This window comes from Pseudomonas sp. P4_C4 (assembly GCF_056402055.1).
In genome coordinates this window covers 1-41,072 of record NZ_JBFUID010000057.1, presented here as the reverse complement: position 1 = coordinate 41,072, position 41,072 = coordinate 1, and the positions used below count along the sequence as shown (strand labels likewise).

Genomic DNA, 41,072 nt, shown 5'->3' with positions numbered 1-41,072 from the left:
GACTGACACGCCGCCATCGCGAGCAAGCTCGCTCCCACAAGGGCAGGTCTCAGACCTCTGACCCGCCCCCTCGCCCCAAAAACACGACTCAGCAAACCTCACGAGTCACCAGCATCCGCTCGCGAACCACGTCATACACCCAGTGGTAGACGTAGGTGTACGGCAGGAAGAACAGCAACACACCGATATCCAGCAGGAACGCCTGCCACAGGCTGACATTCAGCCACCAGGCGATCAGCGGTACGCCAAGAGCAACCAGACCGCCTTCGAACAACAGTGCATGCACCACACGGACCCAGGCGTTGTGTGCGATGGCGAGGCGCTTGAGCACCCGATCGAACATACCGTTGAAGACCACGTTCCAGGCCAGGGCCAGGCCGGCGATGAGGACGGTGACCATGCCCATTTCCAGCATCGGTTTGTTCATGATCCAGGCCAGCAACGGGGTACAGATCAGGATGGCCAGCAGTTCGAAGCCGATGGCCTGGAAAATACGTTCAGTAATGGACTTGTTGGCGCTCATGGCCGAACTCCCTTGAGTGACTGTGGTTGCCATGATCTGTCACCACACCGATACTTCATAACCAATAACCATCGATCAAGGCGATAGTTCATGGCTTCTCACGAAGTGTTGCTGGCGTTTGTCGAAGCGGCGACCCAGGGCTCATTCTCTGCCGCGGCACGCAAGCTGGGCCGCAGTCAGTCGACCATCAGCGCCGCAGTGGCCAGCCTGGAAATCGACCTGAATCTGACGCTGTTCGACCGCAGCAGCCGTAAGCCCGGACTGACCCCGGCCGGGCACGTCATGCTGCAACGGGCCGAAGACATCCTGACCGCCACCAGTCGCCTGGAAATGACCGCCAGCCAACTGTCCCAAGGGGTGGAGCCGAAGTTGACGGTGGCGCTGTCCGATACCTATCAGTCGGACCGTTTCGAAACCGCCCTCAGCGCCTTCGAGCAGCGTTACCCGGACCTGGAGCTCGAATGCCTGATCGCCGAATGCGATGACCTGGTGTCCTTGGTCCAAAGCGGCCGGGCGCAGATTGCCTTTGCCGAAATGCAGGACAGCTACCCGCCGGACCTGGTCAGCTCGACGGTGGACGAGCGCACGGAGATCGCCTTGTTCGTGTCCCCGGCACACCCGTTGGCCACGCTGGACTACATCGACCGGGACGTGCTGCAGCAGCACCGCGAGTTGCGCCTGGCCACCATCATCAATCCCTATGAAAGTCGGGCGAAAGGCCGCGTCTGGTCGGCGCCGAGTTATCTGATGCTGCTGGAAATGGCCCAGGGCGGATTCGGCTGGGCACCGTTGCCCCGCTGGCTGGTCGAGCGGTTCGGGCCTGGCACGTTGCAGGAACTGGTGGTGCGCGGCTGGCCGAAAACGGTGTCGGTGGATGCTTTGTGGTCGCGGCTGAATCCGCCGGGGCCGGCGGGGAGCTGGTTGCTGGGCAAGATGCTGGAGTGAAGGTCCTTCGGCCCTTATCGTCGGAACGCCGCCCGGAGCAAGCTCGCTCCCACAGGTTATTGTGTCGGTCATAAAACTTGTGTGCACCACTCTCCCCTGTGGGAGCGAGCTTGCTCGCGATGAGGCCAGAACGGACACATCAATCCAACGCCTTGAGCCGCTCTTCGATAAACCGCCGCTCCGGCTCTTGCCGGGTCAACGCCAGCGCCCGTTCCCACGCCGCCCGCGCCTCCTGCTTGCGACCCAGTTGCCGACAAAACTCTGCCCGCGCCGAATGCGCCAGGTGGTAGTCGAGCAGATCTCCCCGATCCAGAATGGCGTCCACCAACGTCAGCCCCGCCAGCGGACCATCTCGTTGCGAAATAGCCGCCGCCCGATTCAACTCGATCACCGGCGACGGCACCGCCCGCAGCAGCACGTCATACAGACCGACAATCTGCGGCCAATCGGTTTCCCCCGCCGTCGGAGCTTCGGCGTGCACCGCCGCGATGGCCGCTTGCAGGCAATAGGGTCCGAATCGTCCCATGGTCAGTGCCTGTTCGATCAGCGTGCAGCCTTCAGTGATCAACCCGGCGTCCCACAGCGAACGGTCCTGCTCGTCCAGCACAATCAGCTCGCCGCTCGCCGAGGTCCTGGCCGGGCGGCGCGACTCGTGCAACAGCATCAGCGCCAGCAAGCCCATTACCTCCGGCTCCGGCAGCAGTTCCACCAGCAACCGACCGAGACGGATCGCTTCTCGGGTCAGATCCTCGCGGATCAGTTCGGCTCCGATGGACGCCGAATAACCCTCGTTGAACACCAGGTAAATCACCCGCAATACGCTGTCCAGACGCTCAGGCAACTCAGCCAGCGTCGGCACTTGATAAGGGATTTTCGCATCACGGATCTTCGCCTTGGCGCGCACGATGCGCTGGGCGATAGTGGCCGGGGCCGAGAGAAAGGCCCGGGCGATTTCTTCCGTGGTCAGGTCGCAGACTTCCCGCAGCGTCAGCGGCACTTGCGCGTCCGCCGCCAGGGCCGGGTGGCAGCAGGTGAAGATCAGCCGCAGGCGATCGTCTTCCACGTCTTCATCACTCCAGTCTGCCTGTTCCAGCGCCTCCAGTTGCGCGATCAACAAGGGCTGCGAGGCGGCAAAACGCGCGCGCCGACGCAAGGCATCGATGGCCTTGAAACGCCCGGTGGACACCAGCCAGGCCCGCGGATTGTCCGGCACACCGTCACGCTGCCAGCGTTCGACCGCGACGAAAAACGCCTCGTGCAAGGCCTCTTCGGCGAGGTCGAAATCCCCCAGCAAGCGAATCAGGGTCGCAAGAATGCGCCGCGACTCTTCGCGATAGACCCGCTCGACCTGCGCCTGAACCGGCAGCCCCGGCATCTTAAGCGTTCAACTGCCGAACGGGGCGCACTTCGACACTGCCGACCCGGGCCGCCGGAATGTTGCCCGCAACCTGAATGGCTTCGTTGAGGTCCCTGGCATCGATCAGGTAGAAGCCGGCCAACTGCTCCTTGGTTTCGGCGAACGGGCCGTCGGTGATCGACATCTTGCCGTTGCGCATGCGTACCGTGGTGGCGGTCTGCACCGATTCCAGGGCCTCGGCGGCGACCATCCGGCCACTGCCCTGGATCGACTCGGCATAGGCCATGCACTCTTCGTCCTTCGGGCTTTCCGGTAGCGAATGCAGCAGGTGCTCGTCGCTGTAGACCAGGCATAAGTACTTCATCACGCTCTCCTTATCGAACCGATCAACTATGGCCGCAGATCGGCAATCTGGCACGGCTTGCCGATGAAAACCTCAGGGCTTGAGGTCGAACAGCGTCGCACCGGTCTGCATGTCGAAAGGCGCCGACCAGTGTTCATGGACGATCTGCCACAGCCCGGCGTCCTGCCGATAGCAAGCCGTGACGCGCATCCAGCAGGCCTGGGTTTCGCCCTTCTCGTTGGTGCCGCCGCAATGGGCCAGCCAGTGGGCGAATGCGACGTTCTCGGACGACTCGATGCTGATCTCCTCGAACTCGAAGGTGTGCGGGCCCGCGCACATCTCCATACACGCTTGCCAATGTGCGCGGTAGGCAGGCTTGCCCTTGAATTGCAGGGCCTTGACCGCATCGAAGGAGACGATGTCATCGGCATAAAGGGCCATGACTTTTTCAATGTCCTTGGCCATGACCGCCTGACGATAGTTCTCGATGAGGTTCTGGATCTGGGTTTGCGAGTTCATGGTGGTTCTCCGTGGTTTTTATAGTGAAGACACCCATAGTCGTCTGGCGATCCGGCAAATCGACAGACGAAATAAAAATAAACCATAAAGCCAAACTCGCTAGAATCCGAGGTTCTTTCCCGTTGGAAAAAGGACACTCCAGTGACAGCCCGACTCGTGCCTTATGAAAGCCTGAATGCACTGCAACGCCAACAGGTCGAGGCCATTGAAGTGCATTCGGAACAGATCAGATTCTCGGGTGACATCCACGGCGCATTGCACACCTTGTTGTCCAAGCCCGGACCCGGCGTCAAGGGATTTACCCTGCTGGCCGAAGACGTTCCCGTCGCGTTCCTGCTGCTCAAGCGCCCGCCGGTGTTGCCGGCCTGGGCCGATGAGCACAGCGCCACGCTGCATGCGCTACAGGTCGATCAGCGCGCCCAGGGCAAGGGCTACGGCAAGGCCTGCCTGCAAGCGCTGCCTGAGGCGGCACGCCTGGCCTGGCCGGAAATCAGGGGGCTGGAGTTGTCGGTGGATGCCGACAATGAGGCTGCCATCGCCCTGTACGCCAGGTTTGGCTTTGTCGACAGCGGCGAGGCGTACAAGGGGCGGATCGGTTATGAGCGGCGGATGGGGTTGGTGTTTTGAACACGGCCCCCACCTGCACCACAAAACTACTGTGGGAGCGAGCTTGCTCGCGATAGCGGATGGTCAGTCGACATCAGTGTTGAATGTTACGCCGCAATCGCGAGCAAGCTCGCTCCCACAGGGGATCTTCAGTGTGGCTTACAACTCCAGCACCATCTCATGCCACGCCATGCCGCCATGGTCCGAGGCCGACGGTTTGACGTAGGCAAAACCGAACCCGGCATACAACGGAATATGCCGTTCCTTGCACATCAGGTTGATGCTGACCTTGCCCATCGCGCGCATGCGCTCGATGAACTCACCCATCAGGCGCTTGGCCAGGCCCTGCCCCTGATAATCCGGGTGCACTACCACCGACATGATCACCACATGCGGCCCGGCCGGGTCGTGGCCGATCAGTTCCTTGAACGCCTCGTCCGACATTTCCACCTGGAACGCCGCACCGGAGTTGATGAAACCGGCGACTGCCCCGTCCACTTCAGCAACGATAAAACCCTCGGGCCAGGTGGCGATGCGGGTGGCGATCTTCTCGCGGGTCGCGGCTTCGTCACCTTCATAGGCAAGGGTTTCGATGGCAAAGCAGCGGTCCAGATCGGCGGGGGTGACGTTGCGGATGACGGTGTTCATGGCAGCTCGGAATCAGCGTGGGAAAGGCTGGGGATGATAAATCAGCCGCCGTGGGACATCGAGAGACGAATCGGCTGATCCGCCTCTCGCTGCAGGTGTCACGCCTTGATTGGCAGCCAGATTTCCAGCTTTCCGGTGTTGAGCCTGGGGTTGAAGTCTTCGCTGTAGCGCTCGAATTCCGGGGCAGCCAGCAACTCATGCCCGGACTGTGGCAACCACGTGCCATGGATGTATTGGAAGGTTTGCGGCAATGTGGCCAGCGGTCCTTGATGTTCGAACACGACGTACTGCTGGGGCTGAATCTCTACCCAACGATACTTGTCCGGCAAATCGTCGAGTTTGCTGATCTCGACCCCCGCGATGTAATCGAAGCCGCCCTTGCCGTCGAAATTGCAGCAGACGCCGTAAGTCACTTCGTCTTTTTGCCCCGGAATGTTCCCAATGTGGGGCTCGAGTTTTTCCCAGAGATCTGGAATGTCTTTAGTGGTCTCTTGGGTAAATCGTTCGCGAAGCCCTGCGATCAGCAGGAAGTGTCCGTGTTCAAAGCGTGGTTCCGTCACTTCGACGCGTGTTTGCTCATCCATGGCTCGACTCCTGAAACGAAAAAATGGGTTCGGCTGGGAGTATAGAAGCCAAACCCGATTCGCCCAATTACAGTGCGTGCAATTGCTCGACGGCAGCGGCGCCAACGAACTCGTTATAGCCAGATAGAATCACGTAGACCGCGAAATAGCAGAAGATCGCCGCCGATGCCATGTAGGAGTAACGCAGCAATTTGTCGCCGAGCAACTTGCCGCCGTGGCTCGCGGCAAAGCACAGCCCGACACACCAGAGAATCCCCGCGCAGAGAAAGCCGCCGAGAAACAGCGCGGAACTGAGGGCGCCACCGCCACCGGAACGGGCGATCAGCGTACCGCCCACAGCGGCGAACCAGAGAATCGCACTGGGCGACGACATGGCCAGGAAAATCCCGCGAAAGAACTCCTTGCGATGGGAGTTGTGGCCCACCTCGGCGGTCTCGGCCAACAGCGCCTCATGGTGAATCGCCGAATAGATCATCTTCGCCGCGAAATACACCAGCAGCGCCGAGCCACCGATCCACAGCACCCAGCGCACGGTTTCGTATTGCAGCAACACGGTCATGCCGGTCAGCGCCAGCACCGCGTAGATCAGGTCGCCGACGCAGGTCCCGAGGCCCAGGGCAAAGCCCTGGAAGTAGCCGCGCTGCATGGCCAGGGTGATCATCGCGATGTTGGCCACGCCGATATCCAGGCACAGCGAGAGGCTCAGCAAGAAGCCGCTGGTAAATTCCATCGAACCTTTTCCTTCGGACAAATTTTTTTACATTGAGGCTGGACAGTCTGCCACAGCTGCCCTTACATTCCGCCACAGGTCACCGCAGTGACCAGCGTCGCTCGGACGGTTCCGGGCGCTTACGTTATCCGAGGCAACAATGGCCGAACAAGGTTCGCCGCGCCGCTTTGCGCGCATAGATCGACTCCCCCCTTACGTTTTCAACATCACTGCCGAGCTGAAGATGGCCGCCCGTCGTCGTGGCGAAGACATCATCGACTTGAGCATGGGTAACCCCGACGGCGCCACGCCGCCGCACATTGTCGAAAAACTCGTCACGGTGGCCCAGCGCGAAGACACCCACGGTTACTCCACCTCCAAGGGTATTCCGCGCCTGCGCCGGGCGATTTCCAACTGGTACAAGGACCGCTACGAGGTCGACATCGACCCGGAAAGCGAAGCCATCGTCACCATTGGTTCCAAGGAAGGCCTGGCGCACTTGATGCTGGCGACCCTGGATCAGGGCGACACCGTACTGGTGCCGAACCCGAGCTACCCGATTCACATCTACGGCGCGGTGATTGCCGGCGCCCAGGTGCGTTCGGTGCCGCTGGTGCCGGGGGTGGATTTCTTCGCTGAACTGGAACGGGCGATTCGCGGCTCGATTCCGAAACCAAAGATGATGATCCTCGGTTTCCCGTCCAACCCCACCGCGCAGTGTGTGGAACTGGATTTCTTCGAACGGGTCATTGCCCTCGCCAAGCAGTACGACGTGCTGGTGGTGCACGACCTGGCCTACGCCGACATCGTCTACGACGGCTGGAAAGCCCCGTCGATCATGCAAGTGCCAGGGGCCAAGGACATTGCGGTGGAATTTTTCACCCTGTCCAAGAGCTACAACATGGCCGGCTGGCGCATTGGCTTCATGGTCGGCAACCCGGAACTGGTCAACGCCCTGGCGCGGATCAAGAGCTACCACGACTACGGCACCTTCACCCCGCTGCAAGTGGCGGCGATTGCCGCGCTGGAAGGCGATCAGCAATGCGTGCGCGACATCGCCGAGCAGTACCGGCAGCGACGCAATGTGCTGGTCAAGGGCCTGCATGAACTGGGCTGGATGGTGGAAAACCCGAAAGCCTCGATGTACGTCTGGGCGAAGATTCCCGAGGCTTATGCGCACCTGGGCTCGCTGGAGTTTGCCAAGAAACTGCTGTCCGAGGCCAAGGTGTGTGTCTCGCCGGGCGTCGGGTTTGGCGAGTATGGCGATGATCACGTGCGCTTTGCCCTGATCGAAAACCAGGATCGGATTCGCCAGGCCGTACGCGGGATTCGCGGGATGTTCCGGGCGGATGGGTTAGTCGCCAAATCCAACGTCTGACACAAAAACCTGTGGGAGCGAGCTTGCTCGCGATAGCGGTGTTTCAGTCGCCATTAAAGTTGACTGATACGACGCCATCGCGAGCAAGCTCGCTCCCACAGTGGATTTATGTACAACCTGAAAATCGATCACCCACAAAAAAACCGCATCGCTGCGGTTTTTTTGTGTCTGTCGAATCGCTTAAACGAACAGCGACAACAACAGGATAAAGCCCAGGCCGACCACGGAGAGGATGGTCTCCATCGCCGTCCAGGTCTTGAAGGTTTCCGCCACGGTCATGTTGAAGTACTGCTTCACCAGCCAGAAACCGGCGTCGTTGACGTGGGACAGGATCAACGAACCTGCACCAGTGGCCAGCACCAGCAACTCACGGTTCACACCCGGAATCATCCCCACCACCGGCACTACGATACCGGCACCGGTAATGGTCGCCACGGTCGCCGAACCGGTCGCGATACGAATCACCGCTGCCACCAGCCAGGCCAGCAGGATCGGCGAGATCTGTGCAGCCACCGCCATGTGACCGATCACATCACCCACACCGCTGGTTACCAGCATCTGCTTGAAGCCACCACCGGCACCGATGATCAGGATGATCGCGGCGGTCGGCGCAAGGCTCGCGTCCAGCCATTTGAGCATCTGTTGCGAACCAATGCCCTGCTTGTAGCCGAAGGTGTACAGCGACAGCAGCAACGCCAGCAGGAGGGCCGAGATCGGGTGACCGATCAGGTCCATGAAGGTGCGGAAGAAGTTGCCGTCCGGCAGCACCACATCGGCAAAGGTCTTGAGCAACATCAGGAACACGGGCGACAGCACAGTGATCAGGGTAATGCCGAAGCTAGGCAGATCGCCTGCATTCTCATCGCGCACCAGTTGATCCACCAGTTCCTGATTCGGATGACCAGGAATGTGCTTGGCAATGAACGTACCGAAGATCGGGCCAGCGATGATGGCAGTCGGCAACGCAACGATCAGGCCGTACAGAATGGTTTTGCCGATGTCGGCACCGAACACACCGATGGCCAGCAGCGGACCCGGGTGCGGCGGCACCAGGCCGTGCACGGCGGACAGACCGGCCAGCAACGGGATACCGATCTTGATGATCGACACGCCAGTGCGGCGGGCCACGATGAACACCAATGGGATCAGCAGCACGAAGCCGATCTCGAAGAACAGCGGAATACCGACCAGGAACGCAGCGAACATCATCGCCCACTGCACCTTGTCCTTGCCGAAGGCGCGGATCAGCGTCTGCGCAATCTGATCCGCACCGCCCGATTCGGCCATCATTTTGCCGAGCATCGTGCCCAGCGCGAGGATGATGCCGACAAAGCCAAGCACGCCACCGAAGCCGTCCTGGAACGCCTTGATGATGGTGCCGATCGGCATGCCGGAGGTCAGCCCGAGGAAAGCTGCGGCGATGATCAGGGCAATGAAGGGGTGCAATTTGAACTTGGTGATCAGGACGATAAGCCCGATCACCGTGACCACTGCATCGAGCAGCAGGAACGTCTCGTGGGACATGCCAAACATTGGGGGTGTCTCCTGGTTGTTGTTGTTATTAAAGCGGGTTGATCAGAAGTCGTGAGGACAGCGCTGTCTTTGCAAACACAGTCATACCGCCTGTTTCAGGCCGTTCGCCTGCCACCAGGCATGAGCCTGCGCCGCCAGTTGCTCGACGCTATGGGTCGAAGCATCCAGCGCCAGGGTCAACGGCTCGCCGACGGGCGATTCGAGGGTGGCGAACTGGCTGTCGATCAGGGTCGACGGCATGAAATGGCCTGGCCGATGGGAGACGCGGTCGGTGGCCACTTCGGGGGTCAGTTCAAGGAAAACGAAGCCCAGGCCCGGCAAGGCACTGCGCAAACGTTCGCGATAGATGTGTTTGAGCGCCGAACACGTCAGCACCGGGCGCTGGCCCTTGGCGTCGACACGGCGCAGTTCATCGCACAGGCTGTCGAGCCAGCCGGCGCGGTCTTCATCGTTCAGGGGGATCCCCGCGCTCATCTTTTCGATATTGGCGGCAGGGTGGAAAGAGTCGCCTTCAATGGCCGTGGCGCCGCTCAAATGGCACAGGGCCTCGCTGACGCACGTCTTGCCGCAACCGGCAACGCCCATGATGACCAGGGCGGTGATGGGATGATTCATGTAACACCTCAGCGCGCAGACAGCGCTACCTTTGCCAGTTATGACACTAGATCAAAAGCAGAAGTTGCCGACGCCTTTCTTGTCATTTTATGGGTTGCAGCAGGTTAGGTCCCGACACCAAAAAGCGAGGATCAGGCGAACCCTCGCTCACGCATTTGCAGCTGCATCGAGACAGCGCTACCTTAGTGCCTTGAATTTTGTTTGGCAAGCCGTCGATGAACACAACCAAGAACGATAAAAATACCCGCACCACTGGCCGCCCTACCCTGAACGAAGTTGCCCGACTGGCCGGCGTCAGCCCGATCACCGCCTCCCGCGCCTTGCGGGGCGTCAGCACCGTGGCCACCGAGTTGGTGGAAAAAGTGCAGAAAGCGGCGCTGGAACTCAACTATGTGGTCAACCCTGCCGCCCGCGCCCTGGCCTCGGCCCAGAGCCAATCGGTGGTGGTGTTGGTGCCGTCGTTGTCCAACCTTTTGTTCATCGACACCCTGGAAGCCATTCATCAGGTTTTGCGCCCCAAGGGCTTCGAAGTGCTGATCGGCAACTTCCATTATTCGCGCGATGAAGAAGAAAACCTGCTGCGCAATTACATGGCCTATCAACCGCGCGGCTTGTTGCTGACGGGCTTCGACCGCACCGAAAGTTCGCGGCGGATGATCGAGGCCAGCAACATTCCTTGCGTGTACATGATGGAGCTGGACAGCGCGGCCGGGCTCAATTGCGTTGGCTTTTCGCAACTGGCCGCGGGCGAAACGGCGGCCGAACACTTGCTGTCTCGCGGCCGCAAACGCCTGGCCTACATCGGCGCGCAACTCGACCAGCGCACCTTGCTGCGTGGCGAAGGTTTCCGTCGCGCCCTGCAAAAGGCCGGCCTGTATGACCCGGCGCTGGAAGTGCTGACGCCCCGCCCGTCTTCGGTCGGCCTGGGCGGCGAATTGTTCTTGCAGATGATCGCCAGCCACCCGGATGTCGATGCGATCTTCTTCGGCAACGACGACTTGGCCCAGGGCGCGCTGCTCGAAGCGATGCGACACGGGATCAAGATCCCCGAGCAAGTGGCGATCCTCGGCTTCAACGATCTGCCCATGTCCGAACACATGGTCCCGCGCCTGAGCAGCATCAACACCCCACGCGAAGCCATCGGCCGCCGCGCGGCGGAACAGATGCTGACGCTGATGGCCGGCAATACCGTGGCCAAACCGGTGCAAGACATGGGGTTTGAGTTGAAGGTGCGGGAGAGTACTTAAAGACACGTTCGGCGACACGGATCACGGTAACCAACCCAGAAAGACGAACCATCCGTAATTGATGGGAACCAATGCAACATACGTAATGAATGCAAGCGCAAGACTCAATCGTAACGCTGCCATGAAAGGGATTCTTCCCATTTCAATAGCGAGAACAATCGGAGAGGCTTGGTAAGGCAGGAGCGGTGTTGAAAATCCGATGACCTGAATCATTAGAACACTAAGTAACGGCAGTCCGGATGCGGTGGCTAACGACTGTGCCAAGGGAGTAAATAACGCTGGTACTCCGTTCGCTGTAACCACAAAATTTAGCAGCGTGGAAAAACCTACGATTGAGGTGTAGCTGCCGAACGGTGAAGCCGGATCCAACGGTGCGAGGGTAAGTACTTCATTACCAATTAATGTTCCAAGTCCGCTTTGTCCTACAAGTGCGGCGAGTCCGAGGATTGCTGCGACATAGACTGCCGTCCGATGGTTTACCTCTTGACCAAACTCTTCACTGGATACAAAGCCGATTCGTGGAAGGAGGCATACGCAAGCTGCCACGAGACCGACCCATGCAGGGGAAATGCCGTGTAAGGAGTCAGTAAGCCAGAGTCCCAGAGTCATCAAAAGAAGGATACCCAACCTCTTTTCCTTAGGACTCAAAGGGCGAGCAGGTTCCACCTCTGTGCTTTTTCCCGCTTTATCTGGAAACAACCAGACGATACATGCACATAGTGCAAGCCCCTTGAGAATGCCAAGTACGGGTGCATGCAATATCAGATAAGGCAGATAGGATAACTGCAACCCGTACGTGGTATCGATGGCCCCCGCCATGACAAGATTTGGAACGTTCGCCGGCAGAATGGATGCCGAAAGCTGGAAGGTTCCAAAGCCGACAGCAAGTGAAAGACCAATACGCCCTGGACTTTTCTCCCTGAAACCCACTCGATCAGCAAGCGCCAGGACAATCGGCATCAGTAGCGCAATACGCCCCATATTGGAAGGCATAACAAAAGCGAGTGCGTAAGTGAGGCCGACAATTCCAAGTACCATTTGTGGATATGATCTGGAAAGATGAACCGCGAGCACCCTCGCACATCGAGAAGCCAATCCTGTCTTGCGGATAGCGATTCCAATGACATAGCCACTGATAACGAGCCAGAATGCGGCCGAGGTAAACCCAGAGAAAATCAAGGAAGCAGGAGCGACATGGAGGATCATCGCGGTCGCGAAGAACATAAGTGCAGTCAAGTACTCAGGAAATCTACGTGTTGCCCATAGCGCGATTGTCACAGTTACCAAACCGGCCACTGTTATGAGTTGAACATCCATATCACTTCCCTATGTTCCGCGGACTCGGTTTACATCTTGAATTTTCTCAGTTCCTGAGGTCTGACTTCATAGCTGGGTTTATAACAAGTCCAAGGCAAAATATCGGCTGGTCTGAACGATTTTTTCGCGCTCCTCGAAACTCGTCAATTGAGCTGCCATGGCGCTGCTATCCCCTGAGCGTTTGATTTCAGCCAAAACGATTTGCATCGCGTGTATTGCAGCACGCTGCATATCCGAAGGAATGATGACGAGCTGGTAGCCAAGAGAGGACAGCTCTTCAATGGGCATTAAGGGAGTCTTGCCACCGTAGAACATATTCATCAGTTTTGGCCCAGGGATGCGTCGGGCAATCGTGCGAATTTGATCCAGTGTCTCCGGGGCTTCTACGAAAATCATGTCTGCACCTGCCTTCACATACTGCTCGGCTCGGCTTAACGCAGACTCAAAACCTTCTGACGCAATTGCATCGGTACGGGCAATAATCATGCAGTCCTGATCGATCAGGGTATGGCGTGCAATTCGAATTTTCCGGCACATCTCGCTTACGTCTATTAACTTTTTGTCATCCAGATGGCCGCAGCGCTTGGGAAACGATTGATCCTCAAGGTGGAAGGCGGCGACACCGGCACGCTCAAGAGCTCGAACCGTGCGCTGAACATTGGCTGATCCCCCAAATCCCGTATCGGCGTCTGCAATCACTGGCAAGCCACTTGCTTCAACAATTTTCCCGATCCGTTCTAATACTTCGCTGAAGCTCAGTAGACCGATGTCCGGGTATCCAGCAGCACGTGCTATCGCACCACCGCTGGCATAGACCGCGTCGAAACCTGCCATGGCAACTAGCCGAGCGGATATACCGTCATAGGCGCCTGGTGCTATCACGGAAGAACCCAAGGATAGTTTTTCACGCAATTGTCGAGTTGGTTTCATATGAAATGCTCCTAATTCTCGGACCGTCAACGTTATGACCAAACCACTGGCGGTATCTTGGTCCAGAAGAAGCATGGCGCTACACAAACAAAATGTCTAATATTTAGAAAATACAGAATTGGTATCTTTGGAGTCCTAATTGGAACTCAGGCATCTACGTTATTTCGTCGTTACGGCCCAGGCGGAGAACTTCACACGAGCAGCCGAACAACTTGGGATCGCCCAACCCCCGCTTGGACAGCAAATACGTGATTTGGAGGATGAAATTGGTACGCCGCTTTTTCACCGGGTAGGACGCGGCGTCATACTCAGTGATGCTGGCAGGGTATTCCTGGTATTGGCACAAGATATTCTTGCACGTGCCGTGGACGCCCAAAAAAATGCGCGGCGCGCCGCACGAGGAGAGATCGGCTCGTTGAACCTGGGGTTCACCGAATCCGCTTCGTTCAACGATACCGTCACCGGTTTGATCAGCCGTTACCAGCGACAACACCCCAAGGTGGAGGTAAACCTTGAGGAGAACGATAGCGAATCGCTTATTTCCAGGCTCGGCCGTGGAGAAATTGACGCCGCGTTTGTCAGGCCTCCGTTTGCTATGGGCGGCGACATTGACTTCATCACCTTATCCGAAGAACCACTTATTGTTGTCCTGCCTGACGGCCACCCATTAACGTCACGCAAGCGTCTGTCGCTTGCTGATTTACGGCAGGAGAACTTCATCCTGTATTCACGCAAATCCGGTTATGGACTGAGTGCGGATATCGTGGCCGCTTGCCGGCAATCCGGGTTCAATCCGACCATCCGTCAGCAGGCACCCCAACTATCTTCCGCTGTAAACCTGGTATCTGCCGGGATGGGTATTGCGGTAGTACCCGCATCGATGCAGCGAATTCAACGCGCTGACCTGCACTACAGAGCACTTCAGCTTGATTGGCCGAAGGCGATACTTGGATTGGCCACGCGAAAATCGAATCAGTCAACCGTAGTCAAAGACCTGATCAGTTCGACGAGAATCGAAACTCCGTAGTTGACCCTCTGATACAGACCATATTATTCCCGGGCTGCAACTGCCTGCCCAAGACCCGCAGCGCGAAAAAAACATGGGGTTTAAGTTGAAGGTTCTCCAGAGCACCTGAATCAACACTGTCCATTGTGGTGAAGGAGATTGCTCCCTCACCACAGCTGCGCACTATTCCTGCGGATCGAGGTTATCCAGCACTCGATTCACCGCCAACTCGGCCAGCATGATGATCTGTGCAATCGCCAATACCGTATTGCGCTGGCTACCTTCCAGAAACGTAGCAAAGTCATTGGTCATGACGCTCGCCGATGCCAACGATTCGCAGGCGTGCGCCAACAGAGTTTCGTTATTGATGCCGGGTGAGATGGAGAACATTGGGCTGGGATTGCGTGGGGGGTTCGGCGTGGGTTTGAACATGGTGATACTCCTAGAGTGATGGAGCTGCCACGATTCGCTGCTAGACGAAAATAGGGTGGCAGCCGTGCGCGGGCTAGCAGACCAGGACTCTAGAACCCGGTAGACCTGAAGGTCTTCCCGCGCACAGCCGCCATAACATGAACTGACAGGCATAAAAAACACCTGTTCACGAGTGGTGGACGCTATGCGCCTAAAGTATCCAGGCTGCTAGACCCGATCGCTGAATTTGCAGCGACGCGGAACGATAGAGTCCGGATACCAGGCGCACAAGCCGGCGGATTCTGGCGTAGTTGTAGGCAATGACGCAATAAATCGTAGGCAGCGGAAACCTGTTGAAACGCCTTTCCTACAGACCGCTCCTACAATTACATACACGCCATTCGCGATGGAGTTGCTCAAATGGAACACACCCTGAAGATTCTCGGCAAAGCCTCGTCCATCAACGTCCGAAAAGTCCTGTGGACCTGCGAGGAACTGGGTATAACCTACGAACGCGAGGACTGGGGCAGTGGCTTCGCGTCCACCCACAGCCCCGAGTTCCTGCGCTTCAATCCCAACGCTCAGGTGCCGGTGATCATCGATGAAGCCGGCGTGTTGTGGGAATCCAATACCATCTGCCGCTATCTGGCCGGCAAACACCAACACCACCACGAGCTGCTGCCTGGCGAACCCGCGGCACGCGCCCGGGTGGAACAGTGGATGGACTGGCAAGCCACCGAGCTCAATCCATCGTGGAGTTATGCGTTCATGGCACTGGTGCGCAAGGACCCGGAGTTCCAGGACGCCCATCGCATCGACGTCGGCATCCGCGGCTGGAACCAGAAGATGGGCATCCTCGAACATCAACTCGCGACCACCAAGGCGTATGTCGCCGGACCACAGTTTACTCTCGCCGACGTTGTCATCGGTTTGTCGGTCAATCGCTGGCTGATGACGCCGATCGACCGTCCCGACTACCCCGCCGTCGATGAGTATTTCAAACGCCTGGCGCAACACCCCGGTTTCCTGAAGCATTGCTGCAACGGCTTGCCTTGAATGGCTGCAGGTTGCCGCCTGGATCGCCATACAGCTAGGCAACCTTGGGCTTACAAGGCCATTACTCAGCCAGCATTAGAGGACAAAATCGGTTCAGCGGCTTGTCGGGGGGTTACCGTCCGTCGAGCATGTCCAGCAGTGCCTGCACCGCCGCCGACGGTGGTTTGTTCGCCGCGACCACCAAGGCAAACTCGCGCTCGATCCGCGGCAACACCGGTACGACGCGCAAACCTTGCCGATTGCCCGGCAGCGTCATCTCCGGCACCAGGCTCACGCCGATGTTTTCCCTCACCAGGGTGAACGCACTGCTCCATTCACGGACCTCGACGCGCACATCCTGCAGTTGCAGCCCCGCATCGGCAGCCAGGCTTCGCGCATTGGTCGAACAACCGCCCGTGGCCAGTACAAAAGGTTGCTTCGACAATTCGTCGAGGGAGACGCCCTCTTCATGAGTTCGCCGCGCCAGCGGATGGCCCCCGGGCAATACCGCCATCCAGGCATCGCGTCCCAATGGACTGGCCTTGCGCTCGGCAGACGGATTGAGCACCACGCCGACATCCACCAGCCCCGCGCCGAGCAGGGTTTCCACTTCGTCATCGCTGACTTCCAGGGCGACTACCTCGATGCCGGGGTAAAGCCGGTTGAACTGACGCAGCAACGGCGGCAGAAAGGTCGCCAGTACCATGGGAAAACTGGCCAGGCGAATCGTCCCGCGTTCAACACCTTTTGCGGCCTCGACGGTGCTGCGAATGGCTTCCAGTGCGCCGAGCATGGTCCGTGCCTGCTCGATGACCGGCAGGCCGATGGCTGTCGGCAATGTCTGGCGGTTTTCCCGGGTGAACAATTGAACACCGAGGTTTTCCTCGATCAATGCCAGGGCCTGGCTGGCGCCTGACTGGGTCATGCCGACCCGTTCGGCGGCCCGGGTGATGTTGCCGGTGTCTGCCACGGCCACCACCATTCGCCAGTGCATCAGGTTCATCATGGCAGTAGCTTTCCTTATGGTAGTTTTCTGAAAGATTAATTTTACCGGGGGCGCCGCGCACTATGACACTGGCGTAAATCCACAACCAGAGCCTGCCCCATGAAGCTGTATTACTCCCCCCAAGCCTGCTCGCTGGCGCCGCACATTGTGTTGCGCGAACTGGAATTGCCCTTCGAATTGATCCGCGTCGATAACGCCACCAAGAAAACCGCTGCTGGCGATGATTTCCTGGCCATCAACCCCAAGGGCTACGTGGCCGCCTTGCAACTGGAGAACGGCGAAGTGCTGACCGAAGGGCCGGCAATTCTGCAATACCTGGCTGATCTGCGGCCGCAAGCAAAACTGGCCGCTGCGCAGGAGACATTCGAGCGGGTACGGTTACAGGAATGCCTGAACTTCATCTCGACGGAGATCCACGGCGGGCTCGGTTGGCTGTTCAACGCTCGATTTCCGGAAGAGGTGAAAGCGCTGATCAAGGAGAAATTGTTCAAGCGTTTGGCCGTGTTGAACCAGACGTTGGAGCGGCAGGATTACTTGATGGCGGGCGGGTTCAGCATTGTTGATGCGTACTTGTTTACGGTGCTGCGTTGGGCTCGGTTGTTCGACATTGAATTGAATGAGTGGCCGGCGCTGGCAAGGTTTCAAGCGAGGGTAGATCAGCGGCCGGCGGTGAAAGCGGCGTTGGCCGCCGAGTTGGCGTAAGGCTTGAGATCAATCGCGAGCAGGCTCGCTCCTACAGGGGATCTTGGTTGACCACGGGGTTTGTGGGCAATACAGACCTAATGTGGGAGCGAGCTTGCTCCGGGCGGCGTTCCGACGATGGCTACCTTCCAGGCGCTACAAAACTACAAACTGGCACTCACCCTGGTAGCCACCTCCCCCGGCACCCAGCCCTTCCACACCTGCGGCTGTTCACGCAAAAAAGCTTCGGCGACTTCACGGGGTTTCTGGCGCTTTTCACTCATCTGGCCCAAGGTCTGGTTCAACAGATCAATCGGCAGGTCGACCTTTTCAAAGAACGTCACCAGGTCCGGGTATTGCGCCTTGAACGGTGCCGATACGCCGATGGCCAGGCTCGCCGGCATCGAGCGCGTGCCTTTGGGGTTCGGGTTGTTGGCGTCGGCCAGGGTTTTCCAGGCTTCGGCGTCGAACGGTGGTTCGTCGAGTTTCACCAGTTTGAAACGCCCCAACAGCGGTGTCGGCGACCAGTAGTAGAAGAGCACAGGTTTGCCACGGCGGATCGACGACGCGACCTCGGCATCGAGCGCGGCACCGGACCCCGTGCGGAAGTTGACGTAGCTGGTAGTCAGCTCATAGGCCTTGAGTTTCTGGCTGTTGACGATTTCCGAGGTCCAGCCGGTCGGGCTGTTGAGGAAGCGTCCGCGGTTCGGGTCTTCGGGGTCGCGGAATACGTCCTTGTACTTCGCCAGATCAGCAACGGACTTCAGCTCCGGAGCCAATGGCTTGATGCCGCGCTCGGGATCGCCCTTGATCACGTACTCCGGCACCCACCAGCCTTCAGTGGCGCCTTTGACTGTATCGCCGAGGCCGAACACCTTGCCCTCCGCGGCAGCCTTGACCCAGGCCGGACTGCGTCCGGCCCACTCTTCACCGATGACCTGGATATCGTTTTTCGCCAGCGCCGCTTCAAGGCTGACGGTGCTGCCCGGCAGCGTGTCGGTCGGGTAGCCGTAACCTTTTTCAACGATCAGGCGCAGGATTTCGGTGATGAGGCTGCCGCTTTCCCAGGTGATATCGCCGAAGTGAATGGGCGCGGGTTTTTCCGTGGCCGATGCCGGGTGGGACAACAGGCTCAGGGCCAGCAGCGAACTGCCGAGCAGGGTTTTGATCGATCTCATGCGGACCTCTTGTTCTGGAGTGGGCTGTTCAGGAATTGATTGGCGCTGTGCCGGTCGCACAGGGCCTGGGAACGGGTCATGTAGTCGCTGACTGAACGCAGCGAGATGCCCAGCACAGCGGCGATTTGCGGATAGGTCAGGCCGTCGATTCGCGACAGCAGGAAGGTCGAGCGGACTTTGCCTGGCAGCCGCTGAAGGCTGCGATCCACACGGGCCAGGGTCTGGGACAACTGAGCCAGTGCCTCCGGCGATTCGGCGTGGACCGGCTCGGCCTGTTGCAGTTGCTGAAGGTACTGGCGCTCCAGGTCACGCCGACGCCAACGCTGATAGAGCAGGCGCCGGGCGATGGTGGTGAGCAAGGCACGGGGTTCACGGATGGCCGTCAGGCCAGGGGCCTGGAGCAATTGCACGAAGGTTTCGCAGGCAATGTCTTCGACAGCGGCGGCATCGTTCAGAGACTGACGCAGGCGCGTGCAGAGCCAGTGGTAGTGAGCACGGAACAATCCGTCCACGTGTTTGCGATGAAGAATATCGGCGCCGGACATAGGGGCTCCTGGGTTAGGGGTCGCTGAATGTCCGGTGGTCCGGTGAGGCGAATCCTAGCAAGGAGCCTTATTCATTAATAATATTTAAAACTTATTTTTATATTCGTTTATGGAATTAAAAAAGGTGTGCCTGATAGGCCGCTTTCGTCGGAACGCCGCCCGGAGCAAGCTCGCTCCTACAGCGAAAATGGACCTATCACCTCAATCGTCCATAACCCAATGTTTCGGCCTCACGTTGATAATCGAGCACAACCTGATAGTCGATTTCGCTGGCGGGCAGTACCTCCGGTAAACCGAGGGTTTGGGCAACGTCCGGCAACTCGCGCAACGCCAGGTTCATCACCCGCAAGAGCTCAACGGCCTGCTCATCGCTGACCGTCGCGGCGGAAATGAACGGTAAGGCAGGACTGAGCGCACTGCGGGCAATCACGCGCAAACCGGCCACTTCCTCTGCAGCGTGGCGCGCCAGATAAGCAAAGGTCACGCTGTCGATGGCCGCCAGATCGGCAAGGTCTTCGCGTAACCAGCGCAGGCTTTCGCGATGACTGCCGCTGATTCCGACCTGAGCAAAAAACCGCCCGTCACGTTGCAGCGGCGCCAACCGGTGGCGCAGCAAATTCATGCCGCTGTTGGAGTCCTGGCCATTGATCACGCCTCGGCTGCCGCGAAAATCCGCCAGGGTTGGCCGTGCATCATCAAGGCGTCCCAGAATCAGGCTGCAATGATTGCCGCCACTGCAGTCCGGCAGCTCATAACGAGGCCGCCCCAGCACCCGGACCTTGCCGCGCAATGCTGTCATCAGCGGATAGCCGCAGGTTTGTGTCAGCAGCAAGTGCGGCGACAACCACATATCCATCAGTGACAGGCCTTCGGCATCACGGCGGGTTTCGCCCAGGTGCTCGAGGACTCGCGCCAGCCAGCGTTCGTTAGCCTGGTGGATGGGTTCGGGGGCGGTGTACATCAGCAGTTCGGCGATGTGTTGGGTCATCTATATCGTCCCATGCAACGTAAATCCCCCTGTGGGAGCGAGCTTGCTCGCGATGGCGGTGTAATAGTCAGCAAACAAGTTGACTGTCAGACCGCTATCGCGAGCAAGCTCGCTCCCACTGTGGGTCAGTGGCGATTCAAAAAAATCAGTAAAACGGATGCCTCGGGCTGTCGATGGCCTTCACTCCATGTTCACGCCACAACTGCCCATAACCCCGCACCAGAAACCCGCCGCTACGCACCAGCCATTGCTCACGGCGGGCCCTGTACGCGCGGGGCAAGTCGTACCAGGGCAACCCCGGCAACTCGTGATGCACCAGATGAAAATTGAGGTTCAGGAACAGCCAGCGCCACGGCCACGCCGCTTCGTTGAGCACGGTTCGTTGCTCCGGTGCCGCCTGAGGTCGATGTTCATAGTAAGAGCGAATCATGGCGATCGACAGCGCCGGCACACTGATCAAAAACAGGTAATGCCAAACCGGCAATACGCTGAGGTTCGCGATGAACAGCAGCATCAACCCGGTCATCGAGCCGTGACTCAACCACATCAGCCAGGCCTGGCGCTCGCCTGCTCTGAGGCGTTGCAGCTCTTCACGGGCCAGCGTCAGCAAGGCCAGCGGTGCACCCAGGGCAAAGCGGCCGAGCACGGTTTTGTTCAACCAGTGCAGGCTGCGCACCAGCAGTGAACTGCCCTGCCACTGCCCGGCACTCAGGTAACGGCTTTCCGGATCACGACCGGGGATCGTCAGGTCCTCGTCGCGGTGATGCAGCAAATGGCTATCGCGGTACAAGGTGTACGGATACCAGACGGCAATCGGTGCGTAGCCAAGGATTTTGTTCAGCATTGGCCAGCGCGTGGGATGACCGTGCAGCAGTTCGTGTTGCACGGATAACCACAGCACCAGCAATGGAATCAGCAACAGCGTGCTCCACCACAAACCCAATCGATGGCTGTTCAACACGATGCCAAACCAGCAGCCATACACACCGATCAACAGCAACCAGGTCGGCCATTCTGTGCGCGCGGTGAAGCGTCGGCGCAGGGTTTCGATTTCTTCTTGATGGGCGCTATCAAAGTAATGGGGCATGGCGTTGCTCAGATCGGGGACCAGTCCCCTTCTGTGCAATGGCTTTGGGAAATCTTGCAGATTATTTTCTGGAGGATCGCTCCCATGTTGCATGGGAGCGATCAATCAACGCGGAATCAGTGGCCGAACACGCCGACCTTTTTGGCCTTCTTGTCCGCACGCTTTTCAATGGCCGTTTTCACCGGTTTCTTTTTCGCCGCTTTCTTTGAATCCATACCTTTGGACATGATGCGTACTCCACTCATGGGGATGTGAGATCAGGTATACACCTATCCCGGCGCGCGCGTTCTTTTATAATCGCCCGCTTTGCCCACCGACAGTCCGAGACCATGCCCGACACCCAATACACCCTGCTCGACGAGCCGTTATGGCCGTTGATGAACAAGTTCTACCGCGCTCACCAATCGTCGATGAAAGCCGTGCGCGACGCGCAGCTGTGGGTGGCCCGCCGTGGGCAGATTGTTGCCGTGCTGTGTTTGCGCCCGGTGTCCGGTGGGCATTGGCTGACCGGGTTGCTGGTCGATCCGGCCTGTCGCGAACAAGGGCTTGCCGCCGGATTGATTGCGGCCGCGGTGAAGGATTGCGAACAGCCGGTGTGGTTGTTCTGTCATCCGGACTTGCGGGGCTTTTATGAGCGTCGCGGGTTTACTTTTGATCCGCCGATGCCTTTCGCGATGGTTGAACGGTTGAGCCGTTATGCGCGCAGCAAGCCGATGATTGCGATGGGGTTGGCGCCAGGCCGGTGACACACTAAAACCTGATGGAGATCCAATGTGGGAGCGAGCTTGCTCGCGATGGCGGCGTATCAGTCGCCAACAATGTTGACAGACCTGGCCTCATCGCGAGCAAGCTCGCTCCCACAGGGTTCTACTGTGAATCTAGTCGTCCGCGTTGGGGTCCAGGTCCGGGAACATCACCTCGGTGAAGCCAAACTTGCTGAAGTCAGTGATGCGCGACGGGTACAGGCGGCCGATCAGGTGATCACACTCATGCTGCACCACCCGCGCATGAAACCCCGAGGCAATACGCACGATGGGCTCGCCCTTGGGGTCGACGCCTTCGTAGCGAATCTGCTGGTAACGCTGCACCGCGCCGCGCAGGCCAGGCACGGACAAACAGCCTTCGAAGCCCTCTTCCAGGATCGGGCTCAGCGGCGTGATCAACGGGTTGATCAGGATCGTCTGCGGCACCGCCTCGGCATCCGGATAACGTTCGCTGTGCTCGAAACCGAAGATCACCAGTTGCAGGTCGACGCCGATCTGCGGAGCCGCGAGGCCAACGCCCCCCACACTTTCCATGGTCTGGAACATGTCATCGATCAGTTGCCACAACTCGGGGCTGTCGAACATCTCGGGCGGCACTGGCGGGGCAATGCGCAGCAGGCGCTCATCGCCCATTTTCAGAATTTCACGAATCATGATCAGGTTTCATCAATGGTCGGTTTGTGTGAGTGATCGCGGCCCAGTCCCGACACGTGGTGCTTTTCCTCATGGACGGGACCATGCTCGCCAGCCACTTTTTCGCCAGGGTCCTTGCCCTCTCGCGACATGTGCTCGATCACCGCGTTCATCTCCGCGCCCAGCAGCAGTACCGCGGCGGAAATGTAGAAGTACAGCAACAGCACGATGATCGCACCGATACTGCCATACATGGCGTTGTAGTTGGCGAACTCCTTGACGTACAAACCGAAGCCCAGGGAAGCGATGATCCACACCACCACCGCCAGCACTGAGCCTGGGGTGATGAAGCGGAATTCCTGTTTGACGTCGGGCATGACGTAGTAGATCAACGCCACCGCGACCATCATCAGAATCACGATCACCGGCCAGCGCGCGATGGTCCAGAGCGTGACGATAAAGTACTCAAGGCCGACTTGCGCAGCGATCCACTCCATCACCTGCGGCCCGAGCACCATCAGCGCTGCGGCGATCAGCAGCATGCCGGCAATGCCGACGGTGTAGATGATCGACAACGGAAAGCGTTTCCACAGCGGACGCCCTTCAACCACGTCGTAGGCAGCGTTCATCGCGCTCATCATCAGCCGCACGCCGGCGGAGGCGGTATACAGCGCAATCACGATACCCACCGAGAGCAAGCCACCCTTGGACTGCTGAAGCTGGTCGATCACCGGGTTGACCTGCTCCAGCGCCTGGGGCGGCAGCACCAGTTCCGATTGCAGGCGCAGCCAGGAGAAGAAATCCGGCAGGTGCAGGAAGCCGATCAGGGCAATCAGGAACAGGATGAACGGAAACAGCGAAAACAGCATTTGATAGGCCAGCGCCGAGGCATAGGTCGACATCTCGTCGGCGATGAACTCGGTGACCGTGCGCATCATCACACGGTGCAGGGGCAAGCCTCTCATGTCCGGGAAAATCATTCGCGTCTCCATTCGCCGCATACGGATTTGGGTTGAAGTCGTGGCGACTCAGGGGCCGTTTTCTTTCATCAAGGTAGCCCAGTTGGCGACTTTGAAACAAATTCAGTGTGCAAGTTCAGGCTGACACAAAAACGTCCATCTGAAGATGGCCACTTCTTCTTTTCATAAAAGGTATTTCAATGCAGGAAAGTCGTTACACAAGGTTGACCGGGGGCTTTTGCAGGGAGTTTCATTAATTTTCACCACGACATTTCATCGTTCAGTGCAGGTTGCGCTTTATGTTTGCGGGCCAACCCCTGAGAATGCGCAACACATTCAGGCCATGGCGCTGAAGATCCAATCCCGTAGGAATGTTATGAAACTCGATAAAAAGCAGGCCATTGCCCGCAGAAACCAGGAACTCGGCGGTGCTGTGCTTGGCGTCAACAACTGCCACTTCGCCGAACTGAACCGTAACCGCAACATCTGGTGGTTCGACCTCCCAGTGACGCGCCTTGCAATCGGTCAGTACGAGTGGATTCACCTGCTGATGCACACGCCGGACACTGACGAGCTGCTGCACCTGAAAGTGCCGACCGTGTTCCTGCGCGAGAAGCTCGAAGGCCTGGTGGTGCGCAATGAAGGCAAGCGCAAGGCTGCATTGAGCCTGGAACTGAGCGCCGACAAGGACTCCTTCCTGCAGGACATGCGCCCGACGGGCACCAACGTCAACTTTGCGCCGTTTCGCCTGTAGGAGCGAGCTCGCTCCTACAGATACATACAAAAAGCCCCGCATCTGCGGGGCTTTTTTGTTGATTACGCGGTGGCTTTCTTCGCGTTGATCTTCTTCAGCTCTTCATCGCGCAATTCACGACGCAGGATCTTGCCGACGTTGGTGGTCGGCAGTGCATCGCGGAACTCCACGGAGCGCGGGACCTTGTAGCCAGTGACGTTGGCGCGCATGTGCTCCATCACCTGTTCCTTGGTCAGGGTCACGCCCGGCTTGGCAACGATGAAAATCTTGATCGCCTCGCCCGACTTCTCGTCCGGTACACCGATGGCCGCGCATTGCAGCACGCCCGGCAGGGTCGCCAGCACGTCTTCGAGCTCGTTCGGGTACACGTTGAAACCGGAGACCAGGATCATGTCTTTCTTGCGATCGACAATGCGCATGTAGCCATCGGGCTGGATCAGCGCGATGTCACCGGTCTTCAACCAGCCTTCGCTGTCGAGGATTTCATCGGTGGCTTCCTGGCGCTGCCAGTAGCCTTTCATGACCTGCGGGCCTTTCACGCACAGCTCGCCGATTTCGCCCAGCGGCTGCTCGACACCGGCATCGTTGATGACTTTGCACAGGGTCGACGGCACCGGAATGCCGATGGTGCCGACCTGGATGTGCTGGATCGGGTTCACCGTGGCCACCGGGCTGGTTTCGGTCATGCCGTAGCCTTCGCAGATGGCGCAACCGGTCACCGCTTTCCAGCGTTCGGCCGCCGCCAGTTGCAGGGCCATGCCGCCCGACAAGGTGACTTTCAGCGCGGAGAAATCCAGCTTGCGGAAGCCTTCGTTGTTGCACAGGGCCACGAACAGCGTGTTCAGGCCGACGAAGCCGCTGAACTTCCACTTCGACAATTCCTTGACCATCGCCGGCAGGTCACGCGGGTTGCTGATCAGGATGTTGTGGTTGCCCGCCAGCATCATCGCCATGCAGTGAAAGGTGAACGCATAGATGTGGTACAGCGGCAGCGGCGTGATCAGGATCTCGCAACCTTCATTGAGGTTGGAACCCATCAGCGCCTTGCACTGCAGCATGTTCGCCACCAGGTTGCGGTGGGTCAGCATCGCGCCCTTGGCCACGCCGGTGGTGCCGCCGGTGTATTGCAGTACCGCGACATCACCGCTGGCCGGGTTGGCTTCCGCCACTGGCTGGCCCAGGCCTTTGCTCAGCACGTCGTTGAACTTGACGGCCTTGGGCAAGTGATAGGCCGGCACCATCTTCTTCACATACTTGATGACGCTGTTGATCAGCAGACGCTTGAGCGGCGGCAGCAGGTCGGCGACTTCGGTGACGATCACGTGCTTGACGCCGGTTTTCGGCACCACGGTTTGGGCCAGGTGCGCCATGTTGGCCAGGCAGACCAGGGCCTTGGCACCGGAGTCGTTGAATTGGTGTTCCATTTCCCGCGCGGTGTACAGCGGGTTGGTGTTGACCACGATCAGCCCGGCGCGGATGGCCCCGAAGACGGCAACCGGGTACTGCAACACATTGGGCAGTTGCACGGCGATTCGATCGCCGGGCTGCAAGTCGGTATGCTGTTGCAGGTAAGCGGCAAACGCACCGGACAATTCGTACAGTTCACCGTAGGTGAGTGTCTTGCCCAGGTTGCTGAATGCCGGCTTGTTGGCGAAGCGTTGGCAGGATTGCTTCAACACTGCCTGAATATTCGGATACTCGTCTGGATTGATGTCGACAGCAATCCCAGCTGGGTACTTATCCTTCCAAAAGTCTTCGATCATGGAAGCCCACTCCTCAGCAACGCGAATTCAGCACCGCATTTGATGCGATTATTATTGGTGTTTGGTCATTGGTGAATCTGGCTGATAGAAGGCCGAGAAGTCACAAAGCGCGCCGAGAGTAGCAGCTTTGCCAAGGGTCGACTAGAGCCAAAAGAGGCCTCTACGGTCACGCTTGTGACTCAAGACTTGCAAGCAGTCATTTTAGAGCAAAAAACCTATAAAGCCCTGTAGCCCGCTAAAACCGGGGCTAAAAGCAAAAGATCGCAGCCTTCGGCAGCTCCTGCAAGGATATGCGATCCCTGTAGGAGCTGCCGAAGGCTGCGATCTTTTGGAATCGCGCCGGCCTCTATGTCCTGCTACGCGATATCACGCAACTCCCGCCGCAGGATCTTGCCCACCGGCGTCATCGGCAGCGACTCACGCAGCACGATGTGCTTCGGTACTTTGTACGCCGTGAAGTTTTCCTTGCAGTAAGCCTTCAACTCTTCAAGGCTGACCCCTGCTTCACGGGCCACCACGAACAACTTCACCGCCTCCCCCGACCGCTCGTCGGGCACACCGATGACCGCGCAGTTGGCGACTTTCGGGTGTGCCATCACCACGTCTTCGATCTCGTTCGGGTACACGTTGAACCCCGAAACAATGATCATGTCCTTCTTGCGATCGACGATGCGCACGAAACCGTCCGGGTCGATCACCGCGATATCACCGGACTTGAACCAGCCCTCGGCATCCAGCACTTCGGCGGTGGCATCGGGTTTTTGCCAGTAGCCCTTCATGATCTGCGGGCCTTTGATGCACAACTCGCCGCGTTCTCCCAAAGGTTGCTCGACGCCGTCATCATTGATGACTTTCAGCGTGGTACCCGGCACCGGCATGCCGACCGTGCCAATCCGCGATTGATCGCCGTAGGGGTTGGCGCAGGCAACCGGCGAAGTTTCGGTCAGTCCGTAACCTTCGGTGATGCGACATCCAGTCAGTTGTTCCCAACGCTCGGCAGTGGCCTTGACCAGCGCAGTACCGCCGGAGTTGGTGAGCTTGAGGCTGGAGAAGTCCAGGGTCTTGAAGTCCGGGTGATCCATCAGCGCGACGAACAGCGTGTTGAGCCCCAGCAACGCCGAGAACCGCCAGTTCTTCAGCTCCTTGATGAAGCCGCCGATGTCACGCGGGTTGGTGATCAGCACGTTGTGGTTGCCTGTCACCATCATGCACATGCAGTTCGCCGTGAAAGCATAGATGTGGTACAGCGGCAGCGGCGCGATCATCACCTCCTGGCCTTCGCGCAACAGCGGCTGGCCGTCGCTGGCCGACTGGCTGAGACAGGCCCGCGCCTGTTGCATGTTCGCCACCAGATTGCCGTGCGTCAGCATCGCACCCTTGGCCAGACCGGTGGTGCCGCCGGTGTATTGCAGCACGGCGATGTCGTCGAGGCCGACGCTCAGCGGCTTGATGCCCAGGCCACGGCCCATGTGCAATGCACTCTTGAAAGAAATGGCCTGGGGCAAGGAATAGTCCGGGACCATCTTCTTGACCTTGCTCACTACAGTGTTGACCAGCCACCCCTTGGCAGTGGGCATCAGGTCGCCCATCTTCGCTTCGATCAGGTACTGGATATCGGTGTCGGGGAGCACTTCCTGGACTTTCTGGCCGAACATATTCAGGTACACCAGTGCCCGGGCACCGGAATCCTTGAACTGGTGACGCATTTCCCGCGCGGTGTACAGCGGGTTGGTGTTGACCACGATCAACCCGGCGCGCAAGGCACCGAACACGGCAATCGGATAATGCAGGACGTTGGGCATCTGCACCGCGATGCGGTCGCCCGGCACCAGGTCGGTGTGGGCTTGCAGGTAACCGGCGAAGGCAGCGCTCTGGCGTTCCAGTTCGGCGTAGGTCAGGGTCACGCCCATGTTGCTGAACGCCGGGCGATCAGCAAACTTCTTGCAGGAACGCTCGAACACCTCGATTACCGACTTGTAGGCTCCCAGATCGATATCCATGGGCACGCCGGCCGGGCGTTTGTCATTCCAGAAATCAGGTTGCATTGTTGTTGTCCTCTTTACCTGAATCTATCCGGGGCCACTTTTCTGTCACTTTTCAAAAAAAATGCAAAAAGCGGAGCTTCACGGACACTAGCAGTTATGACGTAGCAGGCAAATATGCCCACAGTCGTCATTGATCGTATGAATCTTCTTGCCGTGGCGTAGGCTGATCAGACGCCCAGCCAAGGATGCGCTATAAACTGCAACGAGCTGTTTGCGACCAGGCAGCCTCATGCAAAGGAACCGCCATGATCCATGACACTTTCTGGCTGACCACGAGCGACCACAGCCGCCTCTTCGTCAACCAGTGGCTTCCCGACGGCAGCCTCAAGGCAATGATTCTGCTGGCCCACGGCATGGCCGAACACAGCGGTCGCTACGGCCCCCTTGCGCAAAAGCTCTGTGATCAGGGCTATGGCGTGTGCGCGCCGGACGTGCGTGGACATGGCAAAACTGCCGAAAACGGGACGCTCGGACATTTCGCCGATGACGATGGCTGGTGCAAGGTCGTGAGCGACCTGGCCTGCCTCAACCAGCACATCGGCCAGCAGTACCCTGGCGTCCCGATCGTGCTGCTCGGTCACAGCATGGGCAGTTACATCGCCCAGGCCTATCTGCTGCACCACAGTGCCAGCCTGCACGGGGCAATCCTCAGCGGCTCGAACTTCCAGCCTGTGGCGCTTTATCGCGCGGCACGGCAAATCGCCCGTTTCGAACGCCTGCGCCAGGGCCGCAAAGGCCGCAGCGCCTTGATCGAATGGCTGTCGTTCGGCTCGTTCAACAACAAATTCACACCGGCACGCACGCCGTTCGACTGGCTCAGCCGTGATCCGGCGCAGGTCGATCTGTACGTCAACGACCCGCTCTGTGGTTTTCGCTGCACCAATCAACTGTGGATCGATTTGCTCGGTGGCTTGCAGCAAATCAGCAAAGCGTCCAATCTCGCCCAGATCGACCCGGGCCTGCCGTTGCTGGTGATTGGCGGTGAATGTGATCCGGTGAGCGAAGGCAAACGTCTCAAGGATCTTGCCGACGCGTTGCGGGCGGCCGGCAGCCAGCACCTGCAACTGACCGTTTACCCGCAGGCGCGGCACGAACTGTTCAATGAGAGCAACCGCGATGAAATCATCGCCGATGTGCTGAACTGGATCGCACAGGCCTTGAGCACTCCTCGGCCGCACCGATCCGAATAACGTTTTGTGAATTTTCTTATTCGTCACAGGAATCGAGACAGATGACCCAGGTTACCAACACCCCTTACGAAGCCCTCGAAGTCGGCCAGACCGCCAGTTTCAGCAAGACCGTCGAAGAGCGCGACATCCAGTTGTTCGCCGCGATGTCCGGCGATCACAACCCGGTGCACCTGGATGCCGACTACGCCGCCAGCACCATGTTCAAGGAGCGCATCGCCCACGGCATGTTCAGCGGCGCGTTGATCAGCGCAGCGGTCGCCTGCGAATTGCCTGGACCGGGGACCATCTACATCGGCCAGCAAATGAGCTTTCAGAAACCGGTAAAGATCGGCGACACCCTGACCGTGCGCCTGGAAATCCTGGAAAAACTGCCGAAATTTCGCGTACGCATTGCCACGCGCGTGTTCAACCAGCGCGATGAACTGGTGGTGGATGGCGAGGCGGAAATCCTCGCACCACGCAAACAACAGAGCGTGACCTTGACCACGCTGCCGGCGATCAGCATCGGCTAACCCTCTGTGGCGAGGGGGGCTTGTCGGAATGCCTGTATTTTCCAGACTGACCAAATCAAGACGACCGATCGATGAATCCTGAAAAGCTCGAACTGCTGATCACCCGCGAAATGCCCTTCGGCAAGTACAAGGGCCGAATCATTGCCGACCTGCCCGGCCCTTACCTGAACTGGTTCGCCCGGGAGGGTTTCCCCCATGGCGAGTTGGGCGGCCTGCTGGCCCTGATGCAGGAAATCGATCACAACGGTTTGTCGGACTTGCTCGAACCGCTGCGCGCCAAACACGGCAAACCGGCCCCGCGCCACTGAACACCTACCGAGTAGCCCATGCCCGACAACACCCGCCGCGCCCGTGATGAAGCCTTCTGGCAAACCTTTGCCGACCGCTACGATGTCGAACCCGGCCCGCTCAACCTGGAGAACGGTTACTTTGGACGCATGTCGCGCACGGTGGTCGAGGAATACCAGCGCAACATCGAGCTGATCAACCGCAGCAATTCGGTCTATGTGCGCCAGCGCTTCGAACAGGGCGACAGCCTGAAGATCCGCGCGCAACTGGCCCGGTTGATAGGCGTACCCGCCGACAGCATCGCCCTGACCCGCAACGCGTCGGAAGGTTTGCAGTCGCTGATCCGCAACTACAACCGGCTCCAGCCCGGCGATCAGGTACTGGTTTGCGATCTGGAATACGACACGGTCAAAGGCGCCATGCGCTGGCTGGCGCGTAATCGCGGTGTTGAAGTGATCGAGATCGAACACACCCACCCCGCAACCTTCGACAGCCTGCTCAATACCTACCGCGAAACCTTCGCGCGGCACCCACGGCTGAAGCTGATGGCCCTGACCCACGTCACCCATCGCACGGGTCTGGTGATGCCGGTGCAGGCGATTGCAGCCGCGGCAAAGGAACACGGCATCGACGTCATCCTCGACGGTGCCCATGCCCTCGGTCAGTTCGAATTCGACCTGGCCGAGTTCGGTATCGCCTTCGCCGGCTACAACCTGCACAAGTGGATCGGTGCACCGCTGACGCTCGGCTTTATCTACATTGCACCCGAACACCTGGCCGACATCGACCCGGACATGGGCGAGATGCATTTTCCGGTCACTGACATTCGTGCCCGTATGCCGTACAGCACACCGAACATTCCGGCGTTGCTGACCTTGCCGCTGGTACTCGAGGAGCATCACGCCATGGGCGGCGCGGCGGCCAAGGGTTCTCGGCTCAACTACCTGCGCAACCTGTGGGTCCGCCCCGTGCGCGAACTACCGGGCATCGAAGTCCTGACCCCGGACGACCCGCGACTGTACTGCGGCATCACGTCCATGCGTTTCATCGCACAGACCGATCAGCAGGCGATGGTCGAGCGGCTGCTCAAGGACTACAACCTGTTCACCGTGGTACGCACTGGCGCGGCGTGCGGCCCGTGCATCCGCATCACCCCGGGGCTGACCACCACCGCCGAGCACATGACGCGGCTGACCACGGCGCTGGCGCAATTGTGCTGACCTGCAGGAGCGAGCTCGCTCGCGAAAAACTTCCAGGCACCGCTGGCTATCGGGTTCCCGCGTTATCGTTCACGACCATCGCGAGCGAGCTCGCTCCTACAGGTATTAATTGCCTCAATTTTTCGCGGGCAAAAAAAAACGGTGCACCGACCAAGCGCACCGTAAAGCCGTAGAACACACAACGAGGTGTAGGGTGAAGCGATCAGTCCAGCAGCGCCAAGGCCTCGGCGGTGCATTCCTGAATGCGGGCCCAGTCGCCGTTCTTGATCCACTCCGGATCAAGCATCCAGCTACCGCCCACGCACATGACGTTTTTCAACGCCATGTAGCTCTTGATATTGGCAGGTCCCACGCCGCCGGTCGGGCAGAATTTCACTTCGCCGAACGGACCGCCCAAAGCCTTGATGGCTGCAACGCCGCCGCTGACTTCGGCCGGGAACAGCTTGAAGCGACGATACCCCAGACCGTAGCCTTCCATGATGCCCGAGGCATTGCTGATGCCCGGCAACAGTGGAATCGGGCTGGCGACGCTGGCTTCCAGCAGGTCGCGGGTGATACCCGGCGTGACGATGAATTGCGAGCCGGCCGCTTCCGCCGCCGCCAGCATGTGGCGATCGAGCACGGTGCCGGCACCGGTCACCAGTTCCGGACGCTGCTCGCGCAGAATCTGGATGGCCTTGAGGCCGAATTGCGAACGCAAGGTCACTTCCAGGGCCGTCAGGCCACCGGCTGCCAGGGCGTCGGCCAGCGGCAGAACGTCTTGCTCGCGGGCGATGGTGATCACCGGCAGAATCCGCGCTTTCGCGCAGATGCTGTCGATCAGGGCAACTTTGTCCGCCATGGAAACGGTCGGGGATGGGTTTGTCATAGCGGCTGTTCCTTGGCTCATGGGCACCAGTAAATCTCTAACGTGGGTTGCAGAAACGCGCGAATCGGCAGTGCGGCGACATCGTCACCGGCCAGTGCGGTACTCAGGGTGGTCAGCTTGGACTGACCGGAAATCGATAGAACCTTATGCTTGGCCGAGGCCAGCAGCGCCCGGCTCATGGTCAGGCGCTGATGCGGCACGGTCGGCGCCAGCATCGGCCAGCAGCGACGGACGCCATCGGCCTGCAATGCCTCGGCAAGGTTCGGGCTGTTGGGGAACAGCGACGCGGTGTGGCCGTCATCGCCCATGCCGAGGATCAGCACGTCGATCACCGGCAACTCGGACAACAAACGGTCGGCCTGCTCGGCCGCCTGTTCCAGGTTGGCGCTGGCGCTGTACAGGCTCAGGAATTGCGCCTTGGCCGCCGGGCCTTGCAGCAGGTAACGCTTGATCAGACCGGCGTTGCTGTCGGCGTGTTCCACCGGCACCCAGCGCTCGTCGGCCAGGCTGACCACCACGTTCGACCAGTCCAGCGTCTGCTTGGCCAGGTGCTGGAAAAACGCCACCGGGCTGCGGCCACCGGAAACCACCAGGGTCGCAGCGCCCTGGGCTTCGATCGCGTCGCTCAGTTGTTTCGCCACGTTCAGTGCCAGGCTTTCAGCCAGCAGCACCGGGCTCTTGTATGCATGGGCGCTGACGCCCTGCGGCAGTTTCAAATCAGATATCGCCATACCACGACCTCCCGTCCCGCGTGATCAGAGCAATGGAGCTCATCGGCCCCCAGGACCCGGCCGCGTACGGCTTGGGCGCATCACCGGATTTTTTCCACCCGGCGATCAACTGGTCACACCACTTCCACGCGGCTTCGATTTCATCTTTACGGACAAACAGGTTCTGATTGCCGCGCATTACTTCCAGCAACAACCGCTCGTAGGCATCGGGAATCCGTGCGCTGCTCCAGGTGTCGGAAAAATTCAGCTGCAACGGACCGCTGCGCAGCTGCATGCCTTTGTCCAGGCCTTGATCTTTGGTCATGACACGCAAGGAAATGCCTTCGTCCGGCTGCAGGCGGATAATCAGCTTGTTGCTGATTTGCAGGCGCTGCTCGGGGGCGAAGATGTAGTGCGACGGTTCCTTGAAGTGGATGACGATCTGCGACAGCTTCTGCGGCATGCGCTTGCCGGTACGCAGGTAAAACGGCACGCCGGCCCAGCGCCAGTTGCGGATGTCGGCACGCAGGGCGACGAAGGTTTCGGTATCGCTCTGGGTGTTGGAATTGGGTTCTTCCAAGTACCCCGGCACCGCTTTGCCTTCGCTGTAGCCGGCGATGTACTGGCCGCGCACCACTTGAGTGGTCAGGCCTTCCGGGCTGATCGGCGCCAGGGCCTTGAGCACTTTGACTTTCTCGTCGCGAATGCTGTCGGCGGACAGGTCGGCCGGCGGGTCCATGGCGATCAGGCAGAGCAGTTGCAGCAGGTGATTCTGGATCATGTCCCGCAGCTGGCCGGCCTTGTCGAAGTAACCCCAGCGGCCTTCGATGCCGACCTTCTCGGCCACGGTGATTTCCACGTGGGAAATGTAATTCTGGTTCCACTGGGTTTCGAACAGGCTGTTGGCGAAACGCAGGGCGATCAGGTTCTGGACGGTTTCCTTGCCCAGATAATGGTCGATGCGGTAGGTGCGGTTCTCCGGGAAGAACTGCGCCACCGCGTCGTTGACCTTGCGCGAGGATTCCAGGTCCGAACCGATGGGTTTTTCCAGCACCACGCGGGTGTTTTCTGCCAGACCGACCTTGGCCAGGTTCTCGCAAATCGCGCCATACACGGCGGCCGGGGTCGCAAAGTAGGCAATGACTCGCTGTGCGGTGCCGGCGACTTCGGCCAGGGTCACATAATCCTCGGGCTTGAGGAAGTCGACGTGCAGGTAGCTCAGGCGCGCCAGAAAACGCTCGACTACGGCTTCGTCCAGCTCTTTGGCGCCGACATAACGGCGTAGCTCGGAGGCGATGAACGTCAGGTGTTCCTGCTCGCTGCCAGCCTCACGGGCCAGCGCGATGATGCGCGTGTCCTCGTGCAAGAGGCCTGCGCCGTCGAGTTGATAAAGGGCAGGAAACAGCTTGCGCAAGGCCAGATCGCCCAAGGCGCCGAACAAGGTAAAGGTGCACGGTTCAACCGTAATCGAGAGCATGATGTTTGTTCTTTTATCAAGTTAAGCTACAAATACCTTTTTTCAAGGCATCACTCAAGGGAAAATGTAGTAATAACCACAACATTTTCGCAAAATACAGATTCCGAGTGGTGGTCGGTCGGAGCCATCAGTAGGATAGGCCACCGTGATGGGCCTCACCAAAGGCCCTTTTTGCATTAACCGCGCGCTTATCGGTGCCGGTGAATCAAGGATACTTATATGGACCGCGTGCGAAATTTACTGGAGCAAATCCAGAATCGCCTTGAAGAGCTGAACAAGGCCGAACGCAAAGTCGCCGAGGTGATTCTGCTCAACCCGCAGCAGGCCACCCGCTTCAGCATCGCCGCCCTCGCCCAGGCCGCTTCGGTCAGCGAACCGACGGTCAACCGTTTCTGCCGTTCGTTCGGCGTCAGCGGCTACCCTGAGCTCAAACTGCAACTGGCCCAGAGCCTGGCCAGTGGCGCCGCCTATGTCAGCCGTGCGGTGGAGGCCGATGACAATCCGGAGGCCTACACCCAGAAGATCTTCGGCAGCGCCATCGCCTCGCTGGACAGCGCTTGCCAGGCACTCGACCCGAACCTGATCAGCCGCGCCGTCGACCTGCTGATCCAGGCGCGGCAGATCCACTTCTTCGGCCTCGGCGCCTCGGCCCCGGTGGCACTGGATGCGCAGCACAAGTTCTTCCGCTTCAACCTCGCCGTCACGGCCCACGCGGATGTGCTGATGCAGCGCATGATTGCCTCGGTGGCCCACACCGGCGAGTTGTTCGTGATCATTTCCTACACCGGTCGCACCCGCGAACTGGTGGAAGTGGCGCGCATCGCCCGGGAAAACGGCGCCTCGGTGCTTGGCCTGACCGCCGAGAACTCGCCACTGGCCAAGGCCAGCACCCTGAGCCTGAACATTCCGCTGCCGGAAGACACCGACATCTACATGCCGATGACGTCGCGGATCATCCAGCTGACCGTGCTGGACGTGCTCGCCACCGGCATGACGTTGCGCCGGGGTGTGGATTTCCAGCCGCATTTGCGCAAGATCAAGGAGAGCTTGAATGCCAGCCGGTATCCGGTGGGCGACGAGTTCAATTGATCCAATATTTGCGCTGACTGATCCGGCCTCATCGCGAGCAAGCTCGCTCCCACAGGGGATTTGGTTTGAACATTAAACTTGTGTTCACCGAAGATCCAATGTGGGAGCGAGCTCGCTCGCGATGGCGCCAGTCCAGACAACATCGAAATCGAACTACCCCCCCACCCGCGCCTGTAAACTCAAATGCGCCCGCTCCCCAGGCGCAAGGCACAGGCTGTCCGTGCCGCCGCTCGCCGCTTCGACACAGACAAATTCGGATATCTCGTTCCAGGTCACGCCGAGCAACGGCCGCGAGCCGGGATGCCACACCACCGTGTCGGCCGTATCCCCCGTATCGATGCACAAAGCCCGCTGCCAGGCGTGGTCATTGAGCTGCAATTCACCGTCATGCTGGAACACCCGCTGGCATCCGCCGTCCACCCGTAATTCGCCTTCCTGCTGACAAACCTGCCGGCTCAACTGGTCGTAACCCTGCGCGCCTTCGAGCCCAGACAGCGCTATCTCACTGACATCGCCAATACGCCAGTAAGCATGCAAAGCCTGGCTCAGCTGGCACGGCATGTCGTCCTGATGCTCGGTGCTCAGACGCAGCTCCATGCGCTCACCCAAGTGGGCGTGCAAGTCCACCTGCCAGTCGCACAACTTCAGCTGCCAGTGCAATCGCACGCCGTCGTCGTCACTGCTGCTGTCGAGCAGCTTCCAGTCGAGCAACCGCGCCCAGCCATGGGACGGCCAGGCGTTTTCGCTCGGATGCCGGCCATACCACGGCCAACACACCGGCACGCCACCGCGAATGGCACCGACCTGCGGCCACTTCGCCGCGCACCACAGCCAGGGTTTCTGGCCCTTGGGCTGGAAGTGCAGCAACTGCGCGCCTTGACGACTGAACACCGCCTGACACAGCGGATGATCGATCACCAGCACATCGCGCATCTGATAGCGCTCCCACGCAAACACGGAGCGCTCGCGCAAGGATTTGAAGAAGCGTTGTAGCGGATGCTCAAGCATGTGCCACGGTCCTGAAATCAACTGTCACCGGGGTGCGCGACCCGCAAAAAAAAGCGGACAGCCATGGCTGTCCGCAAATATGCGCACATGGAGAGAAGCTTATCGCAGACGCGTTAGAACACCGACTGAATTTTCAGGCCAGCCACCAGCGCGTTGTCGACTTCATCCACACCACCCGGGTGCGTGACGTATTGCAGGTTGGGGCGTACGGTCAGCCAGTTGGTCACGTGGAAGCCGTAGTTGATCTCGTAGTTGTATTCGGTTTCACGAATGGGCGAGAACAGCGGATTGTCGTATTCCGAAACACCATTGGCCGCGTTGGTCAGCTCGGCGTTTTTCTTCACGTCATCGTTGACATGGATACGGGCGAAACCGATGCCGACGTCATCCTTCGGACGCGCGTCGAACGGGCCCTTGTACACAAACATCAGCGACTGGTAGTTGTCGATGAAGTTGGTGTCCTTGTCGTGGAAAGTGGCGTTGGCCGCGATGTTCAGACCGCGAGAAGCGTCACCGTTGTGACTGGTGAGTTGCTGCTGCGCGACGAACCAGTAGCCATGCTTGCTATCGTGGACGCGAAAAGGGTTGCCCGTGGTCGCTGCGTCCTGGCCATTGTCGTCCTCGCGCACGTCGTCGGCAGGCGCAGTGCTTTTGTAGTAACCGACACGGTATTCGCCCGGCAGGTTGTTGACCTTCGGCGACCAGACCAGCTCGACCGGCAGGACGGTGCCATTGGTACCACTGCCGCTGAGCTTGAAGCCGTTACCGTGTTCCAGTTGCGACGTGTTCTGGTTGTACGCGCCAATCTGGGCGTAGAGCTCGTCATTGATGTTGTACTTCACGCGGATCGCCGCCTGCATCACCGGCCAGTTGTACCAGATGTTGGTGGCCCAGTTACCCACCTGGGATCCGCAGAACGCCAGGTTCTGGAATTCGCACGGGAAGGTGTTGAAGTCTTCACCTTCACCGAAGTAACCGGCTTTGACGTCCAGTTTGTTGTCGAGGAACTGGTGCTGAATCCACAACTGGGTCAGACGTACCATATGGCCACGACCGAAGACTTCCTGCGAGGAACTCAAGGTGCCGGCACGCGGATCGCCGATACGGTCGTTGGAGATGTTCTCACCGTTACGGTTGGTGAGCTGGATCTTGGCCTGGGTGTTATCCCAGCCGAACAGTTTCTCCAGGTCCAGCGCCGCGCCCAGGCCAAACTGGTCGGCGTAGCGCGCGGTCTTGTCATCGTTGAAACCGCCATGCAGGTTGCCGCCGACTTCACCGACGTAGTCCATCTTGATGTCGATGCCTTGCTCGATCAGCTTGGTACGCTCGCCCCCCCAGTCGCCCGTCATCCACTTGGAGTCGGAGCTGAACGCTTCATCGGCCATCGCATTGCCGGCCAGAACCAGTGCTGCCGCTGCTGAAACCTGGCAGATCAACCGGGCCTTGTTCTTCATCTTCATCCCTACTTCCTCGTTTTATTGTTATTAACTTTTCTTCTTTAACGCGGTTACATCAGTTGCCCTGTAGGAGCGAGCTTGCTCGCGATGGACGCAATGACGACGCGTACTCTCTGATCAAATGCGGCGCCATTGAGATCATCGCGAGCAAGCTCGCTCCTACAGTTTTGTTCTTCAGCGGCCTTTGAATTGGGCCACGTTGTCAGCATGCGCCTCGGCTTTCGGCACGCCGGCAACCCCCAGCCGCTCCCCGCTCTTGGCATCGAACAGCAGCACTTTCGCCGGGTCGAATTGCAGGGTTAGGGTCTCGCCCACGGCAGGCGCCACGTCCGGCGCCAGGCGGCAGCAGACCTTGGTGTCGTTGAGGTTGACGAAGACCAGGGTGTCGGGACCGGTCGGTTCGGTGACCTGGACTTCGGCACGAATGGTCGGCAAACCGTTCGCTTCGCCGTTGGCCAGGATGATCTGCTCAGGGCGCATGCCGAGGATCACTTCGCGGTCTTCGAGACCGGCGTCCTGCATGCCCAAAGGCAACTCGCAACGGGCCTGACCGCTGTCGAGCAGCGCCAGCAGTCGACCGTCCTTGCGCTGCAGGCGCAGCGGGATGAAGTTCATCGGCGGCGAACCGATGAAGCTCGCCACGAACAGGTTGGCCGGGTTGTTGTAGATGTCTTTCGGCGTGCCGAACTGCTGGATGATTCCGTCCTTCATCACCGCCACTTTGTCGCCCAGGGTCATGGCTTCGATCTGGTCGTGGGTCACGTAGACCGTGGTGGTTTTCAGGCGCTGGTGCATCAGTTTCATTTCGGTGCGCATCTCGACCCGCAGCTTGGCGTCGAGGTTGGACAGCGGTTCGTCGAACAGATAAATCTTCGGCCGCCGCGCCAGTGCACGGCCCATCGCCACACGCTGTTGCTGTCCACCGGAGAGTTGGCCGGGTTTGCGGCTGAGCAGGTGTTCGATCTGCAACAGCTTGGAAACCCGAGCGACTTCTTCGTCGATTTCGGCGGTGGGCATTTTGCGGATCTTCAGGCCGAACGCGATGTTGTCGCGCACGCTCATGGTCGGATACAGCGCGTAGGACTGGAACACCATGGCGATGTCGCGATCCTTGGGGCTCATGCCGCTGATGTCGGCGTCGTCCACCAGGATCGCGCCGCCGCTGATGGTTTCCAGGCCGGCGATGCAGTTCATCAAGGTCGACTTGCCGCAGCCCGACGGGCCGACCAGGATCAGGAATTCCCCGTCATCGATTTTCAGTTCGATGTTTTTCAGGGTGTCCGGCAAACCGGCGCCGTAGGTCTTGTTGACGTTGCGTAATTCGAGAGTTGCCATGTTCTACCCCTTGACCGCGCCGGACGTCAGCCCACGCAGGAAATACTTGCCAGCGAATATGTAGACCAGCAGTGTCGGCAGCCCGGCGATCATCGCGGCGGCCATATCAACGTTGTATTCCTTGGCCCCGGTGCTGGTGTTGACCAGGTTGTTCAGGGCCACGGTAATTGGCTGGGCATCGCCACTGGCGAAGACCACGCCGAACAGGAAGTCATTCCAGATCTGGGTGAACTGCCAGATCAGGCAGACCATCACGATCGGGATCGACATCGGCAGCAGGATTTTCAGGAAGATCGTGAAGAAGCCCGCGCCATCGAGCCGCGCCGCTTTGACCAGCGCATCCGGAATGCTCACGTAGTAGTTGCGAAAGAACAGCGTGGTGAACGCCAGGCCGTAGACCACGTGCACCAGCACCAGGCCGGAGGTGGTGTTGGCCAGGCCGAACTTGCCGAGGGTGAACGAGGCTGGCAACAGCACGGTCTGGAACGGCAGGAAGCAGCCGAACAGCAACAGGCCGAAGAACAGTTGCGAACCACGGAAGCGCCACATCGACAGCACGTAGCCGTTCATCGCACCAATAAACGTGGAAATCAGTACCGCCGGCACGGTGATCTTCACCGAGTTCCAGAAGTAGCCGCCGACCACGTCCCAGGCCTTGATCCAGCCGATGCCGTCGATCACGGTCGGCCAGCTCAACAGGTTGCCGGTGCGGATGTCTTCAGGGGATTTGAAACTGGTCAGCAGCATCACCACCAACGGGATCAGGTACACCGCCGCTGCCAATAGCAAGGTGGCGTAGATCGCGATGCGGCTGAAACTGAGCGTTGGTTTACCGAGTTGATTAGTCATGGCGTTTGCCTCGCAGCTCGGAGTACAAGTACGGCACAAGGATGGTCAGCACCGCGCCGAGCATCAGCATGGCGCTGGCCGAACCGATGCCCATCTGGCCACGGCTGAACGTGAAGGAATACATGAACATCGCTGGCAGGTCGGAGGAGTAACCCGGACCGCCCGCGGTCATCGCCGCGACCAGGTCGAAGCTCTTGATCGCGATGTGCGCCAGGATCATGAAGGCACTGAAGAACACCGGGCGCAGGCTCGGCAGGACGATCTTCAGGTAGATGGTCGGCAGGCTCGCACCATCGACCTGGGCGGCACGGATGATCGACTGATCGACACCGCGCAGGCCGGCCAGGAACATCGCCATGACAAACCCGGAGGCTTGCCATACGGCGGCGATCACCAGGCAGTAAACCACGCGATCCTGATCCACCAGCCAGTCGAGGCGGAAGCCTTCCCAGCCCCAATCCCGCAGCATCTTGTCCAGGCCCAGGCCAGGGTTGAGCAGCCATTTCCACGCGGTACCGGTGACGATCATCGACAGCGCCATCGGGTACAGGTAGACGGTGCGGATGAAGCCTTCCTTGCGAATGCGCTGGTCCAGCAGCACGGCGAGGAACACGCCCAGCACCAGGCTGATGCCGATGAACATGCCGCCGAACAGCGCGAGGTTCTTGCTCGCGACCCACCAACGGTCGTTGTCCATCAGGCGCATGTATTGCTGCAGGCCGACCCACTTGTAGCTCGGCATGAAGCTGGAGTTGGTGAAGGACAGAATGAACGTCCAGATGATGTAACCGTAGAAGCCAACCAACACGATCAGCATGCTCGGCGCGAGTACCAACTTGGGTAGCCAGCGTTGCAGCGCATCGAACGGTGAGGCTTTGCTGAAAACCGCCACAGAGCTCATCGGGATAATCCAGGTTTAGATGTAAGGATCGGAGTGCGATCCCTTGTAGGAGCTGCCGC

General features: G+C 59.2%; 43 protein-coding genes. 14 read left to right on the top strand and 29 right to left on the bottom strand.

The features are described from left to right. Positions 1 to 88: 88 nt before the first annotated feature. Positions 89 to 523: a multidrug/biocide efflux PACE transporter gene (locus AC1DXW_RS24725; RefSeq protein ID WP_477755778.1), complete on the bottom strand. Its 435-nt coding sequence runs from the start codon at positions 521 to 523 to the stop codon at positions 89 to 91. Between the two features lie 90 nt (positions 524 to 613). Between AC1DXW_RS24725 and AC1DXW_RS24720 the strand changes: the two genes are divergently transcribed. Beyond that, the gene (locus AC1DXW_RS24720) at positions 614 to 1,468 is read left to right on the top strand and encodes a LysR family transcriptional regulator (RefSeq protein WP_477755779.1); all 855 of its coding nucleotides are present in this window, start codon (positions 614 to 616) and stop codon (positions 1,466 to 1,468) included. A gap of 139 nt (positions 1,469 to 1,607) precedes the next feature. On the opposite strand, the gene AC1DXW_RS24715 is transcribed toward AC1DXW_RS24720, so the two are convergent. From AC1DXW_RS24715 to AC1DXW_RS24705, 3 genes are all read right to left on the bottom strand, one after another. Next, on the bottom strand, positions 1,608 to 2,843 hold the full coding sequence (locus AC1DXW_RS24715) for an RNA polymerase sigma factor (RefSeq protein ID WP_477755780.1): 1,236 nt from the start codon (positions 2,841 to 2,843) through the stop codon (positions 1,608 to 1,610). A 1-nt stretch (position 2,844) separates the two neighbouring features. Next, on the bottom strand, positions 2,845 to 3,189 hold the full coding sequence (locus AC1DXW_RS24710; RefSeq protein WP_477755781.1) for a YciI family protein: 345 nt from the start codon (positions 3,187 to 3,189) through the stop codon (positions 2,845 to 2,847). Positions 3,190 to 3,261: 72 nt separating this feature from the next. Continuing rightward, a complete protein-coding gene (locus AC1DXW_RS24705; RefSeq protein ID WP_477755782.1) occupies positions 3,262 to 3,687 on the bottom strand; it encodes a YybH family protein in 426 nt (141 codons plus the stop codon). Between the two features lie 141 nt (positions 3,688 to 3,828). Here AC1DXW_RS24705 and AC1DXW_RS24700 point away from each other — a divergent pair, with 141 nt between their 5' ends. Beyond that, entirely contained in the window at positions 3,829 to 4,314 is a 486-nt protein-coding gene (locus tag AC1DXW_RS24700) for a GNAT family N-acetyltransferase (protein ID WP_477755783.1), read from the top strand. Between the two features lie 138 nt (positions 4,315 to 4,452). Here AC1DXW_RS24700 and AC1DXW_RS24695 read toward each other — a convergent pair whose 3' ends face one another. From AC1DXW_RS24695 to AC1DXW_RS24685, 3 genes are all read right to left on the bottom strand, one after another. Continuing rightward, entirely contained in the window at positions 4,453 to 4,941 is a 489-nt protein-coding gene (locus AC1DXW_RS24695) for a GNAT family N-acetyltransferase (protein WP_057399032.1), read from the bottom strand. Positions 4,942 to 5,039: 98 nt separating this feature from the next. Further along, positions 5,040 to 5,525 carry a GyrI-like domain-containing protein gene (locus AC1DXW_RS24690; protein ID WP_477755784.1) on the bottom strand — a complete coding sequence of 162 codons (486 nt, stop codon included), beginning with the start codon at positions 5,523 to 5,525 and terminating at the stop codon, positions 5,040 to 5,042. Positions 5,526 to 5,592: 67 nt separating this feature from the next. Next, positions 5,593 to 6,255: a LysE family translocator gene (locus tag AC1DXW_RS24685; RefSeq protein ID WP_477755785.1), complete on the bottom strand. Its 663-nt coding sequence runs from the start codon at positions 6,253 to 6,255 to the stop codon at positions 5,593 to 5,595. 139 nt (positions 6,256 to 6,394) lie between these two features. Here AC1DXW_RS24685 and alaC point away from each other — a divergent pair, with 139 nt between their 5' ends. Further along, positions 6,395 to 7,612, top strand: coding sequence for an alanine transaminase (alaC, locus tag AC1DXW_RS24680; protein WP_477755786.1), 1,218 nt, complete (start codon positions 6,395 to 6,397; stop codon positions 7,610 to 7,612). Between the two features lie 180 nt (positions 7,613 to 7,792). Here the strand turns inward: alaC and AC1DXW_RS24675 are convergent, their stop codons facing one another. After that, positions 7,793 to 9,145: a GntP family permease gene (locus tag AC1DXW_RS24675; protein ID WP_223459392.1), complete on the bottom strand. Its 1,353-nt coding sequence runs from the start codon at positions 9,143 to 9,145 to the stop codon at positions 7,793 to 7,795. A gap of 81 nt (positions 9,146 to 9,226) precedes the next feature. Further along, positions 9,227 to 9,760 carry a gluconokinase gene (locus AC1DXW_RS24670; RefSeq protein WP_477755928.1) on the bottom strand — a complete coding sequence of 178 codons (534 nt, stop codon included), beginning with the start codon at positions 9,758 to 9,760 and terminating at the stop codon, positions 9,227 to 9,229. A gap of 215 nt (positions 9,761 to 9,975) precedes the next feature. On the opposite strand from AC1DXW_RS24670, the gene gntR reads away from it, so the two are divergent. Beyond that, positions 9,976 to 11,007 carry an HTH-type transcriptional regulator GntR gene (gene gntR / locus AC1DXW_RS24665; RefSeq protein WP_477755929.1) on the top strand — a complete coding sequence of 344 codons (1,032 nt, stop codon included), beginning with the start codon at positions 9,976 to 9,978 and terminating at the stop codon, positions 11,005 to 11,007. 21 nt (positions 11,008 to 11,028) lie between these two features. Here the strand turns inward: gntR and AC1DXW_RS24660 are convergent, their stop codons facing one another. Then, positions 11,029 to 12,324 (bottom strand): SLC13 family permease, encoded by a 1,296-nt coding sequence (locus AC1DXW_RS24660; RefSeq protein WP_477755930.1) that lies wholly within the window; start codon positions 12,322 to 12,324, stop codon positions 11,029 to 11,031. Positions 12,325 to 12,402: 78 nt separating this feature from the next. After that, positions 12,403 to 13,329, bottom strand: a complete 927-nt coding sequence (locus tag AC1DXW_RS24655; RefSeq protein ID WP_477755931.1) for an isocitrate lyase/PEP mutase family protein — start codon at positions 13,327 to 13,329, stop codon at positions 12,403 to 12,405. Between the two features lie 64 nt (positions 13,330 to 13,393). Between AC1DXW_RS24655 and AC1DXW_RS24650 the strand changes: the two genes are divergently transcribed. Continuing rightward, positions 13,394 to 14,281 carry a LysR family transcriptional regulator gene (locus tag AC1DXW_RS24650; protein WP_477755932.1) on the top strand — a complete coding sequence of 296 codons (888 nt, stop codon included), beginning with the start codon at positions 13,394 to 13,396 and terminating at the stop codon, positions 14,279 to 14,281. A gap of 162 nt (positions 14,282 to 14,443) precedes the next feature. Here the strand turns inward: AC1DXW_RS24650 and AC1DXW_RS24645 are convergent, their stop codons facing one another. Continuing rightward, complete coding sequence (locus tag AC1DXW_RS24645) at positions 14,444 to 14,692, bottom strand: DUF6124 family protein (protein ID WP_477755933.1); 249 nt, start codon at positions 14,690 to 14,692, stop codon at positions 14,444 to 14,446. 399 nt (positions 14,693 to 15,091) lie between these two features. Between AC1DXW_RS24645 and AC1DXW_RS24640 the strand changes: the two genes are divergently transcribed. Next, positions 15,092 to 15,727 carry a glutathione S-transferase family protein gene (locus AC1DXW_RS24640; RefSeq protein ID WP_477755082.1) on the top strand — a complete coding sequence of 212 codons (636 nt, stop codon included), beginning with the start codon at positions 15,092 to 15,094 and terminating at the stop codon, positions 15,725 to 15,727. A gap of 112 nt (positions 15,728 to 15,839) precedes the next feature. On the opposite strand, the gene AC1DXW_RS24635 is transcribed toward AC1DXW_RS24640, so the two are convergent. Continuing rightward, positions 15,840 to 16,712, bottom strand: a complete 873-nt coding sequence (locus AC1DXW_RS24635; protein WP_477760566.1) for a LysR family transcriptional regulator — start codon at positions 16,710 to 16,712, stop codon at positions 15,840 to 15,842. A 99-nt stretch (positions 16,713 to 16,811) separates the two neighbouring features. Between AC1DXW_RS24635 and gstA the strand changes: the two genes are divergently transcribed. Then, complete coding sequence (gene gstA, locus AC1DXW_RS24630) at positions 16,812 to 17,414, top strand: glutathione transferase GstA (RefSeq protein ID WP_477760565.1); 603 nt, start codon at positions 16,812 to 16,814, stop codon at positions 17,412 to 17,414. A 143-nt stretch (positions 17,415 to 17,557) separates the two neighbouring features. On the opposite strand, the gene AC1DXW_RS24625 is transcribed toward gstA, so the two are convergent. From AC1DXW_RS24625 to AC1DXW_RS24610, 4 genes are all read right to left on the bottom strand, one after another. Then, positions 17,558 to 18,571: an ABC transporter substrate-binding protein gene (locus tag AC1DXW_RS24625; RefSeq protein WP_477756603.1), complete on the bottom strand. Its 1,014-nt coding sequence runs from the start codon at positions 18,569 to 18,571 to the stop codon at positions 17,558 to 17,560. After that, a complete protein-coding gene (locus AC1DXW_RS24620; RefSeq protein WP_477756602.1) occupies positions 18,568 to 19,116 on the bottom strand; it encodes a sigma-70 family RNA polymerase sigma factor in 549 nt (182 codons plus the stop codon). The genes AC1DXW_RS24625 and AC1DXW_RS24620 overlap by 4 nt, the downstream gene beginning before the upstream one ends. A 196-nt stretch (positions 19,117 to 19,312) precedes the next feature. Beyond that, entirely contained in the window at positions 19,313 to 20,104 is a 792-nt protein-coding gene (locus tag AC1DXW_RS24615; RefSeq protein ID WP_477756601.1) for a phosphate/phosphite/phosphonate ABC transporter substrate-binding protein, read from the bottom strand. Between the two features lie 145 nt (positions 20,105 to 20,249). Then, a complete protein-coding gene (locus AC1DXW_RS24610) occupies positions 20,250 to 21,191 on the bottom strand; it encodes a fatty acid desaturase (RefSeq protein ID WP_477755821.1) in 942 nt (313 codons plus the stop codon). A gap of 329 nt (positions 21,192 to 21,520) precedes the next feature. On the opposite strand from AC1DXW_RS24610, the gene AC1DXW_RS24605 reads away from it, so the two are divergent. Then, on the top strand, positions 21,521 to 21,937 hold the full coding sequence (locus tag AC1DXW_RS24605; RefSeq protein ID WP_477755822.1) for a GNAT family N-acetyltransferase: 417 nt from the start codon (positions 21,521 to 21,523) through the stop codon (positions 21,935 to 21,937). A gap of 132 nt (positions 21,938 to 22,069) precedes the next feature. Here AC1DXW_RS24605 and def read toward each other — a convergent pair whose 3' ends face one another. Next, positions 22,070 to 22,609, bottom strand: a complete 540-nt coding sequence (gene def / locus AC1DXW_RS24600; RefSeq protein WP_477755823.1) for a peptide deformylase — start codon at positions 22,607 to 22,609, stop codon at positions 22,070 to 22,072. 2 nt (positions 22,610 to 22,611) lie between these two features. Further along, complete coding sequence (locus AC1DXW_RS24595; RefSeq protein WP_008054263.1) at positions 22,612 to 23,568, bottom strand: YihY/virulence factor BrkB family protein; 957 nt, start codon at positions 23,566 to 23,568, stop codon at positions 22,612 to 22,614. Positions 23,569 to 23,923: 355 nt separating this feature from the next. Between AC1DXW_RS24595 and AC1DXW_RS24590 the strand changes: the two genes are divergently transcribed. Beyond that, positions 23,924 to 24,301 (top strand): hypothetical protein, encoded by a 378-nt coding sequence (locus tag AC1DXW_RS24590; RefSeq protein WP_223457969.1) that lies wholly within the window; start codon positions 23,924 to 23,926, stop codon positions 24,299 to 24,301. A 62-nt stretch (positions 24,302 to 24,363) separates the two neighbouring features. Here AC1DXW_RS24590 and fadD1 read toward each other — a convergent pair whose 3' ends face one another. Together fadD1 and fadD2 are read right to left on the bottom strand one after the other, a co-directional pair. Then, positions 24,364 to 26,064, bottom strand: coding sequence for a long-chain-fatty-acid--CoA ligase FadD1 (gene fadD1 / locus AC1DXW_RS24585; protein ID WP_477760564.1), 1,701 nt, complete (start codon positions 26,062 to 26,064; stop codon positions 24,364 to 24,366). Positions 26,065 to 26,420: 356 nt separating this feature from the next. Next, the gene (gene fadD2, locus AC1DXW_RS24580; protein ID WP_477760563.1) at positions 26,421 to 28,109 is read right to left on the bottom strand and encodes a long-chain-fatty-acid--CoA ligase FadD2; all 1,689 of its coding nucleotides are present in this window, start codon (positions 28,107 to 28,109) and stop codon (positions 26,421 to 26,423) included. A gap of 245 nt (positions 28,110 to 28,354) precedes the next feature. Between fadD2 and AC1DXW_RS24575 the strand changes: the two genes are divergently transcribed. The 4 genes from AC1DXW_RS24575 (at position 28,355) to AC1DXW_RS24560 (ending at position 31,319) form a co-directional block, all read left to right on the top strand. Continuing rightward, on the top strand, positions 28,355 to 29,299 hold the full coding sequence (locus AC1DXW_RS24575; RefSeq protein WP_477756911.1) for a lysophospholipase: 945 nt from the start codon (positions 28,355 to 28,357) through the stop codon (positions 29,297 to 29,299). A 41-nt stretch (positions 29,300 to 29,340) separates the two neighbouring features. Then, a complete protein-coding gene (locus tag AC1DXW_RS24570) occupies positions 29,341 to 29,811 on the top strand; it encodes a MaoC family dehydratase (protein ID WP_477756913.1) in 471 nt (156 codons plus the stop codon). A 71-nt stretch (positions 29,812 to 29,882) separates the two neighbouring features. After that, the gene (locus AC1DXW_RS24565) at positions 29,883 to 30,119 is read left to right on the top strand and encodes a DUF3820 family protein (RefSeq protein ID WP_003227425.1); all 237 of its coding nucleotides are present in this window, start codon (positions 29,883 to 29,885) and stop codon (positions 30,117 to 30,119) included. An 18-nt stretch (positions 30,120 to 30,137) separates the two neighbouring features. Next, positions 30,138 to 31,319 carry an aminotransferase class V-fold PLP-dependent enzyme gene (locus AC1DXW_RS24560; RefSeq protein WP_477756198.1) on the top strand — a complete coding sequence of 394 codons (1,182 nt, stop codon included), beginning with the start codon at positions 30,138 to 30,140 and terminating at the stop codon, positions 31,317 to 31,319. Between the two features lie 202 nt (positions 31,320 to 31,521). Here the strand turns inward: AC1DXW_RS24560 and AC1DXW_RS24555 are convergent, their stop codons facing one another. From AC1DXW_RS24555 to zwf, 3 genes are read right to left on the bottom strand one after another with little or no spacing between them, the layout of a single operon-like run. Then, positions 31,522 to 32,187 (bottom strand): bifunctional 4-hydroxy-2-oxoglutarate aldolase/2-dehydro-3-deoxy-phosphogluconate aldolase, encoded by a 666-nt coding sequence (locus AC1DXW_RS24555; RefSeq protein ID WP_008050561.1) that lies wholly within the window; start codon positions 32,185 to 32,187, stop codon positions 31,522 to 31,524. A 17-nt stretch (positions 32,188 to 32,204) separates the two neighbouring features. Continuing rightward, positions 32,205 to 32,918: a 6-phosphogluconolactonase gene (pgl, locus tag AC1DXW_RS24550; protein WP_477756199.1), complete on the bottom strand. Its 714-nt coding sequence runs from the start codon at positions 32,916 to 32,918 to the stop codon at positions 32,205 to 32,207. Beyond that, on the bottom strand, positions 32,905 to 34,374 hold the full coding sequence (gene zwf, locus AC1DXW_RS24545) for a glucose-6-phosphate dehydrogenase (protein WP_477756200.1): 1,470 nt from the start codon (positions 34,372 to 34,374) through the stop codon (positions 32,905 to 32,907). The genes pgl and zwf overlap by 14 nt, the downstream gene beginning before the upstream one ends. Before the next feature lie 228 nt (positions 34,375 to 34,602). Between zwf and AC1DXW_RS24540 the strand changes: the two genes are divergently transcribed. Next, the gene (locus AC1DXW_RS24540; protein ID WP_170948639.1) at positions 34,603 to 35,463 is read left to right on the top strand and encodes a MurR/RpiR family transcriptional regulator; all 861 of its coding nucleotides are present in this window, start codon (positions 34,603 to 34,605) and stop codon (positions 35,461 to 35,463) included. A 153-nt stretch (positions 35,464 to 35,616) separates the two neighbouring features. On the opposite strand, the gene AC1DXW_RS24535 is transcribed toward AC1DXW_RS24540, so the two are convergent. The 5 genes from AC1DXW_RS24535 to AC1DXW_RS24515 form a co-directional block, all read right to left on the bottom strand. Further along, a complete protein-coding gene (locus AC1DXW_RS24535; protein ID WP_477755242.1) occupies positions 35,617 to 36,471 on the bottom strand; it encodes a D-hexose-6-phosphate mutarotase in 855 nt (284 codons plus the stop codon). 113 nt (positions 36,472 to 36,584) lie between these two features. Beyond that, positions 36,585 to 37,931 (bottom strand): carbohydrate porin, encoded by a 1,347-nt coding sequence (locus AC1DXW_RS24530; protein WP_477755241.1) that lies wholly within the window; start codon positions 37,929 to 37,931, stop codon positions 36,585 to 36,587. Positions 37,932 to 38,102: 171 nt separating this feature from the next. Continuing rightward, positions 38,103 to 39,263 (bottom strand): ABC transporter ATP-binding protein, encoded by a 1,161-nt coding sequence (locus AC1DXW_RS24525; protein ID WP_477755240.1) that lies wholly within the window; start codon positions 39,261 to 39,263, stop codon positions 38,103 to 38,105. Positions 39,264 to 39,266: 3 nt separating this feature from the next. Next, positions 39,267 to 40,112, bottom strand: a complete 846-nt coding sequence (locus AC1DXW_RS24520; RefSeq protein WP_477755239.1) for a carbohydrate ABC transporter permease — start codon at positions 40,110 to 40,112, stop codon at positions 39,267 to 39,269. Continuing rightward, positions 40,105 to 41,013 carry a carbohydrate ABC transporter permease gene (locus AC1DXW_RS24515; RefSeq protein WP_008032969.1) on the bottom strand — a complete coding sequence of 303 codons (909 nt, stop codon included), beginning with the start codon at positions 41,011 to 41,013 and terminating at the stop codon, positions 40,105 to 40,107. The genes AC1DXW_RS24520 and AC1DXW_RS24515 overlap by 8 nt, the downstream gene beginning before the upstream one ends. Positions 41,014 to 41,072 lie beyond the last annotated feature (59 nt).

What these genes read in the sequence shown, in the direction of transcription:
- AC1DXW_RS24690 (WP_477755784.1), bottom strand. Translation starts at nt 5,525, where the DNA reads ATGGATGAGCAAACACGCGTCGAAGTGACGGAACCACGCTTTGAACAC.
- def (WP_477755823.1), bottom strand. Translation starts at nt 22,609, where the DNA reads ATGATTCGTGAAATTCTGAAAATGGGCGATGAGCGCCTGCTGCGCATT.
- zwf (WP_477756200.1), bottom strand. Translation starts at nt 34,374, where the DNA reads ATGCTCTCGATTACGGTTGAACCGTGCACCTTTACCTTGTTCGGCGCC.
- AC1DXW_RS24705 (WP_477755782.1), bottom strand. Translation starts at nt 3,687, where the DNA reads ATGAACTCGCAAACCCAGATCCAGAACCTCATCGAGAACTATCGTCAG.
- AC1DXW_RS24720 (WP_477755779.1), top strand. Translation starts at nt 614, where the DNA reads ATGGCTTCTCACGAAGTGTTGCTGGCGTTTGTCGAAGCGGCGACCCAG.
- AC1DXW_RS24530 (WP_477755241.1), bottom strand. Translation starts at nt 37,931, where the DNA reads ATGAAGATGAAGAACAAGGCCCGGTTGATCTGCCAGGTTTCAGCAGCG.
- AC1DXW_RS24565 (WP_003227425.1), top strand. Translation starts at nt 29,883, where the DNA reads ATGAATCCTGAAAAGCTCGAACTGCTGATCACCCGCGAAATGCCCTTC.
- alaC (WP_477755786.1), top strand. Translation starts at nt 6,395, where the DNA reads ATGGCCGAACAAGGTTCGCCGCGCCGCTTTGCGCGCATAGATCGACTC.
- AC1DXW_RS24605 (WP_477755822.1), top strand. Translation starts at nt 21,521, where the DNA reads ATGCCCGACACCCAATACACCCTGCTCGACGAGCCGTTATGGCCGTTG.
- AC1DXW_RS24725 (WP_477755778.1), bottom strand. Translation starts at nt 523, where the DNA reads ATGAGCGCCAACAAGTCCATTACTGAACGTATTTTCCAGGCCATCGGC.
- gntR (WP_477755929.1), top strand. Translation starts at nt 9,976, where the DNA reads ATGAACACAACCAAGAACGATAAAAATACCCGCACCACTGGCCGCCCT.
- AC1DXW_RS24685 (WP_477755785.1), bottom strand. Translation starts at nt 6,255, where the DNA reads ATGGAATTTACCAGCGGCTTCTTGCTGAGCCTCTCGCTGTGCCTGGAT.
- AC1DXW_RS24645 (WP_477755933.1), bottom strand. Translation starts at nt 14,692, where the DNA reads ATGTTCAAACCCACGCCGAACCCCCCACGCAATCCCAGCCCAATGTTC.
- AC1DXW_RS24670 (WP_477755928.1), bottom strand. Translation starts at nt 9,760, where the DNA reads ATGAATCATCCCATCACCGCCCTGGTCATCATGGGCGTTGCCGGTTGC.
- AC1DXW_RS24660 (WP_477755930.1), bottom strand. Translation starts at nt 12,324, where the DNA reads ATGGATGTTCAACTCATAACAGTGGCCGGTTTGGTAACTGTGACAATC.
- AC1DXW_RS24515 (WP_008032969.1), bottom strand. Translation starts at nt 41,013, where the DNA reads ATGAGCTCTGTGGCGGTTTTCAGCAAAGCCTCACCGTTCGATGCGCTG.
- AC1DXW_RS24675 (WP_223459392.1), bottom strand. Translation starts at nt 9,145, where the DNA reads ATGTTTGGCATGTCCCACGAGACGTTCCTGCTGCTCGATGCAGTGGTC.
- AC1DXW_RS24525 (WP_477755240.1), bottom strand. Translation starts at nt 39,263, where the DNA reads ATGGCAACTCTCGAATTACGCAACGTCAACAAGACCTACGGCGCCGGT.
- fadD2 (WP_477760563.1), bottom strand. Translation starts at nt 28,109, where the DNA reads ATGCAACCTGATTTCTGGAATGACAAACGCCCGGCCGGCGTGCCCATG.
- AC1DXW_RS24610 (WP_477755821.1), bottom strand. Translation starts at nt 21,191, where the DNA reads ATGCCCCATTACTTTGATAGCGCCCATCAAGAAGAAATCGAAACCCTG.
- pgl (WP_477756199.1), bottom strand. Translation starts at nt 32,918, where the DNA reads ATGGCGATATCTGATTTGAAACTGCCGCAGGGCGTCAGCGCCCATGCA.
- AC1DXW_RS24575 (WP_477756911.1), top strand. Translation starts at nt 28,355, where the DNA reads ATGATCCATGACACTTTCTGGCTGACCACGAGCGACCACAGCCGCCTC.
- AC1DXW_RS24570 (WP_477756913.1), top strand. Translation starts at nt 29,341, where the DNA reads ATGACCCAGGTTACCAACACCCCTTACGAAGCCCTCGAAGTCGGCCAG.
- AC1DXW_RS24520 (WP_477755239.1), bottom strand. Translation starts at nt 40,112, where the DNA reads ATGACTAATCAACTCGGTAAACCAACGCTCAGTTTCAGCCGCATCGCG.
- fadD1 (WP_477760564.1), bottom strand. Translation starts at nt 26,064, where the DNA reads ATGATCGAAGACTTTTGGAAGGATAAGTACCCAGCTGGGATTGCTGTC.
- AC1DXW_RS24560 (WP_477756198.1), top strand. Translation starts at nt 30,138, where the DNA reads ATGCCCGACAACACCCGCCGCGCCCGTGATGAAGCCTTCTGGCAAACC.
- AC1DXW_RS24695 (WP_057399032.1), bottom strand. Translation starts at nt 4,941, where the DNA reads ATGAACACCGTCATCCGCAACGTCACCCCCGCCGATCTGGACCGCTGC.
- gstA (WP_477760565.1), top strand. Translation starts at nt 16,812, where the DNA reads ATGAAGCTGTATTACTCCCCCCAAGCCTGCTCGCTGGCGCCGCACATT.
- AC1DXW_RS24715 (WP_477755780.1), bottom strand. Translation starts at nt 2,843, where the DNA reads ATGCCGGGGCTGCCGGTTCAGGCGCAGGTCGAGCGGGTCTATCGCGAA.
- AC1DXW_RS24620 (WP_477756602.1), bottom strand. Translation starts at nt 19,116, where the DNA reads ATGTCCGGCGCCGATATTCTTCATCGCAAACACGTGGACGGATTGTTC.
- AC1DXW_RS24535 (WP_477755242.1), bottom strand. Translation starts at nt 36,471, where the DNA reads ATGCTTGAGCATCCGCTACAACGCTTCTTCAAATCCTTGCGCGAGCGC.
- AC1DXW_RS24635 (WP_477760566.1), bottom strand. Translation starts at nt 16,712, where the DNA reads ATGATGAACCTGATGCACTGGCGAATGGTGGTGGCCGTGGCAGACACC.
- AC1DXW_RS24655 (WP_477755931.1), bottom strand. Translation starts at nt 13,329, where the DNA reads ATGCTTCTTCTGGACCAAGATACCGCCAGTGGTTTGGTCATAACGTTG.
- AC1DXW_RS24615 (WP_477756601.1), bottom strand. Translation starts at nt 20,104, where the DNA reads ATGACCCAACACATCGCCGAACTGCTGATGTACACCGCCCCCGAACCC.
- AC1DXW_RS24590 (WP_223457969.1), top strand. Translation starts at nt 23,924, where the DNA reads ATGAAACTCGATAAAAAGCAGGCCATTGCCCGCAGAAACCAGGAACTC.
- AC1DXW_RS24595 (WP_008054263.1), bottom strand. Translation starts at nt 23,568, where the DNA reads ATGATTTTCCCGGACATGAGAGGCTTGCCCCTGCACCGTGTGATGATG.
- AC1DXW_RS24625 (WP_477756603.1), bottom strand. Translation starts at nt 18,571, where the DNA reads ATGAGATCGATCAAAACCCTGCTCGGCAGTTCGCTGCTGGCCCTGAGC.
- AC1DXW_RS24710 (WP_477755781.1), bottom strand. Translation starts at nt 3,189, where the DNA reads ATGAAGTACTTATGCCTGGTCTACAGCGACGAGCACCTGCTGCATTCG.
- AC1DXW_RS24640 (WP_477755082.1), top strand. Translation starts at nt 15,092, where the DNA reads ATGGAACACACCCTGAAGATTCTCGGCAAAGCCTCGTCCATCAACGTC.
- AC1DXW_RS24555 (WP_008050561.1), bottom strand. Translation starts at nt 32,187, where the DNA reads ATGACAAACCCATCCCCGACCGTTTCCATGGCGGACAAAGTTGCCCTG.